We start from the raw sequence: 57,671 nt of genomic DNA, 5'->3' as shown, positions 1-57,671 counted from the left end.
AAATAAGCTTGATCATACTCACGCTGCAATAAGCCATGAGATGAAAATTGGAAATTTTTTTGGTATGCTTACTTCTGCTTATTCTCTCCTCCCCCCTAATTTCAAAAATGCCTTGTTATTTTGCCTTTTTACGTGTATTTGACTCTATGAAAGGGAAAGGAACATAAAACTAAGTCAATCAACCTTAGGGGGGCTATTATGTGGATTAAACACCCATTCTTCAAATATGTATCTGGTATCGCTTTGGTGTTATTAATCACCTACTTATTAGGAGAAATTCAATTTATAGTTAGTCCAATTAAACATTTCATTACAACCCTTTTTTTCCCTTTAATTTTTGCTGGCCTTTTGTACTATATATTAAAACCAGTCGTCCATTTTCTTTCAAAAACTAAATATATTCCGCGAACATTAGCCATTTCACTTGTATTTTCAGTAATAATAGGGGGGATGGTTGGAGGAGGATTTGCTATAGGTGGAACCATTGAGAATCAGGTTATACAATTCGGAGAAGAGATTCCAGGAATAATAGAACAAAATGAAGAACAGACAAAACAAATTATTAATAAAAATAATTTTGGCCTTTTTTCTTATGAAGAAGTAAAACAAAAGCTCATTACTTACATAGGAAACCAAATTGAAAACTTAAATGATGATGTAGCTAATATGTTATCAACACTCACTAACTTTATAACTGTCATGATACTTGTTCCATTTATTTTGTTTTACTTTTTAAAGGATGGTCACCGGTTATTGCCTTTTCTTTTAAACTTCCTACCTGAAAAACATATGGAAGAAGGAAAAAAGTTACTTTATGATATGGATAAGACACTATCAACATATATTTCCGGACAAATGATCGTTGCAGTTGTGAATGGTGTGCTAATGTACATTGGCTACCTTATAATTGGCTTAGACTATGCTTTAGTATTAGCATTTATTGTCGTAATCACAGCAGTTATTCCGATTATAGGTCCAGCGTTAGCGATACTACCGGCAATTGTGATCGCTCTTATGAACGACCCCTTTATGGTCGTCAAGATTTTGATTCTATTAATCATTGTCCAACAATTAGAAGGAAACTTTGTTTCGCCACGAATCATCGGAAACAAACTATCAATACATCCATTGACCGTTATATTATTATTACTAGCGGCTGGGAGTCTATATGGATTTATTGGTATTTTAATTGCTATTCCTGTCTATTCTTTACTAAAGGTAGTAGTTAAAAATTTATATCGTTTCTATCGGCTACGACTTGCTTAATAAAAGGTGCCTGACGCTATAACCAGCGTTAGGTTAACCAACATCTTGAACTGCTTGTTAAAGCATCTGGACATAGCAAGGATTATGACAGGTATGTGATTACCATTCGGGTAGTGGTAATCATATTGTTGCTTTATCACTATTTATGTTACGGTTCAGCGAATAACATCTAAACATAAAGTTTTTATATTCATATAACTAGCATCCCAACAATATTGTGAGATCTAAATAATCAGCTCGGAATGCATTTAATAACACATATATGTAAATAGTTATTTACATTATTTTTTGCATTTGGTAAACTTTTTAATACAAAGGAAACATTTTAACCTATAAGGCATATGATTCATTAAATAAATAAGAAATAAAATTCTATCCTAAAAAAAGAACTTCCCAAATTTTTTTACCGAAAAAGTTTCCCTATGGCAAAAAATATAACTTAGGGAAAAATAGAACTAAGGAGGAGTAGTAAATGACATTTGTAAAAAATATAAGATTGTTTCCAGCTTTAATCGTTTTAATGCGTTTTCTTTTTGGAATAGGATGGTTATTAGCAGGGGTAACTAAACTTACTGAAAAATCATGGTTTAAAGAACCTGGTTTATTCTTGAGAGAGTATCTGATGGCTTCCTTACAAAATTCTAATGTCCCAATCTTTTATAAAATTTTCGTGGAGAATGTAGTTTTAGAGCATGTGATGATTTTCAACTATGTTATACCAATTGCTCAAATTATACTTGGCCTATTTCTAATAGTAGGTTTATTCACCATACCTTCTATCCTTATTTGTCTCTTTATGCACATTAATTTTATCCTTTCTGGAAACATGAATGTAATTAGCCTTATCCTTTATACAAATGCATTTTCATTAATTATTTTCAGAAAAAGTATCTATTACTTCAGTCTTGATAAATATTTTAATTTAGAAACTTTATTTGGTATTAATCTAAACAAAAGAGAAACAACCGCCTCTTCACCTTCAAAAAAAGAAAATTTACTTAGTAACTCCTAAATCATATTAATTAAATATGTTTATTAGCATTATAGTAATCCAATAAAGCAAACCAATAATATTCGCTAATACAAAACCATATAATAAAATTCTGGTAAACTTCAATATTATTACTCCCTTACTTATTAATCTTATTAATCTTATTAATAACCCTTAATAATTGCATTCTAAAGTCACTTTATTTTATCAGCTTTGTCCTATTTATGGTACGATTCACTGTAATGAATCTAAATGAGGTTTCTATTATCTTTTAACTTATCAATAACGTATAAATAGCGTATTAAAACTCCCAAATAACGTAGCAATAGCGTATAATTAGATTATTAATTAATATATTAAGGATGGTGAAATGATTTGTACCAGCTTAAATTTAGTTACTCGCAATCAATTGTAAAAGACTTGATGTCAATAGAACGTTCTCGTGCAATCGTTGAATTAGTGCCTATACCAGCACATATCGAAAGCGATCTAAAAGAACAAGCTAAATTAAAAATGAAGCTATAACAAATAATAGCAGTAAACCTCCACTAATTGCGAAAACAGGTCAATCCATTTTTGACTTGTCACTAAGTAATTTCATATCAAGTATCTCCAATCCATTTTTTAGTTACTATGATAATCATGACACTATTGAACATTCCGTCAGTAAAACGGTCATATAATCTGTTAGCTATCAATTTGTTAAGATCACTTTTGTGAAAGGCTACTTACTGAGAAGTCACTTTAATGCTTTAAGAGCTTGTTCAGTTAAATAGTAGATAAAGTAGTGAATATCTATTCAAATTTATTATAACTTCTATACTACCCGAAAATCTGTCATTAAAAAGGGATTGAGATACAACATTTCACTAACGTCCCACGTATTTTACCCTTTCATCAACTTGAAAAAAGGTCCTGCCTAAGTAGCAGAACCTTTTATTGCTATTAGCCGACTTTTTTCTCTACAGACCCCGCTATTTTCGCATTTTCATAGAAATTAGTGAAATAATCATTTGTCTCCGCTACGACGACTTTCCAAAGAAGAAGAAGCGCAATTAAGTTTGGAATCATCATTAACGCATTCGCCATATCAGCAAATGCCCAGACCGTTGCAAGGTTTGCAACTGTACCAAGACCACAAGCGGCGATGTAAACAAGGCGGTAACCGGCAATTCCTTTAGATCCAGCTAGATATTCAAAGCATTTTTCCCCGTATACATACCAACCAACAATCGTTGAGAAACCGAAGAAGATGACCGAGAAGGAGACAATATATTCACCAGCTACACCAAGAACAGAAGCAAACGCTGCACTCGTTAATGCTCCACCCTCAAGTGATGCTTCATGAGTTACGCCAGACAGTAAGCCACCAGACGGATCCCAGAAACCTGTAATGAGAAGGGTTAGACCAGTCATTGTACATACAATAATTGTTACGATAAATGTACCAGTCATCGCGACAAGAGCTTGTTTAACAGGATGATCTGCACGTGCATTACCAGCAATCAACGCTGCAGTACCTAGACCTGCCTCATTTGAGAAGATACCACGAGCAACCCCGTTACGAATGGCCTCGGAGACAACAACACCTAGGAAACCACCGGCTGCCGCTACAGGGTTAAAGGCATAATGGAAAATAAGCTCAAAAGCTGGAATAATCATATCAAAATTTAAAATCAGAATTAATATAGCTCCACCCATGTAAAGGAAAGCCATAATCGGGACAAAGAAACTTGCGACCGTACTAATGCGTTGAATCCCACCAAAAATAATGACACTAACAAGCACTACTAAGATTAAGCCTGTTACCCAGTTTGCCATTCCAAAGCTATTACTTGTTACATCAGCAATGGTATTGGACTGCACACTGTTTCCAATACCTAAAGCGGCAAACGCACCAAATAAGGCAAAGGCAATAGCAAGTAATTTATATTTTTTCCCAAGCCCGCGTTCAATGTAATACATCGGACCACTTGAATATTCACCTTGGTCATTCTTTACACGATATTTCACTGCAAGCAAGGCCTCTGCATACTTTGTAGCCATCCCTAGTAAACCAACAATCCACATCCAAAAGATGGCACCAGGGCCACCAAGTGTGATAGCCGTTGCGACACCCGCAATGTTCCCGTTACCAATTGTCGCAGCAAGTGCAGTCATAAGGGCCTTAAAATGACTTACATCCCCTTCAGCAGCTGCATCCTTACTATCCTCTTTCCCAAATCCAATTTTGAATGCATAGATGAGACGGCGGAATTGCAAGCCTTTTAAAACAAAAGTTAAAAATAAGCCTGTCCCAAACAATAAAATTAAACTCGGTGGACCCCATAATACATTGTTAATTTTCCCTAATATTTCTAAGACCTCCATACCACCACTCCTAATAGATAACGCTTTCAATATATGATAATACATTTATATGTGTTATTCTAACATAATGTAAGAAGCTTATGTTTGTAAACATCCACAAATTGTAAGCGCTTTATTTGTGTTTTATAAACAAAGACTATTTTTTTACTATAGAAAAGAAGGTGTTTACATATGAACGAATTAAAAAATCAATCATTCTATCGTCAATTTGATTCGTTAGAAGATTTTGTTGATGCAATTAGCGAACGCTTACAATGTCCTGTAACAATTGAAAATTCCAATCATCATCTCCTTGCCTATAGCTCGCATGCGAACAGCACAGACGTTGCTCGGATTTCGACTATTATCGGACGGCGTGTACCTGAGCGTGTCATTAACCGCTTTTGGAAAGAAGGCGTCATCCCAGCGCTTAACCAAAGTGATGAACCAATTGTCATTCCTCAAATCAATGATATTGGGTTAGGTAACCGAGTAGCCGTCTCTATCCGTAAAAATAACGAAGTACTTGGTTATATTTGGGTACTGGAAGTTGGTCGTACCCTGACGAAAGAAGACCTCACAGACTTAAAAATAGCTGCTAGCAAAGCTAAAAATCAATTGCTTCAGCTCAATTTACAAAAGAAAAAGAAAGAAAAAAATCATCAAGAACTCCTCTGGCAAATGATTACCGGAGATGAAAGAAATCACATGATCATAGCAGATCAGCTCTCAAGAATTGGCTTGAAATCAAAACAGCCGTTAGCGATCCTTTTATTTACATTTGCTTCGATGGATGATGAACTCTATAAAAAATTAACCTATATAGCAAAGACGATGCAAAAGATAAATATCTTAATTCAAACCGTTGATGAGAATCAACTCGTTTTTCTTGTATCTCCTCTGTCTCAAACAAATGATTTCCATAAGAAGATAAAGGATTTTATTGATACATTTAAAGCTCAAGTAAAAGAACGCTTCGGTATTTCTGAGATTTGTTCTGGATGTGGCTATGCCTATGAAAATTATGAATCGATTAAAAGAAGTTATGACGAAGCAACCAAAGTAATGGCTCTTAAACAGACATTTACCAAAGAACTTTCCGAAGCAAATTTCTATCATGAGCTTGGTATTTTCCGTTATATAGATCTCCTAAAACAAACGGAGGAATTACAAGGCATAAGTGTTAATCCAGCGATTGAAAAACTTCGAACCTATGACTTAAATAATCGCACCAATTTACTTGAAACATTAGATGTAATCCTTGATAAAGATGGGCACATGAATGAGGCAGCTAAGGATCTCCACTGTCATGTCAACACGCTAAACTATCGTTTGAAACGGATTCAAGAAATTACAGCGATTGAATTAAAAGATCCTGCACAAAAAATTGGGCTCTATTTAGATATGAAGCTTTTTCGTAAACATTAACTATCAAATCTAACGATTTGTTAAAAACAACAAAAAGACGTTTATAGATTTGATCTTTTACACAATGCGCTTCTCCATTTGTGGATTTATACTAACATATAACAAATTCAAATCCCTTTTAGGAGGACGACATAATGATTATTGGTATTCCAAAAGAAATTAAAAATAATGAAAACCGTGTAGCCATCACTCCAGCTGGTGTTGTTGCACTTACAAAGAGTGGACATGAAATTTTAATAGAGCAAGGTGCTGGAATTGGGAGCGGTTTTGAAGATACAGATTACTTGACAGCTGGTGCAGCAATTATTCCTGAAGCAAGTGATGTGTGGGCAAAAGCTGAAATGGTGATGAAAGTGAAAGAACCATTAAGCTCTGAGTATGGTTACTTCCGTAGTGGCTTAATTCTATTCACATACCTACACTTAGCTGCTGAGCCTGAGCTTGCTAAAGCACTAGTTGATAGGGGCGTCATTGCTATTGCATATGAAACAGTAGAAGTAAATCGCACACTTCCACTGCTTACTCCAATGAGTGAAGTAGCGGGTCGGATGGCCTCACAGATCGGTGCACAATTCCTTGAGAAGTCAAAAGGTGGAAAAGGTATTCTTCTATCTGGTGTCCCAGGTGTGAAACGTGGAAAAGTAACGATTATCGGTGGTGGTGTCGTTGGTACAAACGCGGCTAAGATCGCTATTGGACTTGGTGCAGATGTCACGTTAATGGACTTAAGTGCAGATCGTCTTCGTCAGCTTGATGATCAATTCGGTAACGACATCCAGACTCTGATGTCTAACCCACTAAACATCGCTGAAGCGGTTAAGGACTCAGATCTTGTCATTGGTGCAGTTTTAATTCCTGGAGCAAAAGCACCTAAGCTTGTAACCGAAGACATGATCAAGTCAATGTCACCAGGTTCTGTTGTCGTTGATGTAGCGATTGACCAAGGTGGTATTATTGAGACGGTTGACCAAATTACAACACATGATAACCCAACTTACACGAAGCACGGAGTTGTTCATTATGCCGTTGCGAACATGCCTGGGGCTGTTCCACGTACATCCACTATTGGATTAACAAACGTAACAATTCCTTATGCTTTGCAAATCGCAAATAAAGGGGTAGGAAAAGCAGTAGCTGAAAATCCAGCACTAGCTCTTGGTGTAAACGTTGCAAACGGCGCTGTTACATATAATGCTGTAGCTCGTGATCTAGGATATGAATTACTATCTGTAGAGGATGCCCTTCGCAAAACTACACTTCTAGCTTAGGGACTCCTTAATATAGCATGAAATAGCCCCTCTCCGTCTCATGATGGAGAGGGGCTATTAAACGAACGAAACATAAGTAAAGGGAGTCCGTCAAATGAAAACAAGTAGTTTTAGAAATACATATGCACAAATCTCATTAGAGGTCATTAAAACAAATGCAGCTACTTTCAAAGCTTGGTTAAAACCAGACTGCAAATTAATGGCTGTCGTTAAAGGAGATGGGTATGGACACGGAGCAGTTGCATCGGCAAAAGCGGCTCTATGTGGTGGCGCTACCTACTTAGGTGTAGCTATTTTAGATGAAGCCATTGAACTTCGTGAAGCGGGTATTGAGGCACCAATCATTGTTTTAGGCTACACCGCACCAGTAGCTCTTAAAGAGGCAATTAGACAAAACATCACGTTAACGGTGTTTTCAACTGAAGTTCGCGATGCTCTACTTGAGCTTGCACGAACTGAAACGACACCTATCAAAGTACATATTAAGACTGAAACTGGCATGGGTCGAATAGGCGTACAAACAATAGAGGAACTGCTAGAACTCTCAATTCCACTTTCTAAGCATGAAAATATCGAAGTAGAAGGGGTGTTTACTCACTTTGCCGAAGCCGATGTACCTCATTCTTCTTACACAGATGAACAATTTGATAGGTTTATTGCCTTCATTCGCACACTAGAAAATAACGGAATGACTATCCCTATAAAACATTGTTGCAATAGCGCTGGGACTCTTCTGCACAGAGACAAACATCTGGATATGGCTCGAGTTGGCATTAGTTTGTATGGGCTAAAACCAGATGCAGCTCTCCACATGCCAATTGAACTTAAACAAGCGATGCGACTCTATTCAAGTATTATTTCCTTACGCAAGCTGCCAGAAGGATCAGCAATTAGTTATGGCCGAACCTATACATTATCAGCTGAACGCACAGTTGCCACCTTGCCTATTGGCTATGCAGATGGCTTATCTCGTGCACTATCTAACAATGGCTTCGTGTTTGTCCGTTGGAAAAAAGCACAGATTATTGGCCGGGTTTGTATGGACCAAACGATGATTGATGTCACTGAGGCTTCCGATGTCCAAATAGGAGATTGTGTTGAGTTTCCTATTGATGAAATGGCCGAATCAACTGGAACGATTAATTATGAAATTGTGTGTGCTGTTAGTAAGCGGGTTCCAAGGTATTATGAAAAGCTCTGAATATGACCTTAGAGCTTTTTATGTTTATATTCAGATTTTCCCTATCACTACAGCATTATAGTCTATTCAAATGAAAAATTTCACATCAATAAATTCTTCCATACAATCTTATCGCTTGTTTTGTTTTTCATGTTGTAAAGAAACCCAATTCCCCTTAAACACGGGTTCATAAGCTAGCGAAGGAGTCACTTTCTTAAAGAGAATATATAAAGAGCTGAAATATCCAATTTCCATACTAAAGTTATTTCAGCCTTTTCTGTCCTTACCAACTTCATTCATCAATAAATGAAGTTGGTAATACAAAAACCTCATTTACTTATAATACGGTTCTCCTTAGTCTATCTAAATGAGGTTTATTTAGATTTTCCATTTGAAAACGGAATTACTATTGGAAACTCTTCTACTAAAGGACCATATTTTATGGAATACTAAACTTCTTAAAAAACAACATGAACAATAAAAAGCCAGTTGTTTATACGGACCTAAACAACTGGCTTTCCTTGTAAAATGAATTTTCTTAAATCTCCAATCCCTTATTAGTAGACTTTTAGTGTAAACCTTTATGACGAACTGGTTTTAGGATGATCGCTATTACGACGGTGGAATGGATTGAGCCTTTTGTCTAACATAATTTCATTTTACGTAATTAGATGTAGGAAAGGGTCGGTACTCAGTTCACCATTGACCGAGAGAAACCGCCCTCTTAGATCTTATATTAGCATTTAGAGGAACTACTTCCTACAATGATTAATAAAATAAACAACACAACAATTAATATAAAGCCGTGCCCACGAGTAGGAGCGGCGGCATAACCATATCCATAAGCAGGGGCAGTATAAGGTGCATCCGTTACGCCAGCCACCATAGTAGGGGGTATATTGGGCGGTACATTGGCTCCTGCCATTATAGTAGGGTGGATGTTTGGCGGTACATTGGCTCCTGCCATCATAGTAGGGTGGATGTTTGGCGGTACATTTACATTACCATACATATTCTCAGCACTTCCTTTTCGGTTAGTATATTTACACAACATTATACTCACCTAGTTGAAATATGAACCTGTCTGCCTACTAAATGGGTGGATGTTACCGTTTTTATTAAAAAATCAAACATGGCAAAAAATTAATCATTAATGTTTATTCAGATAAAACTGATAATGAATACTGGAGATGGAACAAAGATTATGGTGTATGACAGTTTTTAAATTTTTATAGGAGGTGCGATCACTTTGTAAAGTTAAAAGCTTATGCATCGTTGCAGATATTCTTGTGATTACATTTGCTAAGTATGCGGGCTGTGTACTTTCTGGAAACCTTTGTGAATTTAAAAATTGTATCATCTGTTCAGCGGTCATGATACCCAACCCATGTCCAAAAAACGTTCCATCGCTTAACACGACGGCGTTTTCTCCTCGATACCATGGCGTATTTGGATAAAAATCAGGATTATTAAAATACACAACATCCCCGGGCAAAAAACGATTCGAATAGAAGGAGTCTAATTCTAAGTTAGGATCTGTATGCCAACTGTATAAATAGAGGTTTTGAAAAATAGCATCAAAACGACGTCTCCCGATACTTTTTAAGATGGCCTGGTAATAGATAATAATGATTGCAGTCGCGCATTCAAATGCATAAAGGGAGCCGTTCCGATAAATGTCTAGAATGGCGTCAGATGGCTTGACACCTGACCTTAACAAAAACCCTCCAGCATACGTTAAAGTCCAGGATGAAGGATTACAACGAGCATTTTCAAAGATGGTAAAACACTTGACTTGCATTCATTTCTTTTGCGCTTTCCATAATATTTTTTCGAATGTCGATTTCAAATCTAAGTTCATTCATGGAAGGATAGGAAAACAATTCAGGAGAATCAAGCATTTGTTTAATGTTTACTCTTTCTACCCTTCCGAAGTCCATCGTGCTATCTAATGAAAACGGCCTTCCAGCTACTTGTATCATGTCATTCCCCATTTCAATTGATTCGAAGAGATGGTTTCTTCGACAAATTTCTTCTCTAACGCTTCTTTCTTGGAATCATCAAGCAATATATGGCATCTATATCTAATTTTATGATAAGGAGGGGGAATACTTGCTACTGGGTTTTACTGTAGGTTCGGCTTTAGAGTATAGTTTTTACAGGAATAAGTGGGGGGAGAGCTGTAGATACGTGGACAGAGGAAAAGGTTGCCCCTCCTACTTTACAAACAATTAAGTTAATTTTTTATTTTTTCCTCTTTCATTGATTGTAATAAACATATAAAAAGACAAGCCAAATCCTAATTAAAAATAGGTAGGCTTGTCTTTTTATTCTTTGGTCTCTAATCTCAACTGAAAGTTTTTCCAGTGCTTCTTAACCTGAATTTCCATGGGGTTTTTTATGACACGGTTCTGTACTCTTGATACATAGCTCAAGGAGTTTCCGTGCTCCCCTCTTATTTAAACTAGTGCAAATATTTTTTATAAAATACTCTCCTGTATAATTTAAGAACGACGTAGAAATATGTAGTAGTTACATACGCATTCCATCTTTCTCTTGAATACTGACTTTAAAGAATAAAAACCTCATTTACTTATGATACGGTTCACCCCTCAAAATCCGAAATGCCCGGTAAATCTGCTCCACCAATACCAACTTCATCAATTGATGTGGAAACGTCATCTTAGAAAATGAGAGATTTTCATTTGCCCGCTTCAGCACATGATCACTTAATCCAAGTGATCCCCCAATCACAAAGGCAATCTTGCTTTTTCCGTATGTTGCTAACTTATCGATGTTATTAGAAAGCTGCTCAGAGGTAAGCATTTTCCCTTCTATTGCTAGAGCGATCACATGCGTATCGGGGTGGAGTTTTGCGAGAATTCGTTCTCCCTCTTTGTCTTTAATTTGTAGCATTTCAGCTTCACTTGCTTGTTCTGGTGCTTTCTCATCGGCTACTTCTATCATTTCGATTTTCGCATAGGCACTTAATCGTTTCGTGTATTCTTCTATGCCTTGTTTCAGATATTTTTCTTTTAATTTCCCCACTGTTACAATCTGGATATTCACAATGTGTATAACCTCCTATAATCTTATCCACAGTAGTTATCCACATATCAACAGCATTGATTTTTTTATGGGCTCACCCTGTAGATGGCATCGTTTTCACAAAAACTACAAACTGTGGATAACGTATCGTTGTTTGTACCTGCTTTATCCACGATAGGTGCTGATTCTTGTTCGTCTACCGTCATATCAATCGCTAATTCAATATGTTCATTACATGCAAAATACATTTTTAATCGTCCTTTCTTTTTTAGCGTGTCTATTATATCATACCCATATATTCGATTGTGGATAAAAGTAATCAACAGCTGTTTGTAAGAAAAAACGGCGCTAGCCGTCTTTTCTTATAAACAATGAGCGGAACCACTGCTTCTTAAGTAACGACAAGTGGGTTTCTCATCGTTTGACGCGCATTTGCCACTCTTGAGTAGTCTGTCACATGCTTCATTGAAACGCATTCAATGTTTAATTTTATACTAAAAAAAAGCAGCATCAGAGACGCTGCTTCTTTCTCTTTAAAAGCTTTGTTGCTCAGCTAATTGGACCTGAACGGTTTCACGTGCACCATTACGATAAATGGTTACATCTATTTCGTCACCAATCTTAAGTTCTGTATACAGGTATTTCCGCAAATCATGCCCGTCATTGATCTCTTGTCCATCAATTTCAACGATCACATCGTAGTCTTGTAAGCCAGCACGATCCGCCGGAGACGTTGGTGAAACGCTTGTAATCACAACTCCCCCTTTAATATCTTCAGGAAGTTTCAACGTTTCTTGCCAGTATGCACTTGGAATTTCACTTAACGAGCGGATACCTATACCCATTTGTGGTCGTCTTACCTCTCCAATGCTTTCTAGATCTTCAATAACTGGAATCGCTATTTCTGTTGGAATCGCAAAACCAATTCCTTCAACCGAACTTTGTGCAATCTTCATCGAGTTAATACCAATTACTTGACCCTCAATATTTACGAGAGCGCCACCACTATTACCAGGATTAATCGCAGCATCTGTCTGTATGACTTCTGCATACCAATCAATTTGACCATTTCCTGTTAAATCAACAGGAATGCTTCGTTCCGTTGCACTAATAATACCTTGTGTAACTGTACTAGAGAATCGAAGCCCTAGTGGATTTCCAATTGCTAGCGCTGGTTCACCTACACGAAGCAGATCAGAACCTCCAAAATCAGCGACTACTTCAATGTCACTGCCATCAATCTCTAGAACAGCTAAGTCTGTAATCACATCACTTCCCAACAGTTTTGCTGGAATACGCGTACCATCAGATAGGCTAACCTCAATTTCATTGGCACGGTCAATTACGTGATGGTTGGTAACGACATACGCACGATCGCCACTTTTTTTATAAATAACACCCGAACCAGTGCCCTCATTTCCCTCTTGTGAAAAAAGGCTTGATTGTTGCATATTGATCACACCGACTACAGCATCTGACACTTTATCTACGGCTTGAGTGACATCGGAATTCACATCAACATTAACCGTTTGTGAAAGTCCCTCTTGTGGCGAGTTTATTTCAGAGATTCCTGAAATCTCACTATCATTATTAATTTGATAAGGTAATAGTCCAATATTTGAAAGAAGTGGAATTGAAAATAAAACGACTAATCCACCTACTACCGCTCCAATAAAAGCAGATAGTCCTGATCCTCGATTGGGCCCACGACGTCGTCTTCCTGTTTCGGTTTCGGTTTCTTCAACATGCTCATCATAGTATCCCATTACATTGACACCTTCCTTTTTTCTGTATAATTAAATGTTCGAAAAAGGTAAAGCACTGGCATTACTACTGCATCGTAGAAAAACAGTAGCTACGCTAAAAGGGTTGCTTATAATTTTTATTATATTAATTATTTCATGAAATACTAGTATCCTGCTCGCTTTCCCTTTATTTTTGATACTTTTTATATAATTACCAACAAACATGACAGATAATCTTGTAAAAAAGCGATTTAATTATTTTTTCATACTTGTGGGTCGGATCGCACAAAATACCCCTCGTTTTATTAAATTTCCTGTTACGTATAATTGTCTACCCTAAAAAAACCCCACTAAACGTGGGGACTATAAGACAAAAATCGTAGTTGTTTACATCTTATGAAACAACAGCTAATGCTGTTGGATGGTGGGGGTCGGTATCATATAGTTCAAATTGCTCTCCTACAGCCATCCCTTGCTCTTTTAGCACTTGTTCAACGGAAAGTCTAGCTAAGTCTTTCAAGTTGTTGTCTAAGCTTAAATGAGCTAAATAAATACGACTGGTCTTATCGCCAATACATTCGGAAAGCGCCATGGCAGCATCTTCATTGGATACATGACCAACATCGCTTAAAATGCGACGCTTAATGCTCCACGGATACTTACACATCCGTAACATATTGGTGTCATGATTCGATTCAAAAATAAACATATCTGCATCTTTAATTGTCCCTTTGATTCTCTCACTGACATAGCCCATATCAGTAGCTAGCACTAGTTTTTTCCCTTCATGATGGAAAGAGAAAAACATCGGTTCTGCCGCATCATGTGAAACACCAAATGATTCAACATCAAGGTTTCCAAATGATTTCACTTCATCTATTCCAAAAATGAATTTTTGCTCATTTGCTAGGTTGCCAAGATGGCTATTCATTGCTTGCCATGTTTTTTCATTCGCATAAATAGGTAATTTATGCTTTCTGGCAAAAATGCCAACTCCCTTTATATGATCAGAGTGTTCATGACTTACTAAAATCCCTGTTAAGTCTTTTGGATCACGGTTAATCGATTGAAAAAGCTCGTCCATTTTCTTGCCACTCAATCCTGCATCTATTAATAAACGCTGCTGTTCCGTTTCTACGTAAACGGCGTTACCGGTACTTCCACTTGCGAGTACACTAAAGCGTAATGTCATATTTTATTCATTCCCCTCTACAATCTAAGTCGACTTAAAAGAAGAGTCAACCTTAAGCATCTTTAGGTCAGTTGTTGCACGGTCCCTCCCGTTGCATGAACGAGATAAATTTGCCCGTCTACTGTCACACGCCACATCGGCGCAAACACTTGAACATCATCGGTTGGACTAAAAAAACTATAATAACCAAACTGAACATTCGTAATCGTCTGGTTCATTCGTATTAATTGGTCGTTGAGTAAAATCTCAATTGCCTTTAAGCTAGACAAAATTTCGCGGTCTTCGCCTTCTTGATCTTCAAATTGAAAAAATCTTTGCTGATAACTAGTCACCCGTTGTTGATTGTCAAGATTCAAAATCAATGGTTGATCTTCCAATGTATAAGCCATCTTACCTTTATAAATCTGATATAAATACACTCTATTCTTTTCGGAGTCATACCCACCAAAGCGATAGTTATCGCCCTCAAAAATATAGGTTGATAGAAACGTTTCAAGCACCGGTGATATTTGTTCAAGTGGTAACTCAAACGGTTCTTCTAGCACCGACATCGCCGTGTATTCATCGATAAGCTGAACCTCTTGCTTTTCAAGAGCTGGAACCTGATTAAGTGATAATTTAAGTAACTTTCCAATAACAAGCAGACCAGATAAATCTTCTTCTGGCAATTCATTTTCAATGGTCACATTATTTTCTTTTAAAACTTCTTGTATGGTCGCTTCTGTGATCATACTAATTTGATTAACATTATTTGTCTCAATCAGTTGCCAAGTTAAGAAGACATTAATAAATAAGAAGGTTATAATGAAGATCGTCTTTGTTCTACTCCAATCCATTAGAACCTCCTTTCTCAAAAGTTACTTTTTGCCAATGGTTTCTATAGTAGGCAAACCAGTGTGGCTCTACCGTAACAAATGACGTCGTTCTCGCAACTAGTTCATAACCAACTACAACTTTCGTTAACTGTTTTGGATCAAAGAACTCCTGCTGTTTTAACTGTTCCAGTACTTTTTCTCCAGATGGTAAATGAACTTGTTCACTTACATCAATTGGCGTATTATCTAATTCAAAAAGGGGACGAGTATAATTAACAACTTGATTACCTGACCTGCTGATATCAAGCGACATCGAACCTTGTCCTTCAAAATTCATAACAGGATATCCATTTACATGCAGGATAAACGACGCATCATCACGGGTATCGATCGACTGCCAATTAGCTAAAAGATATTCGTCTGACCACCCTCCATGTCCATTAACAAACTCATAACTGCTTTGAATAATATGCTTACTATTTCTTTCTTTAGAGTCAATAAAAGCTGGATTAATATATTCCATAAATAAGCCGTTATTTTGCATCGTTATGATTCGATTGCCATCTGTATAGGAATCTTCTCCATCTGATTGCTGATAATACTTAACAGAACCAGGATCGGTAAATAGCGTCTGTTTGTAAAACTCTGTCGATAATGAAGACGTTTGAAAAGATAGCCGCGCAACTTTAACTGGCTCAGTTGGAACGTAAACAGCTGCAGTAAGTTTTGTTGAATTGGACGATGTTGGTTCAAGCACGGTTCTCATCTCTATATATTCATTAAAAGGTTCAGAAAACGTAGCTAATTCGGTTGTCGAAAGATTCGTTCCTAACTCAACCACTCGCTCTTCTTCAACTGATAGCAATTGCATATGGACATTTCCACCTGGACTACCATACAAATACAAGCGATTGACCTGTGTTAATGTCATCATAAACTCCTCTTCACTTAGTTCAAAAAGGTCAAGGAATAGATCAATCGGAATCGCTGTAGGAAAAATCAATTCAATTCCATCGGTTTCGAGTTTTTTCGGAAAGGGACCAGTTGCTAGCAAATCAATTTCAATCAAGCTAGAACGCAATAGATTTTCATACACTTTCGCAAATCTCTCATCTTTATTTGGGATCCTAGCAAACTTATTATGATGATGAACGATGATTTGCTCGGGTCGGATCACATCTTTTAGTTTGCGTTCTTCACGTTCTGCATTTAACGAATCGGAAGGAACATATCTTGTAGTATCATCAAGAAAAGCCATCTCGGGTTGAAACGTGTAGAGCTGCCAAGTTAACACAATACTTACCCCAATTAAAACAATCAGTATCGTTGTTTTGATATGCTCATAGTTCATGCTCTTCCTCCTGATCGTTTAAGTAAGGTAATGTAATGTTGATTGTGGTGCCTTTGCCGTAATCCCCTTCAGCCCATATTTCGCCGTTATGAGCATGAATTAGCTCTTTTGCAATAGCTAGTCCAAGTCCAGTACCACCAACACTTCTAGCTCTTGCTTTATCAACTCGGTAAAAGCGTTCAAAAATCTTTGTCTGACTCTCACGCGGAATCCCCATGCCTCGATCAGATATGCTAATTTGCAGATGTTCTTCTTTCTGAAGCATCCGTACTTTGATCGCTTCACCTTCTGGAGAATACTTCATTGCATTTGAAATCACATTATCTAACACTTGCATTAATTTGTCGGGTGCAATCTTTACATAAACAGGTGAATTCGCAATTTCCCTTTTAAATGTAATGTTTTTATCTAATGCAATGATTTCAAAGCGGTCGATCACATCATTTAAAAAAGAACCAATGTTAACTAATTGGAAGGCGAATTTAGAATCATAACTATCTATCTTAGATAATTGTAATAAATCGTTTACTAGTCGTATCATGCGTTCTGTTTCATTTTGTGTGACACTTAAAAATTTAGGTCCTAACTCTTTGTCATTCATGACTCCGTCTTCTAATGCTTCTAGATAGCTTTTCATCGTCGTTAAAGGCGTTCGTAGTTCATGTGAAACATTCGCAACAAATTCTCTGCGTTCTTGCTCTATTTTTTCTTTTTCCGTTACATCATGTACGACTGTAATCAACCCATTAATTGGACCATTTTCTTCTTGAATTACTGAGAACTTGGCCTCTAGCAAATACTCTTCCTTTTCACTACTAAGATCTAAAAGAAGAGAGTCTGGGAAACCAGCTAAATCATCAGAAGAAAGCGTTTCTGGCAATTGAAGAACCTCTGGGAGAAATTCTCCAAGAACTGAATGAATTGACTTATTCAGTAGTTCTTCCGCTCGTTTATTCATTAAGATAATTCGCCCATTTTTATCACTAGCGATTACCCCATCTGTCATATGAGTTAATACAGACTTCAACCGCTTTTGTTCGCGATCACGAGTTAAGGTGGCATCTTGTAATTTTGATGTTAAATGATTAAATGATGTCGCTAATTGCCCAATTTCATCTCCGCTATACACCGTAACTTGTTTTGAAAAGTCCCCACGTCCCATACGCAATGCATGTCTACGCATATCAATAATTGGCCCCGTTATTGTACGAGCAAGAAGGATAACCAAAATAACAGAGATCGCAAGAGCGATAAAAGTACCACTTAATAAAATGCTGTTAATCTGTTTGATTTGCCCATAAATATCTTCCATCGACGCCTCAATATATAGAGCACCAACAGGTCCATCATCTGTTTTAATTGGAACTGCCATAACACGCATACGATGACCGGTTTTAGGATCACGTAACACTACATCATCCGCAAATCCAAGCAGGGCTCGCTTCACACGGACTTCCGTGCTTTGTTGTCCAACAATATGTCTATTAGAGAGATTGGATGTACTTACAACGACACGATTCTGATCAATCACTTGCACCTCAGAATTTTCGATTGAGAATAGGTCTCTAAGCATTGCATTAAAATTTGTTGTCGTCTCACTTCGATCATCTTTATTGTTGATCATTTCCTGGGCAAGGTTATATGCAAGTAAATTTGCGCGTTCATCAAGCATCTCAAAATGATTACTGACCAGTTGACTCTCGAGTTGCCTTGTAAAATAAACCCCAATAATTTGCATCGCAATAAAGATAAGGAGTACATAAATGATAATGAGTTTGAATTGAATCGACTTAAAAAAGCCAACTTTATTTTCCATTAAGTGTGCTCCTGTTGTTCAGGTGAAGATAAATAGTACCCTACGCCTCTACGTGTAATAATCCAAATTGGATAACTTGGGTTGTCTTCTACCTTTTCACGCAGTCGACGAACGGTAACATCAACTGTTCGGACATCTCCAAAGTAATCATACCCCCACACCGCTTGTAGTAAATGCTCTCTTGTCATCACCTGATCTAAGTGTTTGGCTAAATAATGAATCAATTCAAATTCACGGTGAGTTAATTCAATCGCCTCACCTCGACGCTTCACTTGGTAAGCTTCAGGATAAATGATTAAATCACCAACGACAATTTCCTTGTTTGTTGCCGTTTCTTCTCCGCTTGTTTTGTGACGACGTAGATTGGCTTTCACTCTCGCCAGTAACTCTCTGGTACTAAAAGGCTTTGTTACATAATCATCAGCACCTAATTCTAACCCAAGCACCTTATCAATCTCAGAATCCTTTGCCGTCAACATAATGATTGGTATATCATAAAGTTTTCGAACTTCACGACAAACTTCCATTCCGTCTTTATATGGAAGCATAATATCTAGTAGAATAAGATCTGGTTCATGTTTCTTTACAAGCTCAATCGCCTCTAATCCATCATAAGCACATATAACATCATAACCTTCTTTTTCTAGGTTGAATTTCAGTATATCTGCTATTGGTCTCTCGTCGTCTACAACTAAAATCCGTTTATCCATTAGGCAGATCTCTCCCGTTCTCTTTTGTCTTACCTCACATTTTAACACATGTAACCGTCACACTGTCACCTTAGAAAACGCTAAAAATCGAGGTTAACTCATAAGAAACTTTTCCTACCTAGCAATTACAGTCTAGCTGCAAATACTTGGAAGATAGAAACTTAAATTTGAGTCACCCTCGATTTTATTAATTCAAAAAGTCTTTTGGATTTTTCAATTGACCATTTTGATAGACTTCAAAGTGTAAATGAATGCCTGTAGAGTTTCCTGTATCACCCATTACGCCAATTTTTTGACCTTTGGTTACGGTTTGTCCTACTTTAACATCAATTGACGCCAAATGAGCATACACCGTTTCCATCCCATTATTGTGGTTAATTCGAACTAAGTTCCCGTAACCACCTTGATAACTCGCTGATGTTACCTTCCCGTTATCGGCAGCTAGAATATTATAATTGCTAGGTCTAGCAATATCAATCCCTTTATGGAACCTTCCCCAACGACTACCTTGGTAACTTGAGATATACCCTCCAACAGCAGGCCAGCTTAACTGGCCAGAACCACGAGACGGCATTTCTTTTGTCCCTTTTGTAATAACTTTCTTTACAGGTTCGTTTGTTACCTCTTCAGAAATCACTTCACGTTTTACTGTTTTTCCATTTTTTTGAGTTGTTTCATATGTCGTTATTTGTGAGCCAGTCTGACCTTCTTGTGTAACTTTATTGTCGCCCTTCCACATTGAGTCATCCTCTTTTATTTCTGTTTCAAACGCAATTTCCTCTTCTACTTTACTCAGATGAGTCGAGAGAACTTCTACTAATGGCTGGTACGCCGTTACTTGTAGTTTTTGTCCAATACGAATAACACTATCAGCACTTAAGTCCTCGTTCAACTCTAATAATTTTGCTGTCGTTAAGTCGTGTGCACTTGCAATTGAGCCTAATACATCGCCTTCTTTTACTTGATATGGCTTTTCTTCAAGTACTCCCTTATTAAGCTTTTTAATTGCATCCTTTACGGAAAGAATCTGATCAGGGTCAACCAAAATGGAATCTTCTGTTATGTCTTCTGTTAAAGTAATATCTATTACTAGCGTTTCTCCAACCTCTAACGTACTTTCGTCTATGCCTTCTAGATATTGCTCATATTTTTGCTCATCCATATATTGTGTAATTAACAGGTCCATGACTTCTTTTACATCTTCTTCTGATCCTAAATAAACAGCTGGCTCTTCATTAATCATTAGAGCCATTGATTCTGCTTCAATCGTTAACTTCTCTTTTAATGTTGGCAGTACATGCTCATCGTCTCTTCCTTCTGTAAAAATAAATTCAGGAATAATTTTTACTTTCTCCGAAACTTGTAATGTTAGACCAGGAAAAAGTTCTTCTGAAGTCTCAAGTAATTCATCAATATAAGAGTAAACAGGTTGATCATCTAATAAGCTACCAATATGTTCGTTATTTATATATACATGATAAATCGTATGTACAGATGGTTTATTTTCAGCTGATGCAAATGTCGCATATACTCCAAAAATAAATGTTAGAAATAAGATAGCCACACATGTTTGAATATATTTATTTTGGGGTATCGAATTATAGATAGAGTTTCTATTCATTTTTTCCTCCTACTTAACACACTTTTAGAAGGCGTGTTAAATGAGCCATTAATTTTTTAATATACTAGACTATCGTCTTTTTTCACAATAGCCTCTAACCTTATTCATTCTAACATAATCTGCTAAAATATGACTTAATCTATTAAATTGATAATAGATTGATATTATCTTGTAACATTCCTGTCACATCACTGGTTATTTTAGGGAATTATGTCGTTTTAAACAAATTAAAAAATCCGCATGGAATTCCACACGGATTTGAGTGCCGGCCAGAGGACTTGAACCCCCAACCTACTGATTACAAGTCAGTTGCTCTACCAATTGAGCTAGGCCGGCAAAAATGGTGGCTCAGGACGGAATCGAACCGCCGACACATGGATTTTCAGTCCATTGCTCTACCGACTGAGCTACTGAGCCACATTTTGTATTTCATTTAAATGGCGGTCCGGACGGGACTCGAACCCGCGACCTCCTGCGTGACAGGCAGGCATTCTAACCAACTGAACTACCGGACCATTTAATTTTAAGAAGATATGGTGACCCGTACGGGAATCGAACCCGTGATACCGCCGTGAAAGGGCGGTGTCTTAACCGCTTGACCAACGGGCCACTTGTGAAAAAATGGTGAGCCATGAAGGATTCGAACCTTCGACCCTCTGATTAAAAGTCAGATGCTCTACCAACTGAGCTAATGGCTCTTCTTATTTAAACCTCAATTAGCTCATGTCTATTTACTAAGATCTAAAAATCATCTCAAAACATTTCCACTCTACTACCTGAAGTTTTCTTGTTACTAGAAAGCTTGTTCAGCTCTTAGCGACAAGATTTATATTAACATAGCTATTTTAAATAAGCAAGCATTTCTATAAAAATAATTTAAAAATAAAAAATAAGGGAGAGTGCAAATCAACGAGGCTACTAAAAAAGGGTCGGTTTTCGAGGCCACTGAAAAAGGCTGGTTTACTTTTTTCAGTACCTTCCGATTTTCACCTTTTTCAGTGGCTTCAAGTCAAATTGCACTCTTTTATCTCATTACGCAAATACTCCACGAATTAAATTCGTTTGGTTACGATCTGGTCCTACAGAAAAAATTGTTAATGGAATTCCCGATAACTGAGAAACACGTTCAATATAATGACGTGCATTTACCGGAAGTTCACCTAATGATTTAACACCTGTAATGTCCTCTTCCCAACCTGGAAGCTCTTCATAAACAGGCTCACACTCAGCAAGAACTTTAAGGCTTGCTGGGAAATGCTCCATCACTTCACCACGATACATATAAGCCGTACAAATTTTTAACGTTTTAATCCCTGTAAGAACATCAATAGAATTCAAAGATAAATCTGTAATTCCACTTACTCGACGCGCATGACGAACGACAACACTATCAAACCAACCAACACGACGTGGACGACCTGTAGTTGTGCCATATTCATTACCAACTTCACGGATTAAGTCTCCTATTTCATCATGTAACTCAGTTGGAAATGGACCATCACCAACGCGAGTTGTATAGGCTTTTGAAACACCGACAACATGATTGATTTTTGAAGGTCCTACTCCAGAACCAATCGTTACGCCGCCTGCAATAGGATTGGAAGACGTAACAAATGGATATGTACCTTGATCAATATCAAGCATTACTCCTTGAGCTCCTTCAAACAATACACGACGGCCTTCATCTAAGGCATCGTTTAAGACAACAGAAGTATCAACCACATACTTCGCCACTTGCTGACCATATTCAAAGTATTCTTCAAGGATTTCTTCTTTGGTGAAGCCTTCCACTTCATAATACTTTTCGAACATGCGATTTTTCTCTGCTAAATTGCGCTCAAGTTTTTCTTCAAATACTTCTTTATCAAGTAGATCAGCTATACGAATTCCGATTCGAGCTGCTTTATCCATATAAGCAGGTCCAATCCCTTTTTTGGTCGTACCAATTTTATTAGCACCTTTACGTTCTTCTTCAACAATATCTAATTTCAAATGATAAGGAAGAATAACATGTGCACGATTACTAATTCGAAGATTACTTGTATCGACATTACGCTCATGCAAATAAGCTAATTCTTCAACAAGGGCCTTAGGATCAATAACCATTCCATTTCCAATGACACAGGTTTTATCTTTATAAAAAATCCCCGATGGAATTAAGTGAAGTTTATATTTCTCTCCACCAAATACGATGGTATGTCCTGCATTATTTCCACCTTGGTAACGAGCAACGACCTCTGCTTTTTCAGAAAGATAATCTGTAATCTTTCCTTTTCCTTCATCGCCCCATTGTGTACCCACAACAACAACTGATGACATGTAATGCACCTCCACATTAACTACTAATAGCTAATTAATTATTTCCAAAGCCATTGATAAGTATACCAACTACCAATTTACTCGTCAATGCAAAACACGAACAATTGTATGATAATATTATCGTTTTGTTCGTTTAAAATTCAATTTTTAGTCGCACCTTGTCCAATACCCTCGCAAAAAATGGTGACACTATAAAAAGGATAACTTATAAAAGTACCGATTAAACAAGAAAAATCTTTCTTATTTTAACCAGTTAACTCATTTCTATAAGTTATCCTTATAATCATTTAAGCACCAGGTGGCATATCACGCTCATCATGTCTTCGTTCTAAATTAACAAATTTATTATATTCTTTCACGAAGGCCAGTTCAACCGTTCCAACTGGACCATTACGTTGCTTTGCAATAATAATCTCAATGATATTTTGATTTTCCGTTTCCTTGTCATAATAATCATCGCGATACAAGAAAGCAACGATATCGGCATCTTGCTCAATACTTCCTGATTCACGGATATCAGACATCATCGGGCGCTTATCCTGTCTTGATTCAACACCACGGGACAGCTGAGATAAGGCAATAACCGGCACTTCAAGTTCACGTGCGATTTGCTTTAATGTACGCGAAATTTCTGATACTTCTTGCTGTCTGTTTTCCCCACTTTTTCCGTTTCCTTGAATCAACTGGAGGTAATCAATCATAATCATCCCTAAGCCTTGTTCTTGTTTGAGACGGCGACATTTCGCACGGATGTCATTTACTCTTACTCCAGGTGTGTCATCTATATAAATGCCCGCTTTCGCTAGGCTCCCCATTGCCATCGTTAACTTCTGCCAATCCTCTGAATTAAGGGCACCTGTTCTCATTCTTTGTGCATCAATGTTCCCCTCAGCACAGAGCATACGTTGAACAAGCTGACTAGCACCCATCTCTAAACTAAAGATCGCTACATTTTCTCCTGCCCGAGTCGCCACATTCTGCGAAATGTTTAAAGCGAAGGCCGTTTTACCAACGGAAGGACGAGCAGCTACAATAATAAGATCATTTCGTTGAAATCCGGCTGTCATCCGGTCTAACTCAACAAATCCAGTAGGAATTCCTGTAATATCCCCTGTCTGATTTTGAAGTTCCTCAATTTTATCATATGTCTCAATAAGAACATCTTTGATCGAGATAAACGCACTTGTATTTTTACGTTGAGACACATCTAAGATCGTTTTTTCAGCTTCTACAAGAATCGTATCGACTTCTTCTTCACTGGCATACCCGTCTGCTGCAATATTCGTGGCTACTTTAATTAATCTTCTTAAAACGGACTTTTCTTCAACAATGCGACTATAATAATCGATATTGGCTGCTGTTGGAACCGCATTGGCTAAATCACTTAAATAAGCAACTCCGCCAATTTCATCAAGCCATTTATGATTTTGAAGTTCTGATGTTACCGTGACAAGATCAACTGGTTCTCCCTTTTCAGCTAAATCAAGCATCACTTGGTATACCCGCTGGTGAGCAGCACGGTAAAAATCTTCAGGTAAAAGACGTTCTGACGCTGTCACAAGCGCTTCATCTGCTAAGAAAATAGCTCCTAAGACTGCCTGCTCAGCTTCAATATTCTGTGGTGGCGTACGATCTGCAAACAAGTCACTCATGCTATTTCTCCTCTCATAGAATGATATATTTATCGCTTTAACAGTTCGAACTATATCATTTTCTTTCAGTTGTGAGTTAATGTTAATACATTTTTCTTAATAACTCTCAAGACGAAAAACACAGCTCCCACCTTTGCAATGGCTCCACTCGCTGCGCGCCTGTTTTGAGAAGTGCACTCAAATCAGGCTTAAAATCCTGCAGCGGTTCCGCTCATTGCTTCGAGAAGATATAAAAGGTAAAATGCGACCTTTTATATCTTCTCGAACAAAAATGGCTGATACTTAAATCAACCATCTGTTTGAAAACTATTCTTCTACTACGTTGACTTTCACTGTTGCGATGACATCTGGATGAATTTTAATCGGTACATTCGTATAGCCAAGAGCACGAATCGGTTCATTCAGTAGGATCTTGCGCTTATCTACCTTTTTCTTCATCTTCTTGAGTGTCTCGGCAATTTGTTTTGTAGAAATAGCTCCGAACAATTTTCCACCTTCACCAGATTTAGCTTTTATTTCTATAGTCAATGCCTCTAGTTCTTCTTTATAAGCCTTTGCTTGTTCGAGCTCTTCGTCAGCTTTCTTTTGTTGACTTTTACTTTGTGCTTCTAAATTTTTTAAGTTTCCTTGTGTAGCTGCAACTGCAAGGTTGTTAGGCAACAAGTAATTTCTTGCATACCCCTCAGAGACATTTTTCGTTTCTCCTTTGTTGCCTTTTCCTTTTACATCCGCTAAAAATATAACTTGCATATTTATTTTCCCCCTTCTAAATAATCATCTATCGCCTCTTGAAGTTGGTGTTTTGCTTCTTCTAAACTCATTTCTTCAAGTTGCGTTGCTGCATTAGTTAAATGACCTCCACCATTTAAACTTTCCATAATCAATTGTACATTCACTTCATTTAATGAACGAGCACTAATGCTAATAATGCCATCCTTCCTTTTGGAGATGACAAAGGACGCTACTGTTCCTTTCATCGATAAAAGGGTATCAGCTGCTTGCGCTATAATAATTTGGCTATAGGTTTCTTCTTCATCTGCCATCGCAATCGCTAATCCCTCACGATAGAATTCGGCTGTTTCGATTAGTTTAGCACGCTTCACATAATGCTCCAAGTCTTCTTTTAATAAAGTCTGGACCAATGCCGTATCTGCTCCATTTGAGCGTAGATAGGAGGCAGCATCAAATGTTCTAGCACCCGTACGAACAGCAAAACTTTTCGTATCAACAATAATCCCTGCCAATAGAGCCGTTGCTTCGAGTCGGTCCATCTTTAACATTTTCGGCTGATATTCTAATAGTTCTGTTACTAACTCAGCCGTTGAGGAGGCATATGGCTCCATATAAACAAGAACAGGATCTTTAATGAATTCTTCTCCACGACGGTGGTGATCGAGGACGATAATCCGTTCTACTGCATCTAAGAGCTTAGGTTCAATTACAAGCGATGGCTTATGCGTATCGACGACAATTAATAACGTACCAGGTGTTACTTCTTCTAAAGCTTCATTTGGGGTAATAAATTTTGACCAGAGATCATCATGATTTTCCACTTCCTCCATTAACTTCTGAACATCATGATTAATATCATGATGATTTAAAATAATAGAAGCTTCCTTATCATTGACGTCTGCTATTTTTTGTACACCGATTGCAGCTCCAATCGCGTCCATATCTGGATTTTTATGTCCCATAATAAAGACTTTCTCACTTTCAAGAACGAAGTCACGTAACGCATGCGAAATCACACGTGCTCTAACTCTTGTTCGTTTTTCAAGTGCATTTGATTTTCCCCCAAAGAACGTCACTTTCCCATTCTTTCGCTTGATTGCTACTTGATCTCCACCACGTCCCAGTGCTAGGTCAAGACTCGATTGGGCTAATAACCCTAACTCTCTAAGGGAATTTTCTCCTGTACCAACACCTACACTTAATGTAATCGGAACATTTTCTTTCGCTGTAATTTCACGAATTTGATCAAGAATGTCAAACCGATTAGCCTCAATTGCTTGTAAAGCTTTCATATTCATGACTGCCATAAAACGGTCTGATGCCGTTCTACGCAAAAAGATCTCATTGTCATTAGCCCAATTATTTAAGGCTAGCGTAACTTGGCTCATTAAACGGCTACGAACTTGATCTTCCATACCTTGGGTTACTTCGTCATAGTTATCGAGATAAATAAGAGCAATAACGGTTTGAGCTTCCTCATAGCGTTCTTTCGTTTCTTCATTTTCTGTTATGTCTTGAAAATAAATTAATCGTTCGTCTAACTCTAACGTTACATGATAAGTGAATCTACCGATTTGAATAGTTTTTGAAGTCTCATCACTTTCAATTAACTCATCCAGTTCCTTACTAACTTCTTCAAGATTCTTTCCTATAACATCATTTGCTATAAAAGAAGAAATATAAGGGTTTCCCCACTGGATCACGTGCTCTTCATTAAATAAGATAATCCCAATAGGTAACTTAGTCACAGCGTCTTCCCCTGCTTTAGCGACTCGATAAGAAAGAGTTGAGATGTACTGTTCTAAATCACGTTCAAAAGCAATCCTTGCCTGAATAGCGTATATCGCAATTACGCCAAGCATGAATAGACCTATCACACCAATTTGCCATTGATACCATGTTAAAACACCTGTGAAAATGATAGCAGCAACAAAGAGGATGATGAAGTGGTAGCCGTGCCACCGTTTCAGTAAGAACTTTGGCATAATGTCAGCTCCTATTTTTTCTGGCTTGTTATACGCTTACGTAAGTCAAAGCCTAAATCAATAATTCCGATAATTCGTACTATATATAAAAGAGGTGGAATCATAATAGCTATAGCAACTATAAGGATCGGCACTGCTTTCGCTACTTTTTTTAGATGAAAAAAGTAAAATATAACAGCAAAACCTTGTACGGCAATAATAACTTCAAGTAACGGCAAAAGGTTCCAAATGATAAGGAACATTGTCGTTCCTTCTTCTGCTCCTAGCATAGCTAGAATTAAAATAATTAAATAGTACCAAAGAAATGATTTAGGAAATTGCCAATTTCGAAAAGCAGGCAACGCATTAACCTCATGCCCTAAACGCCTTAAAACTAAATAACTAATTAATTTTGTCATAACAGCTAGGATAATCCCTACTACAACGATCATAACAGGAGCAAGATAAATTAGATTATCAATCATTTCCATCATAGCGGTTATTTGCTCATCGCCTTGCCCAAATGACCCTAATGTACTATCGGCAAATTCAAGTTGTTCTTTTGTTAGATCTGCAGCTAATTGCATTGGATTTTCACCAATAACTAAGACCATTATTAAAAAAACAAGGAGCATATTTAAGGTATAAACTAATCCCGCACCAATTAAGACTGAAAACCCTGATAATGACCGGCGATATAACTCTCCTATTACAAGACCGGCACTACCAAAAATAAATGCTGTTGGGACGGTAGCGATTCCTCCTATTAGAAACGCTAATAAAAGCGCAACCGTCCAAAGCATAAATCCCGGTTTTAACCCTCTTCTTAGTGTGAAGAGTATAAATGGAAGGGGTAATGCAAAAACAGTTATAATACCTATAAATGGCACATAGGTCGTTATTAATAATAGTATGGCAAAAACAGAGGCCAAGAGAGCACCTTCTGTTAATGTTTTTGTATTTTTCACATAGACACCTCTTTTAAGAAACTTATCCTTGTCTATTTTAGCGCACTTACTCTTAAAATTAAAGTTTTGGTGCTAGACTAATGCAATATCTTATCAGAAAAAACGGGAAAGCGTTCTTTCCTTCTCTTCAAATAGGCTTTCATACTTTGTCGAAACCATCCTAATTCACTCGAATGTTAAACTTTCCTATCTTTCAAAATAAAGAAAAGACACAGTGATAAACACTGTGTCTTAACGTTTAGTTTACTTCGTTAACGTAAGGCAATAAAGCGATTTGACGAGAACGCTTAATTGCAATTGTCAATTGACGTTGATACTTAGCTGAAGTTCCAGTTACACGGCGAGGTAAGATTTTACCACGCTCAGAAATGAAACGTTTAAGAAGATCAGTATCTTTATAATCGATTTTCGTAATTTTGTTTACTGTAAAGAAACAAACCTTACGGCGCTTTGGACGACCACGACGAGCCATTAGACAGCACTCCTTTCGAATATTGTTTTATCAAACGAATCTTTTAATCCTTGTTAGAGAGAGGTCGTTAGAACGGCAAATCATCATCCGAAATATCGATCGGCTTACCGTCATTTGCAAATGGATCATCATTGAACCCACCAGATGAACGGTTTTGATTATGGTTCTGCTGCTTCCCAAAGTCATTCCCACTAGGACCAGGACTACCAAAATCATTTCCTTGCCCTTGATTAGAATTGCTTCCACGAGGCTCAAGGAATTGAACACTATCAGCTACAATTTCAGTAACAAAGACACGTTTGCCTTCGTTATTGTCATAACTACGTGTTTGGATTTTTCCATCTACACCAGCTAAACTACCTTTTTTTAAATAGTTAGCGACATTTTCTGCAGGTTTACGCCAAATCACACAGTTAATGAAATCTGCATCACGTTCCCCTTGCTGGTTAGAAAATGTACGGTTTACTGCCAGTGTAAAATTGGCAACTGCGATACCATTTGGTGTGTAACGCAGTTCTGGGTCACGTGTTAAGCGCCCAACTAGCACGACTCGGTTTAGCATACGTACCCCTCCTAGGTTTAATTATTTATTCTTCGTCTTTTGTAATAAGAACACGAATAACATTATCGTTGATCTTAATAAGACGGTTAAATTCTGCAATCGCTTCTGAGTTAGCTTGTACATTTAGTAGTACATAGAAACCATCAAGAAAATCGTTGATTTCATATGCTAAACGACGCTTACCCATCTCTTTCACCTTTTCGATTTCAGCACCATTTGTAGTTAAAACGTTGTTAAAACGCTCAATAACTTCTTTAGTTGCTGCTTCTTCTAGGTTTGGAGCGATGATGTACATTATTTCGTACTTACGCATTCCGGTCCACCTCCTTTTGGTCTAGCGGCTCCATTATTGGAGCAAGGAGCAAAACTCATATACCTTGAGTCTTTGCACTCGCATTACTAGAGTATAACAGAGACGAAATGAGGCTGCAAGTCATTTTAAAAACTATTTAGTTAAAGCCTCCTTACTTGTGATGAAATTGATACTACTAAATTTCGTTTAGTGTTGCATTAGGTTGAAGATAAACGATGTAAACAGTAGATTTGATTAGACGACCATTTTGAGAGTTTACCTTTGTAGGAACTTCAAAAGTACAAGGAGAATTCAAAGCGGAAAGATTGGGGAATTTCTCAAAAGTAGAAAAAGCATTTACGTTGCTATAAACACATCATACAAGAAACAATAGACCTTTAAAAGTGAATTGTCAGATGATTTATCGTATTTTTTGAAATTCTAATAGTTCAAGCATTTTTCAAAAGGAAAAAACAGACTGGTTCATTAACCAATCTGTTTTACAAAGTCATTCTTACACATTAAAACGAAAATGGATGACATCGCCATCTTGAACAATGTACTCTTTTCCTTCTAAACGGACTTTTCCCTTTTCTTTCGCAACTCCCATTGAACCAGCTTCAACTAAATCTTCATATGAAACAATTTCTGCACGGATAAATCCACGTTCGAAATCCGTGTGAATGATTCCAGCTGCTTGAGGGGCTTTTATCCCTTTTCGGAATGTCCAAGCTCTTACTTCTTGTACACCTGCAGTGAAATATGTTTGCAAACCTAATAGTCCATATGCTGCACGGATTAATTGATCAAGTCCTGATTCTTTAATCCCTAATTCTTCTAGGAACATTTGCTTTTCTTCGCCATCTAGTTCAGCAATTTCTGATTCGATTTTTGCACAAATGAGAATGACTTCACTACCTTCAGCAGCTGCGAAATCTTTAACTTGTTTGACATAATCATTGTCTTCAAAAGCAAGTAAATCCTCTTCACTGACATTCGCAACATAGAGAACAGGCTTACTCGTTAACAAGTGAAGACCTTTCACTAGTTTTTGTTGTTCTTCTGTAAAATCAATGCTACGAGCAGGCTTTTCTTCTTCAAATGCATCACGAAGAAGTTCCAGCACCTCTAACTCAGCTACTGCTTCTTTATCTTTTGCTTTTGCCAGCTTCGCCACACGTGTAATACGCTTTTCAATCGATTCAAAATCAGCTAGAATCAACTCCAAATTAATGACTTCTATATCACGCAGAGGATTTACTCCACCGGATACATGAGTAATGTTATCATCAGCAAAACAACGCACCACATGAGAAATGGCATCAACTTGACGAATATGAGAAAGGAACTTATTCCCTAGACCTTCACCTTTGCTTGCTCCTTCGACAATTCCTGCGATGTCGGTGAATTCGAACGCTGTTGGAATGGTTTTCTTAGGTTCTACAAGCTCCGTTAGCTTTTGCAAGCGATAATCAGGAACCTCAACAATTCCTACATTTGGGTCAATCGTACAGAAAGGGTAGTTTGCTGATTCAGCTCCAGCTTGTGTAATTGCATTAAATAAAGTTGATTTCCCTACATTTGGTAAACCAACGATTCCAGTAGTTAAAGCCACTCTTTCTCACTTCCTTCTTCTATTTTCAAATATTCATGATAATTTAAGGTAATAACATACCAATTATAGAGATTAGTATTCAAAAAGACAAGGCAATGAAGAGGAAAATCCCTTCATTGCCTTTTTTAATAGCAAAGAAATTATAAACTTCGAGTGAATTCAGAGTGGATTTCAATGAGGTATGAAAGCCTCATTGAAGAAGAGAAAAAAACGGCTAACACCCTTTTTTCTCTTAGTCCGCACTATGCTCAAGAATCTTCTTTATTTTCTTCGCAAATTCCTTCCGAGGTAGCATGACACTATGCTGACAACCAAGACATTTAATACGGACATCCATTCCCATCCGAATTATCTTCCAACGGTTTTCCCCACAAGGATGCTGCTTCTTCATTTCTACAACATCATGGAGAGCAAATTCTTTATTGGTCATGCGAAGTGCCTCCTTTACCTACAATCTATATGGTTGTTATTATACACGAAAACAAAGGAACGAGTCGAGGAACCAACGAACAAAAACCCTACGAAAGAATTATTTTTTATTTATTCGCAACTGCCTCTATCTTCTCTAGCAAGTATTAAAAAACCTCTCAACTCTACCGAGCACAATTGTTACTCACACTTAAACTAGTTGATATTTATCAGACTACTACAATGAACGATGATTCATAATAGGGTACAACAGCAACGAAGCTAGTACAAATAAATTCAAAACTCCATAGAGTGGATAAAGGATGGCGATAAGGGTCGAAAATCCAAAAGTCGTTAAAGGCGCCATGATTGCAATTAAAAACAAGGCAATGAGCCATGCTGGTCCTTTTAACCAAGCTCGTGCACGTGATAACAGTCCAAATACCCCAGCAGCCGCCGTCGTGTATATCGCTAGCCATAACAAAGCAGACATAATAAGCATCATGTAATAAGGATAATGTTTTAAAATAGCAAAGAGTGGGATTTCATAAAGCATGATATCACTTGCTACTTGAAGCAACGATTCATTGTATAAAAAAGAAATAGATCCGAGTATCAACCCACTCCCTACACTCGCTACCCAAATCTCGCCTTTATGCTTGATCTCACTTCCAACGGCTCCAAGTATAGCAATTAGAGGTAGGATGTTTAGAGCGGTGAAAGTTAACGCTGAAGGCCAATTGTGTTGAGCATCTATTTTGAATTGAATTGGAAAGCCTTTTAATGATTGAAAGGCGAGTAAAATGGCAATTAAAAACACAATGAGAATGGGAATAATAAACGCATTCATCGACGTCATCCCTTTAGTATCCCAGAGAAATAAAATGACGACCATTCCCCCAATAATAACGGTTCCAAGCCAATAAGGAACATGAACGACCTCAAGCGTTGCTCCACCACCAGCAAGCATAATAACAGTCGTTGAAAACAAATAAATAATAATCATCACATCATAAACTTTGGATAGTTGTTTTCCCATTAATTTATTAAGAACCGGTAAATAGTGTTGAGATTGATTTTTATAACTAATTGACATAATTACCCCAACGCAAACGGTAAAAAGAATAGTAAAGAGAATAATTGCTAGTCCACTTTCAGCTCCGAAAAACTCCCAAAGTTCTCTCCCTGATGCGTATCCAGCTCCTATCATTGTTCCAATAATGAGAAACATCCATTTTAAACCGTTCCCCCACATAAGATCCTCTCCTCGTCTTTTATCTGTCCTTTTCATAGAAAGGACTAGTTCCGTCCGTTGCCTCATCTATGAAAAACCTCCATAACAGGCTAAGTCTTGCAGCAGTTCCTCTCATGTCTTGCGGTATTAGAAAAAATAAACCTTTTCAATAACCTCATTTATGTATAGAAAGGAAAAAAGTTCCGTATACTATTACTACTATGGTAAAGGAGGCGATGTTATGAGTACAAACCATCGTCTGTTTGGAAAAAACATTCCACCATTACGCGTTCATATGGAGGAAGACGGTGCAATCGAACAGTTAAGTGAACATTTATTCCAAATGACAGAAACTCATGTCAAACGTGATTTAGTCATTGTTTGCATCGGAACTGACCGATCAACTGGTGATTCATTAGGACCCTTAATCGGCTCTAAATTAGAAAAAAAGACTCTTCGTCGTTTTCATGTATACGGAACATTAGAAAACCCTGTCCACGCGGTTAATCTTGAAGAACGCATCGCCGAAATTAAAATGAATCATTATCGTCCTTTTATCTTAGCCATTGATGCTTGTCTTGGACGTATGACGAGTGTAGGGAAAATTTCACTTGCTGACGGACCTGTCCAACCTGGAGCAGCTGTTCAAAAGAAATTACCAGCTGTCGGAGATATTCATATGACTGGCATTGTTAATATTGGAGGAATGATGGAGTACTTTGTCCTCCAAAACACACGCCTTCATACGGTTATGCAAATGGCTGACACGATTGCCACATCAATTAAATCAACTGATGGCCGCTTACCTGATCTTGCACCAACTACTTCCCTATTACGTTCGCTTCGCCTGAAGCCACACATCCAATTACGTGCCAAAAATGAAACATCTATGTAGTTAATCACTATGCATTCACTTTAATTTCCCATAAAAAAAACCTATGTAGACGTTATTAAGTCTACATAGGTAAATTCTCAAATGAAATATAACGCTGTTACTAAACCCGCTACAACGATAATACTTGGAAGCAAATTAGCTACACGAATATGAATAACTCCTAAAATATTAAGTCCAATTGCTATAATCATCACTCCACCAGTAGCCGTCATCTCAGTAATGAACGTATTCATCAATAGTTCTGGTACAAACTGATTAATTTGAGTGGCAAGAAGAGCAATCCCTCCTTGGTAGAGAACCACTGGTATCGCTGAAAAAATAACACCTACCCCTAAAGTTGAAGTGAAAATAATCGCTGAAAACCCATCTAGCATCGACTTAGTGAATAACACAGAATGATCTCCTCTTAATCCACTATCCAAGGCACCAAGAATAGCCATGGCACCTACTACATAAATTAAAGTAGCGGTGACAAACCCTTTTGCAACCGAGCCATTTTCCTGTGCTCCTACCTTTGTCTCAATCCATGCCCCTAATCGATTTAAACCGCCCTCTAAATCCACTTTTTCTCCAATAATTCCGCCTAAAACTAAACTTCCAATGACAATTAAAAATTGTTCACTTTTAAGTGTCATTCCAATTCCTAAAACAACAACGGCTAGAGCAAGAGCCTGCATAATTGTTGTTTTCATTTGTTCTGGTATATTCCTCACTAGTAACCCTATTAATGAGGCACCAATGATAGCCAACCCATTTACAATCGTTCCTGTTAAAACCATTCTCCTACTCCTTACTCAACCTCAAAATGCCTTACTTATCTCTTTTAATGCCTCTACCAATTTATCGACTTCCTCTATTGTATTATAAGGTCCAAAACTAATACGTACGAGTCCTGATTCACTTGTATGCAAAGTTTCATGCGTCTTAGGAGCACAGTGTAAACCTGCTCTCACAGCTATTTGATAGTGTTCATCAAGTATCATGGCAAGCTCATGACTTTCAAGTCCGTCTAATGAAAAAGGGATAACCGCGACTCTTTTCGTTACATCATTGGGCCCAAACACGCTTAATCCAGAGATTTGCATTGCCCCTTTTAAAAACTGCTCCATTAAATTCTGCTCATGCTGCAAAATGTTTTCTATACCTAATCTATTTATTTCATCAATTCCAGCAGCTAAACCAGCAATTCCCGGGGTATTCAACGTTCCTGCTTCATACCGATCTGGCCATTTTAACGGTTGGTGCGGCAATTCGGAATAGCTACCTGTACCTCCTACAACTAAAGGTATTAATCCAAAATCTTCTTTTGAGATTAATACCCCTGTCCCCTGTGGACCTAGTAAAGATTTATGTCCCGCAAAAGCAAGTAAATCAATCCCATCATTATCGATATTTATCATCATGGTTCCGGCCGTTTGCGATGCATCGAGAAGAACAACAATTTCTTTTGAACGAGCTAGTTTACTAACTTCACGAATAGGTACAAGTGCTCCGGTTACATTTGATGCATGAGAAACAGCAAATAATTTCGTTTTTGAGGTGATAGCAGCTTCAAAAGCTGCCACTGTAATGAGACCGTCCTCATTTGGTTCTATATATGAAATTGAAATTTGCTTTTCTTGCGCTAATTTCTCTAAGGGACGTATGATCGAATTATGTTCAAACTTTGTTGCCACAACATGGTCACCTACCTGAAAAGGAAACCCTATTAGGGCTTGATTTAAAGCCATTGTCGCATTTTGATAAAACCAAACATGCTTACTATTTGGAGCTCCAAAAAGATAAGTTACTTTTTTTCTAGCTTCATCAATAACTAATCTCGCCCGCTCCGCTAGTTGATGCCCTCCTCTTCCAGGATTGGCACTATATTGACTAACAGCTTCATACATAGCATCGGCAACAGTCTTAGGTTTTGGGTAGGATGACGCTGCATGGTCGAAATATATCATTTTATATGGTTCCTTTCATCTTTTAGTAGCGTGTTCTGTAAAGGTCATGGTGTCCTTCTCTATTATCTTGTTTCGTTCCTGAATTAGAGCTATAGGAAAAAGGTGAAGAGCGACCTTTTTTTATTTGATTTTGTTCTAGTAAATGAAGTTGCAATGGCTCCGCTCGCTGCGCGCCTGTCGCGAGAAAACCGCTCGCAACAGGCTTAAAAGATTGCAGCGGCTCTGCTCATTGCTTAGAGCTATAGGAAAAAGGTGAAGAGCGACCTTTTTCCTATAGCTCTAAAAAAGAAGGTTACTCAGAAAATTGTTCTTCCTTACCATCATACGTTGAAAGATGAGATTCCACATTCAAGTACTGTAGTTAGGTTGGACTTTGAGTTACCCTCTTTAATATTATTAAAAGTTGTCCGATTCGAGCAATTGCACGATTCTGTCTAGATCATCTTCTGAAAAATAATCAATTTCTATTTTACCTTTTTTCTTACCTGGTTTAATCGCAACAGAAGTTCCTAACCTCGTTCGCAATACATCTTGTCTTTCTTTCAAAAACGGTGAAAGAGTGATTTTTTTGCGTTTTGTTTCACGTGAAACATGGTTATTTAGTTGATTGACTAGTTCCTCAACTTCTCTGACGCTTAACTTCTCTTTTAATATCTTTTCAAGTAAAATCGACAATTTTTGTTTTTCCTTTAATCCAAGAAGAGCTCGTCCATGCCCCATTGAAAGCTTGCCATCCGACATAAATTGTTGAACTACTTGAGGGAGATTTAATAAACGTAAGTGATTAGCAATATGAGGACGACTCTTACCAACGCGCTCAGCTAATTGTTCTTGTGTCACCTTTAAATGCTCCATTAATTTTTCATACGCAATCGCTTCCTCAATTGGGTTTAAATCTTCACGCTGCAAGTTTTCAATCAAGGCGAATTCCATCATTTTTTGCTCATCTAGTTCTTTAACAACAACAGGAACTTCTTTTAATCCAGCTTGCTTCGCTGCACGAAGCCGGCGCTCCCCTACAACAATCTCATATCCTTTAATGCTTTTTCTTGCAATAATTGGTTGCAGGATTCCATGCTGTTCAATTGAATCTGCGAGCTCTGTAATTGCTTCTTTAGAAAACGTCTTTCGCGGTTGATAAGGATTTGGACGTAAATCTGAAATAGCAATTTGCTCAACTTTATCATTGTTCTCTTCTTCCTTATGTTCAGGAAAAAGTGCTTGTAATCCTTTACCTAACCCTTTCGCCACTCGCAACCACTTCCTTTGCTAGATCTAAATATACTTCCGCTCCCCTTGACTTAGGATCATACGTAATAATAGGCTCGCCATGACTCGGTGCTTCTCCCAACCTGACATTTCGTGGGATGATTGTATCAAATACTTTCTCACGGAAATATTTTTTCACTTCATCAATTACTTGGATCCCTAAATTGGTTCGTGCATCTAACATCGTCAGTAAGACCCCTTCAATTCCAAGGTTCGTATTTAAATGTTTTTGTACGAGACGAACTGTATTTAGTAACTGACTTAATCCCTCAAGTGCGTAATACTCACACTGAACTGGAATCAGCACAGAATCTGAAGCAGTTAAAGCATTTATGGTTAATAAGCCTAACGATGGCGGGCAATCAATAAAGACATAATCATAGTTATCTGAAACACTAGCAAGGGCCCTCTTCAAGCGGACTTCACGCGAAATCGTTGGAACAAGTTCGATTTCAGCACCTGACAATTGAATGGTTGAAGGCAAAACATCCAAGCGTTCCATAGATGTCGATTTAATTACTTTTGAGGCTTCAACATCGTCCACAAGAATGTCATAAACACATTCGTCAACATCACCCTTATCAATACCAACTCCACTCGTCGCGTTTCCCTGTGGGTCAATATCAACAAGTAATACTCTTTTACCGATATGCGCTAAACAAGCACTTAAATTAACGGAGGTTGTCGTTTTTCCGACACCACCTTTTTGATTTGCTACAGCAATGATTTTGGCCACGCTGTCACCTCTTTTCCATTCAAACTCCAACTCGTCTTTTATTTTAACACAATTTTCGACTATCGTTTTTACAAAGTTATGTAAAATGAAACAAATGTTCTATTTATATTCCAACACTCAACAGTCTGTCTTATGTAGATTGTTCAGAATTTTCATTCGTCGAGCAAGTATAAAAAGGGAAGTTCACCCTTTTTGTACTTTCGGGCTTCTCTTGATATGCGGTGCGGCAATGGCTCCGCTCGCTGCGCGCCTATCCGAGAAGATCGCTCGAATTGGCTTAAGACCTTTGCAGCGGCTTTGCTCATTGCTTCGAGCAAGTACAAAAAGGGAAGTTCACCCTTTTTGTACTTGCTCTATAAAAAAATAACCTATCAGTAAAGATAGATTATTTTTTCGGAATTCGAATTGTAAATTGATAAAATTCATCATTCTCTTCTTCGTCCGTATCTACATGTAAACCACTTTTTACTACCATATCGACCGATTGACGTATGGTATTCATCGCAATTCTCATGTCCTTTGAATAAGATTTGCGGGTTGGCTTTTTCTTAGGAGGGGCTTGTCCCTCAAGAATAAACTTTACTCGTTCCTCTGTTTGTTTTACATTTAAATGCTTCTCAATAACTTCCTCTAAAAGCTTAATCTGTAGTTCGCTATTTTTCAACGACAGTAATGCACGTGCATGCCGTTCTGAAATTTTACGGTCCAGTATCGCATTTTGTACAGCTTCTGGTAAGTTAAGCAATCTTAATTTATTGGCAACCGTTGACTGCCCTTTTCCTAATCGTTGCGCCAGACTTTCCTGTGTTAGCCCGTGCAGTTCAATTAATTTAGCATATGCCATCGCTTCTTCTATTGCAGTCAAGCCTTCTCTTTGAAGGTTTTCAATTAATGCAATGGAGGCCGTTTGCGAATCATTGAAATCTTTCACTAAAGCTGGGATAGTTTCCCAACCAAGCTTTGTAACTGCACGCCATCTTCTTTCTCCAGCAATTATTTCGAAGTTGCCATCACGTTCTCGTACGACAATTGGCTGGATCACCCCATGAGTACGAATCGTTTGAGCCAATTCATCAATTCTTTCCTGATCAAACACGGTGCGTGGTTGAAAACGATTAGGGACTATATCTGATATATTGATTTCTCTTACTTCTTCATTGCTACTTTCAATTACTTCTTCGTTTCCACTAACTTCAACCTCTGCCTGTTGCTTATCACTAAAGCCAAAAAGGCGTGAAAACGGTTGCTTCATCGCCTGACACCACCTTCTGATAGTAACCGTCTTTCTAGTTTCGACATCCGCGCTTGAATTCCTTCTTTTCTTCCTACTTCATTTATATCCTTGGACGCCCTGCAGCGTCAAGAAAAACTTACTGACGGCAAGGTCGAAAAGCGACGAAATTCTCTCATTTTTTATTCACGATGAGACCGCCGAACTAGCCATATTGGTGTACAAGCCTCTCCAACCTATAACCTACCGAGTCCAGAGTCTTTATAAAACAATGGGGTATTCTGTAGAAAATCAAATGATCTTTAACTGCCTTTTTAGCTACCAACTATAATGGTGTCTTATTAGGCATCCCTGGTTTTCGCGGATACTTTTTAGGTGTTTGTTTTTCTTTTTGAATTCTCACAATGTGACGTTCACTTTCTTCAATTGGTAGAACAAACGATTCATCAGATACCAGCTTTCCCCCTAAGACGCTGATTGCTTTTTTTGCATTGATGACTTCTTCTGCAGTGCCTGCACCTTTCATTGCGATGAAGTCTCCTTTGACTTTCACTAAAGGTAAACACAGCTCAGAAAGAACAGAAAGACGGGCGACTGCACGTGCCGTTACGATATCATATTGTTCTCTATGCTCAGGGTTTTGGCCGAACGTTTCTGCGCGGTCATGGTAGAAGGAAACTCCCTCAAGCTTTAATTCACTCGCTAAATGATCTAAAAAACCAATCCGCTTTTTTAGTGAATCAACAATACTAACATGAACATCAGGGTAAATAATTTTCAAGGGAATGCTAGGGAAACCCGCTCCTGCTCCTACATCAATTAAATGCTGACCTGCTTTAAATTCATAATAAAAACTAGCTGCAATTGAGTCATAAAAATGCTTTAAATACACATCATCTTCTTCTACTATAGCAGTTAGATTCATCTTTTCATTCCACTCAACAAGCAACTTATAATACAATTGAAACTGGTTTTCTTGTTTGGATGTGAGACTGATTCCTTTTTCTTCTAACAGAGAAATGAATTGGTTTTTGCTCATAACAACTCTCCATCTATGCGTAATATAAATCAAAATAAAAAGGCAATGGCACTGCACGCTGCAAGGCACTATAAGAAACCACTCAAAGTTATCAGTGAGGCAATCCTCAAAATCTGTTGCAGCGGCTGCACTCATTGCTTAATGCTAATAAAAGGTTTTACCAACATCTATTTAGTTTTTGCTAATCGACCTTGTTCGAGGTATACAAGCAAGATCGAAACATCTGCAGGATTTACCCCCGATACCCGCGTCGCTTGTCCGACAGATAACGGACGAACTTGCGCCAATTTTTGTCTAGCCTCTGTTGCTAATCCATGAATTGCAGAGTAATCAAGATCCTCAGGTATTTTTTTGTTTTCCATTTTCTTCGAACGCTCGACTTGTTGAAGTTGCTTTTCAATGTAGCCTTCATACTTCACTTGTATTTCTACTTGTTCAGCTATATCCTCTGAAATCGCTTCTTCTGGTGCTTCTAGCACCTTCGCTACGTCTTTATACGTTAGTTCAGGGCGTTTTAGCAGCATTGTTGCGCGGATTGCTTCTTGTATCGGTGAAGAGCCTGTATCTTCTAATAACTGCTTTACTTCAGGTGATGGCTTCACAATGATGGCTTCTAAACGGGCTTTTTCTTTGGTAATTTGATCTTTCTTTTTCAAGAAGCGATCATAGCGTTCTTTCTTGATAAGACCAATTTTAAACCCTATTTCTGTCAAGCGAAGATCAGCATTATCATGACGCAAGAGCAAGCGGTACTCTGCACGAGATGTTAACAGTCGGTATGGTTCATTCGTTCCTTTTGTCACTAAATCATCGATCAATACTCCGATGTATGCTTCAGACCGGTCAAGAATGAGACCCTCTTCGCCTCTTGCTTTCAATGCAGCATTAATCCCTGCCATTGTCCCTTGCCCTGCAGCTTCTTCATAACCAGAAGTCCCGTTGATTTGACCAGCAGTGAACAATCCAGGTACCTTTTTTGTCTCGAGCGTCGGCCATAATTGAGTAGGAACAATCGCATCGTATTCAATCGCATATCCAGGACGCATCATCCGGACATTTTGTAAACCAGGAACTGTTTTTAACATTTCTAACTGAACATCCTCAGGCAAACTCGTTGATAGCCCTTGTACGTAGACTTCTGACGTATTTCTTCCTTCAGGCTCAAGGAAAATTTGATGACGAGGTTTATCATTAAAGCGGACGATTTTATCTTCAATAGAAGGACAATAACGTGGGCCTGTTCCTTCAATCATGCCAGAGTACATTGGAGATCGACTCAAGTTATTATTAATAATCTGATGAGTGTCCTCACTCGTGTATGTTAACCAGCAAGGGATTTGATCGGTAATATACTTTGTTGTTTCATATGAGAAAGCACGAGGTTTATCATCACCTGGTTGAATTTCCGTTTGAGAATAATCAATCGTACTTCCGTTAACACGTGGTGGTGTTCCTGTTTTAAATCGAACTAAATCAAAGCCAAGTTCTTTTAAATGATAGGACAACTGTACAGATGGCTGCATATTATTAGGACCACTCTCGTAAGCTAAGTCACCAATGATGATCTTTCCTCTTAAGTAGGTTCCAGTTGTAATTACAACTGCTTTGGCACGGTACTCAGCTCCCGTGTTTGTAATAACTCCTTTACAAATCCCATCTTCAACGATGAGGCGTTCGACCATCCCCTGGCGTAGTAACAAATTTTCTGTTTCTTCAATCGTCTTTTTCATTTCATGCTGATACATGTACTTATCTGCTTGCGCACGTAATGCACGGACAGCAGGCCCTTTTCCCGTATTGAGCATCCGCATTTGAATATGCGTTTTATCAATGTTCCGAGCCATTTCTCCCCCAAGTGCATCGATCTCCCTGACGACAATCCCTTTAGCTGGTCCGCCAACTGAAGGGTTACACGGCATGTACGCTACTGCATCTAAATTCAATGTTAACATGAGGGTATTTGCACCCATTCTCGCTGCCGCAAGACCGGATTCAACCCCTGCATGTCCTGCTCCAACCACAATTACGTCAAACTCTCCACCATTGTAATTCATCATTTAAAGCCTCCTTAGTAAACAGATCGTTACATCTGTTTTATTTCCCTAAACAGAACTGTGAAAACAGTTGATCAATTAAACTTTCTTGAACACTATCTCCAATAATCTCACCTAACAGTTCCCATGTTCTTGTTACATCTATTTGGACTATATCAATTGGCACGCCCATTTCAATAGCCTCTAATGCGTCTTGAATGGTCGTTTTCGCTTGTTCTAAAAGAGCAATATGTCTAGTATTTGACACATAGGTCACATCTGCACCTTCTATTTCACCTTCAAAAAATAAATCAGCAATAGCCTGCTCAAGCTGTTCAACCCCTTCATCACGTAAAAGGGATGTAGTTACGATAGGCCTTTTAGCTGCTAATGTTTGAACTGCCTCAAGGTCAATCTTTTGTTCGACATCCGTTTTATTAACAATAATAATGGCATTCATCTTTTCTACCGCTTCAAAGAGCGCTTCATCTTCTGGCGACAGCTCTTCCCCATAGTTTAACACTAAAAGAATTAGATCCGCTTTTTTTAACACTTCTCTTGAACGTTCAACGCCAATTCGTTCAACGATATCTTCAGTTTCTCGAATCCCAGCTGTATCAACAAGACGTAATGGAACACCGCGTACATTCACATATTCCTCAATGACATCTCTAGTTGTACCTGGAACATCAGTGACAATGGCTTTATTTTCATGCACTAAACTGTTCAATAAAGAGGATTTTCCAACGTTTGGTCTTCCAATAATGACAGTGGAAAGACCTTCTCGCAAAATTTTTCCTTGAGCGGCAGTTGCTAACAACCCATCAATTTCACGAATGACAAATTGTGCTTTTTCTTGCAAGAGACTGTGAGTGACTACTTCTGCATCATACTCAGGATAATCAATATTTACCTCTACAGAAGCAACCGTTTCAAGCAACGCTTGTCTTAGCACTTGAACTTTTTTAGAAAGTTTACCATCCAGTTGATTAAGTGCGACATTCATGGCACGATCTGTTTTGGCACGAATTAAATCGATGACACCTTCAGCTTGTGATAAATCAATACGCCCATTTAAAAAAGCTCTTTTCGTAAATTCCCCAGGTTCAGCTAATCTTGCTCCATACTTTAACGTAAGTTGTAAAACTCGATTAACTGACATGATTCCACCATGACAATTAATTTCAACTATATTTTCACGTGTAAAGGTCCTTGGAGCACGCATCACAGACACCATTGCTTCTTCTACGCGCTCACCCGTAGTAGCATCTACGATATGTCCGTACACAATCGAGTGTGACGGAACCTCAGAAAGTGAATCTTTGCCTTTATATAATTTATCGGCAATCGCAATAGCTTCATCACCACTTAAACGAACGATTCCAATAGCCCCTTCACCTAACGCCGTTGATATCGCAGCAATTGTATCAAACTCCACTTATTTTCACCCCTCGTTCGTATATCACCATCTATTAATAACTAGTATCGACTTTATTTAATCAACCTATAGCTTCAATTCGCTTCTTTCTTTAAAACTCTAGAATATCACAGCAACCATAGAAATACCACGAACGACAAAGGAAGCTTCTCCTCAAGCAAATGTAAAGAAAATCCTCTATCTAACCGATAGAGGATTTTCTTACTAAACTCGTGTGTGTATGGACAATAAAACGCTCATTCACAATTGATTGACATCAACCTTTATACACTACGACAATATGTCGGTTTACGCCACTGCCTCGAGACTTTGTTTCAACACGATGCACAGATTTAAGCGTCTCATGAACAATTTTACGTTCAAGTGCGTTCATTGGCTCTAAAGTTGAAGCTTGTTTCTGAGTCTTGACTTTATCAGCTACTCTTAATGCTAACTGTTCAAGCGTTTGCTTACGTCGTTCACGGTAATCCCCGATATCTAATTCAATTCTTCGAAATTTTTGCTCACCGCGATTACAAACAAGATTGGTCAAATACTCTAAAGATTCAAGTGTTTGACCTCTCTTTCCTATTAAACGACCAGAGTCATCACTTCCAGACAGCTGAAAAAGAATTTTTTGGTTAGAATCTGTTCTGGTGATCATTGTTTCTTGCCCCATCAATGATACCGTTGTTTGTAAAAAGGTTTGAGCTAATTCAACCGAATCAGGAAGAACTCGGGCTTCAATACGTGCAGGCTTTGAACCAATAATACCTAAAAAACCTTTTTTCGGCTCCGAAAGAACACGATAGGAAAGTTGCTCTCTGGTTGTTTGCAACTCAGTGATCGCTTTTGCAATAGCCTCTTCGATTGTTTTTCCTGATACAGTTATATAAGTCACTTCTTTTTACCTCCTGTTTTTGCCTTAGTCTGTTTACCGATAGCCTTTTCATCAGTCTGTTTCCCGACATTAGGCCCAGTGATAAAATAAGTTTGAGCAATCATAAAGAGATTACCTACTACCCAATAAAGAGTAAGAGCAGCTGGGAAGAACAGAGCAAATACCAAAATCATAATCGGCATCACATACAATAAGATGCGCATTTGTGGATTATCCTGTACCATCATCATCTTTTGTTGAATAAACGTCGTGATCGCTGCAACAACTGGAAGTAGGAAGATTGGATCAGGAGTTCCTAGCTCCAACCATAAGAATGGTTGATTGCCAATTTCACCTGTACGCATAATCGCATGATAAAATGCAAGTAAGATCGGCATTTGAACGAGCAGTGGCAAACAACCAGCTAAAGGGTTAACACCATGTTCTTGGAACATCCCCATCATTTCTTGTTGAAGCTTTTGCTGAGTCTTTTGATCTTTAGCGCTATATTTTTCACGAAGCTTTTGCATTTCCGGTTGAATCGCTTGCATTGCTTTTGCACTCTTTGTTTGTTTAATCATTAACGGTAAAAGTACTATACGTATTAGAATGGTTACCACAATAATCGATAACCCAAAGTTATTATTAAAAAGGTCTGCAAAATAAATGATCAACCATGATAAAGGATAAACTAGATAGGAATCCCAAAAACCTGTACTATCCTTCGTGATCGGTTCTTCCATATTACACCCTGTCATCACAATAAGAAGCCCTACGACCATGGCAATCAAGCCAAATTTTTTCAGCACGTTTTCTCCTCCTGTCTTTTGAGTTCCTTCATATAAATGATTACTTAATAAACTATAATCAACGCTACTTCACTTTTTTTAAGACATGTGCCTTTTTCAAAACATGAAGTAAGCTTTTTTCCACTTCAAAAAAATCCATCGTTGCTGCTGGCTTTCTCGCAATAACAATGTAATCGTTACCACCTAAAAGAATTTCTTCTTTCAAACGGAACACTTCACGTATGTAACGTTTCACTTGATTTCTAATTACTGCATTCCCTACTTTTTTACTCACAGAAAGACCAAGTCTCAAAGAAGCCTGTCCTTCTTTAGGAAGCGCATAAAGAACAAATTGCCTATTTGCAACGGAATGACCTTTTTTAAAAACTTGCGAAAATTCTTCAGTTGTTTTGATCCGTTGCTCTTTCCTCATCTTCTACACTCCTCAATCTAGCAAGTACATATTATAGGTAATAACAAGTTGGAAAAGGTTCGCTCACTTTAATCTTCTATAGTTAAAAAGGATGATAGTGTCATTGGTGAGAGATTATTCTCTCACCAATGGCAACTACTTCGCTCATTGCTTAGAGTTCGTCCCAAAAGCTTCATTTTTTTCTTTTGGGACGAACTCTAAAAGAAGAAAAAGACCACTGACAATCAGTGGCCTATGCAGATAATACCTTTCTTCCTTTACGACGACGACGAGCTAATACTTTACGGCCATTTTTTGTGCTCATACGTGCACGGAAACCGTGTACCTTTTTACGCTTACGATTATTCGGTTGAAATGTTGGTTTTCCCATCTATAACACCTCCCTGAGGATTAACTATTTCCAAAGACATTCTTGTAAATTATAAAGAACTTCTACCCTTTTTGTCAAGAATCACTTTTTTTAGCCAATAAACCCCTCTTTCAAGTTCACCAAATCATTCGTTTAACAAAACTCATTTAAGTTCACCAAAAACCACCTGTGGATAAGCGTCATTCGACATTTTACGAGTCATCCCCATCTTTATCGACAACTTACACACATATGTTGTGTTGTGGATACTTTTTAAACACAAGATAAGGTGTTATGTGGATAAATACAACAAACCGTTGCGACTACAGGTTTTTTTTGCTATGATTGATTTGGTTTCATTCGTGGACAAGTATAGCATACTTAATTTTGTCCACAGCCTGTGGGTAAAGTTGTGGACATCTTTTAATAAGCTGTGTACGCACTTCTCCACAACCTGTTCAGAACTTATCTTTTGATGCTTTTCTACTATATTAATATTTCCACACATTTAACTGTGAATGTATATTTATTCGACTGTATCCACGAGCTTGTACAAACGTTCGACAAGTTCGTATTTGTTGTTCGTTATTTAGAAAGAAGGAGGCGAAAAATTTGGAGAATATCCATGATTTATGGGACCAGGCGTTAGCTGAAATAGAAAAAAAGGTCAGCAAGCCTAGTTTTGAGACATGGTTGAAAGCCACTAAAGCTAATGACATTCAAAATGACATGATTGTCATCACCGCACCTAACGAATTTGCACGTGATTGGTTAGAAGACCATTATGCAGAGCTCACCTCTGACACGATAGAGCAACTGACAGGAACTCGTCTTAAGCCTAAATTCGTGATTCCACAACACGAAATGGAAGAAGATTTTATTCCTGAGCCTATCCCAAAAAGACAAGCTAGGTATGATGGCAATTCTGGGAATTCACCGCAGAAAACGATGTTAAATGATAAATATACGTTTGATACATTCGTCATTGGATCCGGAAATCGTTTTGCTCACGCTGCCTCTTTAGCAGTTGCTGAAGCACCAGCTAAAGCTTATAACCCACTGTTCATTTACGGAGGAGTGGGGTTAGGAAAAACCCATTTAATGCATGCAATTGGCCATTATGTAATGGATCATAATCCAAATGCAAAAGTTGTTTATTTATCATCTGAAAAGTTCACCAATGAATTTATCAATGCCATTCGTGATAATAAAGCAGTTCATTTTCGAAACAAATATCGCAACGTCGATGTTCTACTTATTGATGATATTCAATTTTTAGCAGGGAAAGAACAAACGCAAGAAGAATTTTTCCATACATTTAACGCATTGCACGAGGAGTCAAAGCAAATTGTAATATCAAGTGACCGACCACCTAAAGAAATACCAACTTTAGAGGATCGTCTTAGATCAAGATTCGAATGGGGCTTAATAACAGATATCACGCCTCCAGACCTCGAAACAAGAATTGCTATTTTGCGCAAAAAAGCAAAAGCAGAAAATCTCGATATTCCTAACGAGGTTATGCTTTATATCGCTAATCAAATAGATACAAATATCAGAGAACTTGAAGGTGCACTCATTCGCGTTGTCGCATATTCTTCCCTCATTAATCAAGATATGAATGCTGATTTAGCAGCTGAAGCGTTAAAAGATATTATTCCGAATTCCAAGCCAAGAATTCTAACGATTACAGATATCCAAAAACTTGTTGGTGAGCATTATCATGTGAAGTTAGAGGATTTCAAAGCAAAAAAACGCACAAAGTCAGTAGCGTTTCCAAGACAAATTGCTATGTATTTATCTAGGGAATTAACCGATTCCTCTTTACCTAAAATCGGAAGTGAGTTTGGCGGTCGCGATCATACGACAGTCATTCACGCTCATGAAAAGATTTCCAAACTTCTAGTAATAGATCAAGAATTACAAGATAAAGTACAAGAGCTAACCGATCTATTAAGAAATTAAATCAGAAAATCCATTGTGCACACTGTGAATAAAGTGAACCAGTCTATCAACACATTACCCACATGTGGATAGACTGGTATTTTAACGACTGTTTGATTTATCCACATATTCACAGCCCCTATTACTACTATTACTACTTTTTTAAAACATAAATATACTTATTAAGGAGTTTTATTATGCGTTTTTCAATTGATCGAGATCGATTTGTTCATGATGTTCAAAATGTTACAAAAGCTGTTTCTTCAAGAACAACGATTCCGATATTAACCGGAATAAAAATCGTTGCACATTCAGAAGGGTTAACTCTTACAGGTAGCGATTCCGATATTTCAATCGAAACATTTATCCCAAAAGAAGAAGAAGGCTTTGAAATTGTAAGAATTGAAGAACAAGGGAGTATCGTCTTACAAGCTCGCTTCTTTGCTGAGATCGTAAAAAAACTTCCGGGCAGTGAGATCGAACTTATTGTTCAAAATCAGTTTGCAACAACTATTCGTTCTGGATCATCTGTTTTCAATTTAATTGGTCTTGACCCTGAAGAATATCCTCGGTTACCGCAACTAGAAGAGAATTTATTATTCCGTTTACCTCAAGATATGTTAAAGAACGTCATACGCCAAACTGTGTTCGCTGTGTCCACTCAGGAAACACGTCCGGTGTTGACAGGTGTAAACTTAGAAACGGAAGATAATACATTGATCTGTACTGCAACAGATAGTCATCGTCTTGCAATGAGAAAAGCGACGATAGAAAAAAATGATGAAAGCTTAACTTTTTCCAATGTGGTAATACCTGGAAAAAGTTTAAATGAATTAAGTAAAATTATTGACGATAACCATGAATTGATTGATGTCGTTGTAACTGAAAATCAAGTATTGTTTAAAATGAAAAACCTTTTATTTTTCTCTAGGTTGCTTGAAGGAAAGTACCCTGTTACCAAAAGCATGATTCCGACACAATCTAAAACAACACTCAAATTAAAGACAAAACCTTTCCTCCAAACACTTGAACGAGCTCTTCTTTTGTCTAGAGAAGGAAAGAATAATGTTATTAATTTAAAAACCTTAAATAATGGACTTATTGAGATTACGTCTATCTCTCCTGAAGTCGGGAAAGTAACAGAAAACATCGAAACACAAATGCAAGGTGAAGAAATGCGAATATCCTTTAACGGGAAAAATATTATTGATGCATTAAAAGTAATGGATAGTGAGGAATTTGATATCGTATTTACCGGTGCGATGAGTCCATTTGTGATCCGTCCGATAGACGACGATCATTACTTACATCTGTTTTCACCGGTCCGCACGTATTAATTTTAAGGAACTTGAATAAAGTAAAGACATCTAACGATAATTGCTACTTCGAAGTTGTTTGCAGTATACTGAAGTTTACTGCAAATAGATAAAAGCAACTTCTTTTAACAAAGACTTGGCTTGGTTGCCTTGGTTTAGTACAATATAAAGATAGATAATCGAATGAAGGTTCAAAGTAGACAGCAACTCACCTAATGATTTGCTGTCTTCACTTTGCTACATAAATAAAATTTATATTAAAACAGAAAGAGTGATGAAGGTGGATCATATCGTCATTTCAACAGCTTACATAACATTAGGGCAAATGCTAAAAGAAGCAGGAGTTATTGATACAGGTGGTATGGCAAAATGGTATCTTTCTGAGTTTATCGTTTATGTCAATGGTGAAGAAGAAAATCGCCGTGGCAAAAAGCTTGTATCTGGAGATCTTATAACTCTTGCAGATGGGACGAAATATCAAATTGTCAATAAATAGGGGGATGCCCTTTTGAATTTGAAACAACTGACTTTACGGCAATTCCGCAATTATAAAACAGTGGAATTAGCATTTGATCATCAAGTAAATGTCTTCATAGGGGAAAATGCTCAGGGGAAAACCAATATCATTGAAGCTATTTATGTTCTTGCGCTGGCAAAATCCCACCGCACATCAAAGGATAAAGAATTAATTGGTTGGGGAGAGGAATTTGCAAGAATTAAAGGAAAGATAGAAAAGAAATCTAGCCAACTAGAAATAGAACTTATTCTTTCGATGAAAGGAAAGAAGGGTAAATTAAATGGCTTAGAACAAAAGAAGCTTAGTGAATATATTGGTGCGGCTAACGTAGTCATGTTTGCTCCAGAAGATTTAAATCTTGTAAAGGGAAGCCCGCAAGTAAGAAGAAGATTCTTAGATATGGAAATAGGGCAAATTAGTCGTGTTTATTTATATCATTTAGGACTTTATCAAAAAGTTCTCCTCCAAAGAAATCACTTACTTAAGTCCCTACAGATTGGTAAAGGTTCATCAGAGATGTTAGAAGTGTTAACAGATCAATTAATTGTGTTAGCTGCAGAAGTGACGAAAAGAAGATTTGAGTTTATTAAACGACTTCAAAAATGGGCTGAGCCGATCCATCATGATATCAGTAGAGGAAAAGAAAAACTAGAGATTCGGTATCTACCGTCAACTAACGTATCAGATGAGATGGATTTGTCGAAAATAAAAGAAGAATTCTATCTTATGTACAAAAAACAAAAATTGCGTGAAATTGGACGGGGAGTCACTTTATTTGGACCACATCGAGATGATCTAGGTTTTTCTATTAACGGTCACGATGTACAAACGTACGGATCTCAAGGTCAGCAACGAACAACAGCACTTGCACTTAAATTAGCCGAAATTGAATTAATTTATTCAGAAATAGGTGAGTATCCCATTCTTCTTTTGGATGATGTCTTATCAGAGTTAGATGATTATAGGCAGTCTCACTTACTTCAAACGATTCAAACTCGTGTACAAACGTTTGTGACAACAACTAATATAAGTGGCATTAACAAAAAAACATTGGATCAAGCGAAAATATGGACTGTGTCAGAAGGTACAATTCTTTCTCAATAAATTGAGGCGGTGGAGCAATTGTTTATACATTTAGGTGGAGATGTCATTATCAGATCAAAAGACATTATCGCTATCTTGAATTGGGATGTTCAAGAACAATCGCAGGTTACGGGCACGCATTTGAAGGAGGAAGAAAAGCGTAAAAAGAAAATCATCATTTCGAAGGACTATATTAAATCGGTTGTTTTAACCAATGACGAAATCTACTATTCACCTGTTTCTTCGTTAACGTTAAATCGTCGAGCTCAGGGTCAAGCCTTATTAGACATGAATGTAGAAACAGAAGAAGAGATTGAACCTTAGTCGTACCTATATCCATATTAAAGAATTAATGGTATAATAAAATGTTCGGAATATTTCTATGGCAGTATTCCAACAGATTCTAATTGATATGTGCGAATAAAGCTGTGATTTAGCTTAAAAAACAAACTTTATATAAATGGTTTACGAGAGTGGAAATGATAAGATCGATATTGAAGAATGAAGGTGAACATAGTGACGAATGAACAACATTCTACACAACAATCTTATGATGAGAGCCAAATACAAGTGTTAGAAGGCTTAGAGGCTGTACGGAAACGCCCTGGAATGTATATTGGTTCAACAAGTGCTCGTGGACTACATCATCTTGTCTGGGAGATTGTTGATAATAGTATTGACGAAGCAATGGCTGGTCATTGCGATACGATCAAAGTCATAATTGAAGAAGATAATAGTATTAAGGTTGAGGATAATGGACGTGGAGTCCCTGTAGGGATTCATGAGAAAATGGGACGTCCGGCCGTGGAAGTCATTATGACTGTTCTTCACGCAGGTGGTAAATTTGGTGGTGGAGGCTATAAAGTATCAGGTGGATTACACGGTGTAGGGGCTTCGGTTGTAAATGCACTTTCATCGACGCTAGAAATTGAAGTACACCGTGAAGGCAAAATTCATTATCAAAAATATCATCAAGGTGCACCGGCTGCTGATTTAGAAGTAATTGGTGAAACGGAAAAACGTGGAACGATTATTCACTTTAAACCTGACCCTGAAATTTTCAAAGAAACGACTGTTTATGATTTTGAAACGCTCGCATCACGCTTGCGTGAGTTAGCATTCCTAAATAAAGGTTTAACAATTGTCATTTCGGACGAGCGTGAAGATGGCAAAGAATCCACCTACTATTATGAGGGTGGAATTGGTTCATTTGTCGAGCATCTTAACCGTTCAAGAGAAGTATTACATGCTGAGCCTATTCATATCGAAAGTGAAAAAGAAGGCTTAACAGTGGAGGTAGCTGTACAATACAACGATAGTTATACAAGTAATATCTACTCGTTTGCCAATAACATTAATACCCATGAGGGTGGAACGCATGAATCAGGATTTAAAACAGGTTTAACTCGCGTAATTAATGATTATGCCCGCAAAAATAATTTTTTCAAAGAAAATGACCCTAACTTAACTGGAGACGATGTTCGAGAAGGATTAACTGCCATTATCTCAGTTAAAATTCCAGATCCTCAGTTTGAGGGACAAACGAAGACAAAGCTTGGAAATAGTGAAGCTAGAACGATCACAGATTCATTATTCAGTGAAGCATTTTCGCGTTTTTTAAGTGAAAATCCACAAGTAGCTAGGAAAATCGTCGATAAAGGTTTGATGGCTTCAAGAGCTCGTGAGGCCGCTAAAAAAGCAAGAGAACTAACACGTCGTAAAAGTGCACTTGAAGTAAGTTCTCTACCAGGTAAATTAGCCGATTGTTCATCAAAAGATGCATCTATTAGTGAAATCTATATTGTAGAGGGAGACTCTGCTGGTGGTTCAGCTAAGCAAGGACGCGATCGTCATTTCCAAGCTATTTTACCTCTCCGTGGAAAAATTATTAATGTTGAAAAGGCTAGATTAGACAAAATTCTAGCTAACAACGAGATTCGTGCAATGATTACAGCTTTTGGCACAGGAATTGGTGAAGAATTTAACATTGAAAAAGCACGTTACCACAAAATTATTATCATGACAGATGCTGATGTGGATGGCGCGCATATTCGTACGTTAATTTTAACGTTTTTCTATCGTTATATGCGCCCACTCATTGAAAATGGCTATATTTATATTGCGCAACCGCCGCTATACAAGTTAAGCCAAGGGCGTGATGTGACCTATGTTTATACGGATAAAGAGCTAGAAGAAGCGCTTAAGGGAATTCCAAATAAAGATAAAGTTGGAATTCAACGCTATAAGGGTCTTGGAGAGATGAATCCGACTCAATTATGGGAAACAACGATGGATCCGGAGTACCGTACAGTTCTTCAAGTAACATTAGAAGATGCGATAAAAGCGGATGAAATATTTGAAATCTTAATGGGTGACCGTGTAGAACCACGCCGAGATTTCATCCAAGACAACGCGCAATACGTGCAGAATCTTGATATATAGAATAGTTACAGTAACTACTGCAATGAGCGAAGCCGCTGCGTGGTTTGAAGCTCACTCTGTGACTTTTTTAAAAGGGTGAGCACACACGTAGCGTACGGAGCCATTGCATACTAACACCTTGGGAACACGCAAGCACACATAGGCTTGGAGATGGAGGTTTATAATTAATGGCTGAGCAAGATAATCTAAGAGTGAAAGCAAGAAATATAAGTCAGGAAATGCAGTCCTCATTTATGGATTATGCAATGAGTGTTATCGTAAGTCGTGCTTTACCTGATGTACGAGATGGATTGAAACCTGTACATCGCCGTATTTTATATGCAATGAACGAGTTAGGGATGACTTCAGATAAAGCTTATAAAAAGTCTGCGCGTATTGTCGGTGAAGTAATTGGTAAGTATCACCCACATGGTGATTCAGCTGTGTATGAAACAATGGTACGGATGGCACAGGATTTCAGCTTCCGTTATATGCTTGTTGATGGGCATGGAAACTTTGGATCTGTCGATGGTGACTCTGCTGCAGCTATGCGTTACACAGAAGCGAAGATGTCAAAAATATCAATGGAACTTGTTCGTGATATTAACAAAGACACAATTGATTACCAGGATAACTACGATGGTAGTGAACGTGAACCGGTTGTTATGCCAGCAAGATTCCCCAACCTTTTGGTTAATGGCGCATCTGGTATCGCAGTTGGGATGGCAACAAATATACCTCCTCATCAATTAGGAGAAGTAATCGATGGAGTTTTAGCTCTTTCAAAGGATCGTGATTTAACGATTCAAGATCTAATGGAGTATATTCCTGGTCCTGACTTCCCAACTGGAGCCGAAATATTAGGACGTTCAGGAATACGTAAAGCTTATCAAACAGGGCGTGGTTCCATCACGCTACGTGCTAAGTCAAATATTGAAGAACATAATGGCAAGTCTAAAATTATTTTTACAGAAATTCCATATCAAGTGAATAAAGCAAGATTAATTGAAAAAATAGCTGAGTTAGTAAGAGAAAAGAAGATTGATGGAATTACTGACCTTCGTGATGAGTCTGACCGTACGGGTATGCGAATTGTCATCGAATTAAGACGTGATGCCAATGCTAATGTTTTGCTAAATAATTTATATAAACAAACAGCTTTACAATCAAGCTTTGGGATCAATTTATTAGCATTAGTAGGCGGACGACCTAAAGTACTTAACTTAAAAGAATGTTTAGAACATTACCTTGACCATCAAGTTGTTGTAATCCGTCGTCGTACAGCATTTGAGCTTCGAAAAGCAGAAGCTCGTGCTCATATCCTAGAAGGATTAAGAATTGCACTCGATCATTTGGATGAAGTGATTAGTCTGATCCGTGCTTCACAAACCACTGAGATAGCTAGAAACGGATTAATGGAGCGGTTTGAACTTAGCTATGAACAGGCACAAGCAATATTAGATATGCGTCTACAACGTTTAACAGGTCTAGAACGCGACAAAATTGAAGCAGAATATAATGATTTAATGGCCCGTATTGCTGAGCTAAGAGCAATTTTAGGAGATAATGAAAAAGTACTCGAGATTATTCGTGAGGAACTTTCGGAAATTAAAGCCAAATTTAATGATGAGCGTCGTACCGTCATTTCAATGAGTGAAGAGCATCTTGAAGATGAGGATCTAATCCCTCGTACAAATATTGTTATTACGATCTCCCATAATGGTTACGTCAAACGTTTGCCAATCTCAACTTATCGAGCGCAAAAACGTGGTGGTAAGGGAATTCAAGGTATGGGGACAAATGACAATGACTTTGTTCAACATCTATTTACAACGAACTCTCACCATACGATCCTGTTTTTTACGAACAAAGGGAAAGTTTATCGCTTAAAAGGCTATGAAATTCCTGAACTTGGACGTACGGCGAAAGGAATTCCAATTATTAATCTTCTCCAGATTGAGCAAGGTGAGTATGTAAGTACCGTAATTCCGATTGAAGAGTTTAGAGATGATGCTTATTTATTCTTTTTAACAAAGTATGGAGTGGCTAAAAGAACAGAGTTATCGTCCTTTGCTAATATCCGTAAAGGCGGTTTATTCGCTATTACACTTCGTGAAGATGATGAACTGCACGGGGTTCGTCTAACTGATGGAAGTCGTGAATTAATCATTGGAACAAAGCAAGGAATGTCTATTCGCTTCCCTGAAAATGATGTTCGTTTAATGGGGAGAACTGCTGCAGGTGTGAGAGGGATATCACTTTCTAATGATGATCATGTTGTTGGAATGGATATTATTGAAGAGGGTCAAGACGTTTTAATTGTAACCGAAAAAGGATATGGAAAACGGACTCCAATTGAAGAATATCGTATTCAAAACCGTGGTGGAAAAGGGATTAAAACATGTAATATCACGGAAAGAAATGGTTCTCTTGTATCCTTGAAAATCGTTTCGTCAGACAACGATATTATGATTATCACAGTGAGTGGAGTCATTATCAGAACTCAAGTAGATGGAATCTCTACAACTGGTCGTAATACGCAAGGGGTTACTCTTATCCGAGTGAATGAAGGGGAAGAAGTAGCAACTGTTGCACGAATTGATGTCGACGATGAAGATGTGGATATCGATGATGAAACAGAAGAGGCAATTGTGATTGATAGTGATGAAGAAATAATAGAAGAAACAACTGCTCTTGATGAGTTTAGTGATAGTGATAATGATAGTAATGGTGAAGAATAAAGACTTAAAAAGTGACGAAGAAAGTGTGTTTTTTGAGGATGATTCAGATGGGTGTAGAACAACATCCACTGAGTCATCCTCTTTTTCTTTTAATTAGGAGTGTCTTTTCAGGGGTATGGCCTTCTAGTATAATGAAGAATAAGAGAGTTATTTCAAGAAAGAAGGTTGCAGGATGAAGGTAAAACCAGCACAACTACAAAAAGGATGTATCATTACAAAAGATGTTGAAGGATTAACAGATTTTCCAATTGTAAAGGAGCATACCGTCCTGACTGATGAATTAATTGATATTTTGAAGTTATTCTTAGTTAATGTAGTTGAAGTTGAGTCCGTCTTAGCAAATGGAGAGAAGTTTAATCCTTTAGAAGTCATAGAAGAAGAGGCTGTTAAAGTTGAAAGTAAGAAATTAGAAAAGAATGAGTTTCTTTTTGAGTATTTAGAAGCTGTTAAACAGTTCAAAAAATTGTTTCGGTCATGGCAAGCTGGTCGAAAGGTTGAAATGTTTGAAGTAAGAACAATCTTTGTTCCTTTAATTGAAAAAGTCATTGAGCAACCTAAGGAATTGCTTCGATTACATCATTATAGTAACAAAGAGGACTATATCTATCACCATTCCGTTTATGTTGGGCTTTTATCTGTTTATATTGGATATAAATTAAAACTTGATAAAGGGGACTGGTTACAGATTGGATTTGCAGGAGTTCTAGCAGATGTTGGGATGACAAAAATTTCTCCTTCGATTCTAAAGAAATCAGCTTCTCTAACATCCGTTGAATTTGAAGAAGTAAAAAAACACCCTATTCACAGCTACAAGATGTTAAAAGGAATTACAGGAATCTCAGATATGATTCTCTTAGCAGTCCTTCAACATCATGAACGTTATGATGGGAGTGGCTATCCACTTGGTGCTAATTCTGAAAAAATTCACTTATTTAGTCAGGTAGTTGCAGTAGCAGATGTCTATCACGCTATGACGTCAGAACGTTTTTATAGAACAAAGCGTTCTCCATACCAAGTATTAGAAGAAATTTCAAAAGAGCAATTTGGAAAGTTTGATATAAAGGTAGTGGAAGCACTGACACAAAGTCTCGTGCAAACCTCAATAGGAAATAAAGTTCGTTTATCTTCAGGTGAAGAAGCAGAAATTATCTTTATTGATCAACAAATGCCAACAAGGCCAATGGTTAAACTACTTAACACTGAAAAAATTATTCAATTATCTCAACAGTTATCGATTCATATAAAGGAAATTATATAAAAGTCTTGCATTGTACTGATGAATCATGGTATATTAATTCTTGTCGCTAAAACAAACCTTTTCTTCACGAAAAAATAGGTTGACTTTAGAATGTGTGTTTGTTACATTAATAAAGTTGATTTTGAGCGATGTGATAAATCATAGTTCTTTGAAAACTGAACAAAAGCCAAGCGAAAAGAGAAAACATGATTTTCTCGTCAATTTTAAGTGATTTAGTAAAATCACAACGTATCGTTAGCGATACAGTTTGAGCACAAATCAAGCACTTTTATGGAGAGTTTGATCCTGGCTCAGGACGAACGCTGGCGGCGTGCCTAATACATGCAAGTCGAGCGAACTAATTAAGAGCTTGCTCTTATGAGGTTAGCGGCGGA

General features: G+C 37.7%; 49 protein-coding genes, 5 tRNA genes, 1 rRNA gene and 1 pseudogene. 16 read left to right on the top strand and 40 right to left on the bottom strand.

Going from position 1 to position 57,671, the window contains the following annotated elements:
- The first annotated feature begins 198 nt into the window (after positions 1–198).
- The 3 genes from LDX58_RS11220 to LDX58_RS11210 all read left to right on the top strand — a co-directional run bounded on the left by LDX58_RS11220 (position 199) and on the right by LDX58_RS11210 (position 2,782).
- Entirely contained in the window at positions 199–1,266 is a 1,068-nt protein-coding gene (locus LDX58_RS11220) for an AI-2E family transporter (protein WP_227936932.1), read from the top strand.
- Positions 1,267–1,738: 472 nt separating this feature from the next.
- Entirely contained in the window at positions 1,739–2,278 is a 540-nt protein-coding gene (locus tag LDX58_RS11215) for a DoxX family membrane protein (RefSeq protein WP_227936931.1), read from the top strand.
- Between the two features lie 354 nt (positions 2,279–2,632).
- Positions 2,633–2,782 (top strand): hypothetical protein, encoded by a 150-nt coding sequence (locus LDX58_RS11210; RefSeq protein ID WP_227936930.1) that lies wholly within the window; start codon positions 2,633–2,635, stop codon positions 2,780–2,782.
- Between the two features lie 420 nt (positions 2,783–3,202).
- On the opposite strand, the gene LDX58_RS11205 is transcribed toward LDX58_RS11210, so the two are convergent.
- Complete coding sequence (locus LDX58_RS11205; protein ID WP_227936929.1) at positions 3,203–4,627, bottom strand: alanine/glycine:cation symporter family protein; 1,425 nt, start codon at positions 4,625–4,627, stop codon at positions 3,203–3,205.
- A gap of 171 nt (positions 4,628–4,798) precedes the next feature.
- Between LDX58_RS11205 and LDX58_RS11200 the strand changes: the two genes are divergently transcribed.
- The 3 genes from LDX58_RS11200 (at position 4,799) to alr (ending at position 8,503) form a co-directional block, all read left to right on the top strand.
- Positions 4,799–6,034 carry a PucR family transcriptional regulator gene (locus LDX58_RS11200; protein WP_227936928.1) on the top strand — a complete coding sequence of 412 codons (1,236 nt, stop codon included), beginning with the start codon at positions 4,799–4,801 and terminating at the stop codon, positions 6,032–6,034.
- 134 nt (positions 6,035–6,168) lie between these two features.
- The gene (gene ald, locus LDX58_RS11195) at positions 6,169–7,302 is read left to right on the top strand and encodes an alanine dehydrogenase (protein WP_227936927.1); all 1,134 of its coding nucleotides are present in this window, start codon (positions 6,169–6,171) and stop codon (positions 7,300–7,302) included.
- A 94-nt stretch (positions 7,303–7,396) separates the two neighbouring features.
- Complete coding sequence (alr, locus tag LDX58_RS11190; RefSeq protein WP_227936926.1) at positions 7,397–8,503, top strand: alanine racemase; 1,107 nt, start codon at positions 7,397–7,399, stop codon at positions 8,501–8,503.
- Positions 8,504–9,218: 715 nt separating this feature from the next.
- On the opposite strand, the gene LDX58_RS26270 is transcribed toward alr, so the two are convergent.
- The 27 genes and pseudogenes from LDX58_RS26270 to LDX58_RS11055 all read right to left on the bottom strand — a co-directional run bounded on the left by LDX58_RS26270 (position 9,219) and on the right by LDX58_RS11055 (position 33,019).
- Positions 9,219–9,536 (bottom strand): YjcZ family sporulation protein, encoded by a 318-nt coding sequence (locus LDX58_RS26270; protein ID WP_289623492.1) that lies wholly within the window; start codon positions 9,534–9,536, stop codon positions 9,219–9,221.
- Between the two features lie 96 nt (positions 9,537–9,632).
- Positions 9,633–10,422: pseudogene (locus tag LDX58_RS11180) on the bottom strand (protein-glutamine gamma-glutamyltransferase).
- Between the two features lie 649 nt (positions 10,423–11,071).
- Entirely contained in the window at positions 11,072–11,551 is a 480-nt protein-coding gene (gene rlmH / locus LDX58_RS11175) for a 23S rRNA (pseudouridine(1915)-N(3))-methyltransferase RlmH (RefSeq protein WP_227936925.1), read from the bottom strand.
- A 65-nt stretch (positions 11,552–11,616) separates the two neighbouring features.
- The gene (locus tag LDX58_RS11170) at positions 11,617–11,778 is read right to left on the bottom strand and encodes a CxxH/CxxC protein (RefSeq protein ID WP_227936924.1); all 162 of its coding nucleotides are present in this window, start codon (positions 11,776–11,778) and stop codon (positions 11,617–11,619) included.
- Positions 11,779–12,063: 285 nt separating this feature from the next.
- Complete coding sequence (locus tag LDX58_RS11165; protein WP_227936923.1) at positions 12,064–13,296, bottom strand: S1C family serine protease; 1,233 nt, start codon at positions 13,294–13,296, stop codon at positions 12,064–12,066.
- Positions 13,297–13,669: 373 nt separating this feature from the next.
- Positions 13,670–14,467 carry an MBL fold metallo-hydrolase gene (locus tag LDX58_RS11160; RefSeq protein WP_227936922.1) on the bottom strand — a complete coding sequence of 266 codons (798 nt, stop codon included), beginning with the start codon at positions 14,465–14,467 and terminating at the stop codon, positions 13,670–13,672.
- Positions 14,468–14,529: 62 nt separating this feature from the next.
- Positions 14,530–15,303 carry a two-component system regulatory protein YycI gene (locus LDX58_RS11155; RefSeq protein ID WP_227936921.1) on the bottom strand — a complete coding sequence of 258 codons (774 nt, stop codon included), beginning with the start codon at positions 15,301–15,303 and terminating at the stop codon, positions 14,530–14,532.
- A complete protein-coding gene (locus LDX58_RS11150) occupies positions 15,290–16,633 on the bottom strand; it encodes a YycH family regulatory protein (protein WP_227936920.1) in 1,344 nt (447 codons plus the stop codon). The genes LDX58_RS11155 and LDX58_RS11150 overlap by 14 nt, the downstream gene beginning before the upstream one ends.
- A complete protein-coding gene (gene walK / locus LDX58_RS11145; RefSeq protein ID WP_227936919.1) occupies positions 16,623–18,449 on the bottom strand; it encodes a cell wall metabolism sensor histidine kinase WalK in 1,827 nt (608 codons plus the stop codon). The genes LDX58_RS11150 and walK overlap by 11 nt, the downstream gene beginning before the upstream one ends.
- A complete protein-coding gene (gene yycF, locus LDX58_RS11140) occupies positions 18,449–19,159 on the bottom strand; it encodes a response regulator YycF (protein WP_227936918.1) in 711 nt (236 codons plus the stop codon). The genes walK and yycF overlap by 1 nt, the downstream gene beginning before the upstream one ends.
- A 187-nt stretch (positions 19,160–19,346) precedes the next feature.
- Positions 19,347–20,780, bottom strand: a complete 1,434-nt coding sequence (locus tag LDX58_RS11135; protein ID WP_227936917.1) for a peptidoglycan DD-metalloendopeptidase family protein — start codon at positions 20,778–20,780, stop codon at positions 19,347–19,349.
- 263 nt (positions 20,781–21,043) lie between these two features.
- A tRNA-Thr gene (locus LDX58_RS11130) sits at positions 21,044–21,116 on the bottom strand.
- A gap of 5 nt (positions 21,117–21,121) precedes the next feature.
- Positions 21,122–21,197: transfer RNA gene (locus LDX58_RS11125), tRNA-Phe, on the bottom strand.
- Between the two features lie 21 nt (positions 21,198–21,218).
- Positions 21,219–21,295, bottom strand: a tRNA-Asp gene (locus tag LDX58_RS11120).
- Positions 21,296–21,314: 19 nt separating this feature from the next.
- Positions 21,315–21,389 (bottom strand) — tRNA-Glu (locus LDX58_RS11115).
- A 13-nt stretch (positions 21,390–21,402) separates the two neighbouring features.
- Positions 21,403–21,478: transfer RNA gene (locus LDX58_RS11110), tRNA-Lys, on the bottom strand.
- A 334-nt stretch (positions 21,479–21,812) separates the two neighbouring features.
- Positions 21,813–23,099, bottom strand: coding sequence for an adenylosuccinate synthase (locus LDX58_RS11105; protein ID WP_227936916.1), 1,287 nt, complete (start codon positions 23,097–23,099; stop codon positions 21,813–21,815).
- A 287-nt stretch (positions 23,100–23,386) separates the two neighbouring features.
- Positions 23,387–24,751, bottom strand: coding sequence for a replicative DNA helicase (dnaB, locus tag LDX58_RS11100; protein WP_227936915.1), 1,365 nt, complete (start codon positions 24,749–24,751; stop codon positions 23,387–23,389).
- A 306-nt stretch (positions 24,752–25,057) separates the two neighbouring features.
- Complete coding sequence (rplI, locus tag LDX58_RS11095; RefSeq protein WP_227936914.1) at positions 25,058–25,501, bottom strand: 50S ribosomal protein L9; 444 nt, start codon at positions 25,499–25,501, stop codon at positions 25,058–25,060.
- 2 nt (positions 25,502–25,503) lie between these two features.
- On the bottom strand, positions 25,504–27,468 hold the full coding sequence (locus tag LDX58_RS11090; RefSeq protein ID WP_227936913.1) for a DHH family phosphoesterase: 1,965 nt from the start codon (positions 27,466–27,468) through the stop codon (positions 25,504–25,506).
- Between the two features lie 11 nt (positions 27,469–27,479).
- A complete protein-coding gene (locus LDX58_RS11085) occupies positions 27,480–28,415 on the bottom strand; it encodes a YybS family protein (protein WP_227936912.1) in 936 nt (311 codons plus the stop codon).
- 238 nt (positions 28,416–28,653) lie between these two features.
- Positions 28,654–28,887 (bottom strand): 30S ribosomal protein S18, encoded by a 234-nt coding sequence (gene rpsR / locus LDX58_RS11080; protein ID WP_227936911.1) that lies wholly within the window; start codon positions 28,885–28,887, stop codon positions 28,654–28,656.
- A gap of 67 nt (positions 28,888–28,954) precedes the next feature.
- A complete protein-coding gene (ssb, locus tag LDX58_RS11075; RefSeq protein WP_227936910.1) occupies positions 28,955–29,449 on the bottom strand; it encodes a single-stranded DNA-binding protein in 495 nt (164 codons plus the stop codon).
- Between the two features lie 25 nt (positions 29,450–29,474).
- Entirely contained in the window at positions 29,475–29,762 is a 288-nt protein-coding gene (rpsF, locus tag LDX58_RS11070) for a 30S ribosomal protein S6 (RefSeq protein WP_227936909.1), read from the bottom strand.
- A gap of 493 nt (positions 29,763–30,255) precedes the next feature.
- Positions 30,256–31,356 (bottom strand): redox-regulated ATPase YchF, encoded by a 1,101-nt coding sequence (gene ychF / locus LDX58_RS11065; protein WP_227936908.1) that lies wholly within the window; start codon positions 31,354–31,356, stop codon positions 30,256–30,258.
- 232 nt (positions 31,357–31,588) lie between these two features.
- Entirely contained in the window at positions 31,589–31,786 is a 198-nt protein-coding gene (locus tag LDX58_RS11060; protein ID WP_227936907.1) for a DUF951 domain-containing protein, read from the bottom strand.
- A gap of 216 nt (positions 31,787–32,002) precedes the next feature.
- Entirely contained in the window at positions 32,003–33,019 is a 1,017-nt protein-coding gene (locus LDX58_RS11055; RefSeq protein ID WP_227937196.1) for a YkvI family membrane protein, read from the bottom strand.
- 220 nt (positions 33,020–33,239) lie between these two features.
- Here LDX58_RS11055 and yyaC point away from each other — a divergent pair, with 220 nt between their 5' ends.
- A complete protein-coding gene (yyaC, locus tag LDX58_RS11050; protein WP_227936906.1) occupies positions 33,240–33,893 on the top strand; it encodes a spore protease YyaC in 654 nt (217 codons plus the stop codon).
- 77 nt (positions 33,894–33,970) lie between these two features.
- On the opposite strand, the gene LDX58_RS11045 is transcribed toward yyaC, so the two are convergent.
- The 12 genes from LDX58_RS11045 to rpmH form a co-directional block, all read right to left on the bottom strand.
- Positions 33,971–34,672, bottom strand: a complete 702-nt coding sequence (locus LDX58_RS11045) for a DUF554 domain-containing protein (RefSeq protein ID WP_227936905.1) — start codon at positions 34,670–34,672, stop codon at positions 33,971–33,973.
- A 21-nt stretch (positions 34,673–34,693) separates the two neighbouring features.
- The gene (locus LDX58_RS11040; RefSeq protein ID WP_227936904.1) at positions 34,694–35,842 is read right to left on the bottom strand and encodes an aminotransferase class V-fold PLP-dependent enzyme; all 1,149 of its coding nucleotides are present in this window, start codon (positions 35,840–35,842) and stop codon (positions 34,694–34,696) included.
- A gap of 396 nt (positions 35,843–36,238) precedes the next feature.
- Positions 36,239–37,093, bottom strand: coding sequence for a ParB/RepB/Spo0J family partition protein (locus LDX58_RS11035; RefSeq protein WP_227936903.1), 855 nt, complete (start codon positions 37,091–37,093; stop codon positions 36,239–36,241).
- Positions 37,074–37,847, bottom strand: coding sequence for a ParA family protein (locus tag LDX58_RS11030; RefSeq protein ID WP_227936902.1), 774 nt, complete (start codon positions 37,845–37,847; stop codon positions 37,074–37,076). Before LDX58_RS11030 ends, LDX58_RS11035 begins: the two co-directional genes overlap by 20 nt.
- Before the next feature lie 385 nt (positions 37,848–38,232).
- The gene (noc, locus tag LDX58_RS11025; protein WP_227936901.1) at positions 38,233–39,099 is read right to left on the bottom strand and encodes a nucleoid occlusion protein; all 867 of its coding nucleotides are present in this window, start codon (positions 39,097–39,099) and stop codon (positions 38,233–38,235) included.
- A 304-nt stretch (positions 39,100–39,403) separates the two neighbouring features.
- Positions 39,404–40,117, bottom strand: a complete 714-nt coding sequence (gene rsmG / locus LDX58_RS11020; protein ID WP_227936900.1) for a 16S rRNA (guanine(527)-N(7))-methyltransferase RsmG — start codon at positions 40,115–40,117, stop codon at positions 39,404–39,406.
- Between the two features lie 167 nt (positions 40,118–40,284).
- The gene (mnmG, locus tag LDX58_RS11015; RefSeq protein WP_227937195.1) at positions 40,285–42,171 is read right to left on the bottom strand and encodes a tRNA uridine-5-carboxymethylaminomethyl(34) synthesis enzyme MnmG; all 1,887 of its coding nucleotides are present in this window, start codon (positions 42,169–42,171) and stop codon (positions 40,285–40,287) included.
- Between the two features lie 40 nt (positions 42,172–42,211).
- Positions 42,212–43,588, bottom strand: a complete 1,377-nt coding sequence (gene mnmE, locus LDX58_RS11010; protein WP_227936899.1) for a tRNA uridine-5-carboxymethylaminomethyl(34) synthesis GTPase MnmE — start codon at positions 43,586–43,588, stop codon at positions 42,212–42,214.
- A 256-nt stretch (positions 43,589–43,844) separates the two neighbouring features.
- Positions 43,845–44,468, bottom strand: a complete 624-nt coding sequence (gene jag, locus LDX58_RS11005; RefSeq protein WP_227936898.1) for an RNA-binding cell elongation regulator Jag/EloR — start codon at positions 44,466–44,468, stop codon at positions 43,845–43,847.
- Positions 44,465–45,256: a YidC family membrane integrase SpoIIIJ gene (spoIIIJ, locus tag LDX58_RS11000; protein ID WP_227936897.1), complete on the bottom strand. Its 792-nt coding sequence runs from the start codon at positions 45,254–45,256 to the stop codon at positions 44,465–44,467. The genes jag and spoIIIJ overlap by 4 nt, the downstream gene beginning before the upstream one ends.
- A gap of 64 nt (positions 45,257–45,320) precedes the next feature.
- Entirely contained in the window at positions 45,321–45,668 is a 348-nt protein-coding gene (rnpA, locus tag LDX58_RS10995) for a ribonuclease P protein component (protein WP_227936896.1), read from the bottom strand.
- 232 nt (positions 45,669–45,900) lie between these two features.
- Positions 45,901–46,038, bottom strand: a complete 138-nt coding sequence (gene rpmH / locus LDX58_RS10990) for a 50S ribosomal protein L34 (protein ID WP_003323480.1) — start codon at positions 46,036–46,038, stop codon at positions 45,901–45,903.
- 591 nt (positions 46,039–46,629) lie between these two features.
- Here rpmH and dnaA point away from each other — a divergent pair.
- From dnaA to LDX58_RS10945, 9 genes are all read left to right on the top strand, one after another.
- Entirely contained in the window at positions 46,630–47,982 is a 1,353-nt protein-coding gene (gene dnaA, locus LDX58_RS10985) for a chromosomal replication initiator protein DnaA (RefSeq protein WP_227936895.1), read from the top strand.
- A 176-nt stretch (positions 47,983–48,158) separates the two neighbouring features.
- Positions 48,159–49,298, top strand: a complete 1,140-nt coding sequence (gene dnaN, locus LDX58_RS10980; protein WP_227936894.1) for a DNA polymerase III subunit beta — start codon at positions 48,159–48,161, stop codon at positions 49,296–49,298.
- 253 nt (positions 49,299–49,551) lie between these two features.
- Complete coding sequence (gene yaaA, locus LDX58_RS10975; protein WP_372459157.1) at positions 49,552–49,773, top strand: S4 domain-containing protein YaaA; 222 nt, start codon at positions 49,552–49,554, stop codon at positions 49,771–49,773.
- 12 nt (positions 49,774–49,785) lie between these two features.
- On the top strand, positions 49,786–50,898 hold the full coding sequence (gene recF / locus LDX58_RS10970) for a DNA replication/repair protein RecF (RefSeq protein ID WP_227936892.1): 1,113 nt from the start codon (positions 49,786–49,788) through the stop codon (positions 50,896–50,898).
- An 18-nt stretch (positions 50,899–50,916) separates the two neighbouring features.
- Positions 50,917–51,201, top strand: a complete 285-nt coding sequence (gene remB / locus LDX58_RS10965) for an extracellular matrix regulator RemB (protein ID WP_227936891.1) — start codon at positions 50,917–50,919, stop codon at positions 51,199–51,201.
- A 177-nt stretch (positions 51,202–51,378) separates the two neighbouring features.
- A complete protein-coding gene (gene gyrB, locus LDX58_RS10960) occupies positions 51,379–53,319 on the top strand; it encodes a DNA topoisomerase (ATP-hydrolyzing) subunit B (protein ID WP_227936890.1) in 1,941 nt (646 codons plus the stop codon).
- Positions 53,320–53,486: 167 nt separating this feature from the next.
- A complete protein-coding gene (gyrA, locus tag LDX58_RS10955; protein ID WP_227936889.1) occupies positions 53,487–56,039 on the top strand; it encodes a DNA gyrase subunit A in 2,553 nt (850 codons plus the stop codon).
- 172 nt (positions 56,040–56,211) lie between these two features.
- Positions 56,212–57,297, top strand: coding sequence for an HD-GYP domain-containing protein (locus LDX58_RS10950; RefSeq protein ID WP_227936888.1), 1,086 nt, complete (start codon positions 56,212–56,214; stop codon positions 57,295–57,297).
- Between the two features lie 267 nt (positions 57,298–57,564).
- A 16S ribosomal RNA gene (locus LDX58_RS10945) occupies positions 57,565–57,671 on the top strand; the annotation flags it as partial.

The sequence above is a fragment of the Alkalihalobacillus deserti genome, from assembly GCF_020734105.1.
In the GTDB taxonomy this organism is placed as follows: domain Bacteria; phylum Bacillota; class Bacilli; order Bacillales; family Bacillaceae_D; genus Halalkalibacter; species Halalkalibacter deserti.
Note: the sequence above shows the minus strand (reverse complement) of the source record. Positions and strands in the feature narration are given on the sequence as shown.

Excerpts from the sequence above, each read along its gene's own strand:
- LDX58_RS11105 (WP_227936916.1), bottom strand. The coding sequence starts at position 23,099 with ATGTCATCAGTTGTTGTTGTGGGTACACAATGGGGCGATGAAGGAAAA.
- gyrA (WP_227936889.1), top strand. The coding sequence starts at position 53,487 with ATGGCTGAGCAAGATAATCTAAGAGTGAAAGCAAGAAATATAAGTCAG.
- LDX58_RS11165 (WP_227936923.1), bottom strand. The coding sequence starts at position 13,296 with ATGGGATACTATGATGAGCATGTTGAAGAAACCGAAACCGAAACAGGA.
- LDX58_RS11215 (WP_227936931.1), top strand. The coding sequence starts at position 1,739 with ATGACATTTGTAAAAAATATAAGATTGTTTCCAGCTTTAATCGTTTTA.
- ald (WP_227936927.1), top strand. The coding sequence starts at position 6,169 with ATGATTATTGGTATTCCAAAAGAAATTAAAAATAATGAAAACCGTGTA.
- walK (WP_227936919.1), bottom strand. The coding sequence starts at position 18,449 with ATGGAAAATAAAGTTGGCTTTTTTAAGTCGATTCAATTCAAACTCATT.
- LDX58_RS11155 (WP_227936921.1), bottom strand. The coding sequence starts at position 15,303 with ATGGATTGGAGTAGAACAAAGACGATCTTCATTATAACCTTCTTATTT.
- LDX58_RS26270 (WP_289623492.1), bottom strand. The coding sequence starts at position 9,536 with ATGTTGTGTAAATATACTAACCGAAAAGGAAGTGCTGAGAATATGTAT.
- LDX58_RS11170 (WP_227936924.1), bottom strand. The coding sequence starts at position 11,778 with ATGTATTTTGCATGTAATGAACATATTGAATTAGCGATTGATATGACG.
- ssb (WP_227936910.1), bottom strand. The coding sequence starts at position 29,449 with ATGCTAAACCGAGTCGTGCTAGTTGGGCGCTTAACACGTGACCCAGAA.
- rsmG (WP_227936900.1), bottom strand. The coding sequence starts at position 40,117 with ATGAGCAAAAACCAATTCATTTCTCTGTTAGAAGAAAAAGGAATCAGT.
- LDX58_RS11135 (WP_227936917.1), bottom strand. The coding sequence starts at position 20,780 with ATGAATAGAAACTCTATCTATAATTCGATACCCCAAAATAAATATATT.
- rpsF (WP_227936909.1), bottom strand. The coding sequence starts at position 29,762 with ATGCGTAAGTACGAAATAATGTACATCATCGCTCCAAACCTAGAAGAA.
- LDX58_RS11150 (WP_227936920.1), bottom strand. The coding sequence starts at position 16,633 with ATGAACTATGAGCATATCAAAACAACGATACTGATTGTTTTAATTGGG.
- LDX58_RS11045 (WP_227936905.1), bottom strand. The coding sequence starts at position 34,672 with ATGGTTTTAACAGGAACGATTGTAAATGGGTTGGCTATCATTGGTGCC.
- rplI (WP_227936914.1), bottom strand. The coding sequence starts at position 25,501 with ATGCAAGTTATATTTTTAGCGGATGTAAAAGGAAAAGGCAACAAAGGA.
- dnaN (WP_227936894.1), top strand. The coding sequence starts at position 48,159 with ATGCGTTTTTCAATTGATCGAGATCGATTTGTTCATGATGTTCAAAAT.
- LDX58_RS11220 (WP_227936932.1), top strand. The coding sequence starts at position 199 with ATGTGGATTAAACACCCATTCTTCAAATATGTATCTGGTATCGCTTTG.
- LDX58_RS10950 (WP_227936888.1), top strand. The coding sequence starts at position 56,212 with ATGAAGGTAAAACCAGCACAACTACAAAAAGGATGTATCATTACAAAA.
- LDX58_RS11055 (WP_227937196.1), bottom strand. The coding sequence starts at position 33,019 with ATGTGGGGGAACGGTTTAAAATGGATGTTTCTCATTATTGGAACAATG.
- LDX58_RS11040 (WP_227936904.1), bottom strand. The coding sequence starts at position 35,842 with ATGATATATTTCGACCATGCAGCGTCATCCTACCCAAAACCTAAGACT.
- LDX58_RS11060 (WP_227936907.1), bottom strand. The coding sequence starts at position 31,786 with ATGACCAATAAAGAATTTGCTCTCCATGATGTTGTAGAAATGAAGAAG.
- rnpA (WP_227936896.1), bottom strand. The coding sequence starts at position 45,668 with ATGAGGAAAGAGCAACGGATCAAAACAACTGAAGAATTTTCGCAAGTT.
- yaaA (WP_372459157.1), top strand. The coding sequence starts at position 49,552 with ATGAAGGTGGATCATATCGTCATTTCAACAGCTTACATAACATTAGGG.
- rpmH (WP_003323480.1), bottom strand. The coding sequence starts at position 46,038 with ATGGGAAAACCAACATTTCAACCGAATAATCGTAAGCGTAAAAAGGTA.
- LDX58_RS11205 (WP_227936929.1), bottom strand. The coding sequence starts at position 4,627 with ATGGAGGTCTTAGAAATATTAGGGAAAATTAACAATGTATTATGGGGT.
- alr (WP_227936926.1), top strand. The coding sequence starts at position 7,397 with ATGAAAACAAGTAGTTTTAGAAATACATATGCACAAATCTCATTAGAG.
- LDX58_RS11200 (WP_227936928.1), top strand. The coding sequence starts at position 4,799 with ATGAACGAATTAAAAAATCAATCATTCTATCGTCAATTTGATTCGTTA.
- LDX58_RS11090 (WP_227936913.1), bottom strand. The coding sequence starts at position 27,468 with ATGCCAAAGTTCTTACTGAAACGGTGGCACGGCTACCACTTCATCATC.
- rpsR (WP_227936911.1), bottom strand. The coding sequence starts at position 28,887 with ATGGCTCGTCGTGGTCGTCCAAAGCGCCGTAAGGTTTGTTTCTTTACA.
- yycF (WP_227936918.1), bottom strand. The coding sequence starts at position 19,159 with ATGGATAAACGGATTTTAGTTGTAGACGACGAGAGACCAATAGCAGAT.
- dnaB (WP_227936915.1), bottom strand. The coding sequence starts at position 24,751 with ATGAGTGACTTGTTTGCAGATCGTACGCCACCACAGAATATTGAAGCT.
- noc (WP_227936901.1), bottom strand. The coding sequence starts at position 39,099 with ATGAAGCAACCGTTTTCACGCCTTTTTGGCTTTAGTGATAAGCAACAG.
- yyaC (WP_227936906.1), top strand. The coding sequence starts at position 33,240 with ATGAGTACAAACCATCGTCTGTTTGGAAAAAACATTCCACCATTACGC.
- mnmG (WP_227937195.1), bottom strand. The coding sequence starts at position 42,171 with ATGAATTACAATGGTGGAGAGTTTGACGTAATTGTGGTTGGAGCAGGA.
- LDX58_RS11160 (WP_227936922.1), bottom strand. The coding sequence starts at position 14,467 with ATGACATTACGCTTTAGTGTACTCGCAAGTGGAAGTACCGGTAACGCC.
- gyrB (WP_227936890.1), top strand. The coding sequence starts at position 51,379 with ATGAAGGTGAACATAGTGACGAATGAACAACATTCTACACAACAATCT.